This window comes from Mycolicibacterium fluoranthenivorans (assembly GCF_011758805.1).
GTDB lineage: Bacteria > Actinomycetota > Actinomycetes > Mycobacteriales > Mycobacteriaceae > Mycobacterium > Mycobacterium fluoranthenivorans.
The window spans coordinates 1,999,428-2,057,098 of the sequence record NZ_JAANOW010000001.1 but is presented as its reverse complement, the minus strand read 5'-3'; the positions used below and the strand labels follow the sequence as shown (position 1 = coordinate 2,057,098).

Sequence of the window (57,671 nt, the reverse complement as noted above, 5' to 3'; positions counted from 1 at the left end):
AGCCCGGCCGGATCACCCTGGCCGACGGTGCGGTGATCGAGTGTGACTACATCCTGGGCTGCGATGGCGCGAACAGCCTGGTGCGCCGCAGCATCGGTGTCGCCATGAAGGACCTTGGCTTCGACCAGCGTTGGCTGGTGGTCGATATCGCCACCACCGCCGATCTTCGCCAATGGGACGGGGTGTACCAGGTGTGCAGCACCCGCCGGGCCGCCACGTACATGCGTATCGGCGATGCCCGCTACCGCTGGGAATTCCAGCTGCTGCCAGGCGAATCCGCCTCGGACTACGGCACTCTGGAGGCACTGCGCCCGCTGCTGGCACCCTGGACCGAGGAACCCGACCTGGAGTTGGTCCGGGTCACCGAGTACACCTTCCGCGCCCTGCTCGCGCAGCGGTGGCGGCACGGCAACACGTTCCTGCTCGGCGACGCCGCACATCTCACCCCGCCGTTCATCGGCCAGGGCATGGGCGCCGGGATGCGCGATGCGATGAATCTGGCCTGGAAACTGGCCGGGGTGCTGCACGGTGAGCTACCGCCCGAGGTCCTGGACACCTACGAACGCGAACGCAAACCGCACGCTCGCGCCATGATCCGGCTGGCCCTCATGGTGGGCCGGGCGATGACCAGCGGCGGCCGGCTCGGTGATCTGCTGCGCCGCGTCGTCGTACCGCGATTGCACCTGATCCCCGGGTTGCGCACCAAGATGGTCGACTCGACCACGCCGGCACTGAAGGTGCGCGACGGCCGAGTCAGCCGCAGCCGGCTCACCGGCCGGCTGTACCCGGGCGCGCCGTGGGGCAACGGATTCGCCGTGGTGTCCGCGCGTCCGCTCTCCGACGCCGAACAGGCGCACGCCGACGCGTGCGGCGCCACCGTACAGATCGTGTCCGGCGCCACCGCCGACTGGCTACGCGGCCAGACCCTGATCGTGCGACCGGATTTCACCGTGGCCAGGAGGATCTCATGACCGCCACCTATGCCGCCGACCTGTACAGCACCGATGCCATCCTCGACCCGCACCCGCATTATGAGAAGCTGCGCCGGCTCGGGCCGGTGGTGTGGCTGGACCGGCACAAGTGCTTCGCCTTGCCACGCTACCCGGAATGCAAGGCCACCCTGCGCGACGATGAGCAGTTCCTGTCGCGCGAAGGTGTGTCCCTGAATACGTTGTCCAACAAGCTGTCCCATGGGACCACGCTGGCCAGCGACGGCGATGAGCACGCTGATCGACGCAAACTCGTCGCGCACCGACTGCTGCCCCGCGCCCTGCGCGCGATCGGCGACACCGTCGAGGAACAGGCCAACGCGGTGGTCGAAGAGGCGGTGCGCCGCCGGGATGTCGACGGCGTGGAGTTGGCGTCCGCGCTGCCGTTGGCCATCGTCCCCGATCTGGTCGGCTGGCCGCGTGATCAGCGTGAGCACCTGATCGAATGGGGCGGGGCCACTTTCGACATCCTCGGACCGCTCAATTGGCAAGCGGTCAAGGCGATGCCGCGGGCGCTGCAGATGCTGCGGTTCGCCCGCCGGGTGGTGCGGCAGCGCAATGTCCTGCCCGGCAGCATTGTCGACGAACTGCTGACCGCGGCCGACGCCGGCGTGCTGGACCACAGTGCGTGCCCGGCATTTGATGATCGACTACATCGCCCCGTCGCTGGACACCACCATCAGCGCGATCTCGAATGCGCTGTACCTGCTGGGCACGCACCCCGAACAGTGGCGCCTGCTCAAGGACGACCCGGATCTGATTCCGGCCGCGGTCAACGAGATCGTCCGCTATGAGTCACCGCTGCGGGCGTTCGCCCGTCGGGTCCGCCAGGATGGCGAGATCGCCGGGACCACCTTGCCGTCCGGGTCCCGGGTGCTGGTGCTCTACGCCTCGGCCAATCGCGACGAGGACGCCTGGGACGACCCGGCGACGTTCGACATCCGCCGCGACGCCGGGCGGCACGTCGGTTTCGGCAATGGCGCACACGCCTGCGCCGGTCAGGGCCTGGCCCGGCTGGAGACGGTCGCCATCCTGCGCGCCCTGGTCGAGCGCGTGGATCGGATCGAGGTGACGGGCCGGCCGGTGTGGGCCGTCAACAACATCATTCGCAGACACAGTCACCTGCCCATCAGGCTCGTCGCCTAGAGATCGGCGAAGCAGGAATTGCTCGTGCCGGACGGGATCGTCGCGTTCCGGCTGGAGAACTTGCCGACCACACCGCTGCTCGTCACCTGCACGCTGTCGGCCTTGATGCCGAGCGGGTAGTTGTCGTTGAGCTTGGTGGTCAGATCGTTGAGCGCGGTCTGGACGGTGTCCTTGGCGAACGGGCCGGTGACGTCGGTGACGTTCAGGCTCAGCTTGCCGTCGGCCACCACGGGTTGCGCGGTGACCGTGGTGCCGCCGGCGGCCTCCATGATCAGCGTGCCCGCGCCGGTGTCGGTGTGTACGCCGGTGACCAGACTCCCGACCACCGGCAGGTTCTGCGCCACGGTGTCCTTGATGCCGTTCGATGTCCAGGACAGCGTCGCGTCCAGGGATCCGATCGTCCCCTTCGAGTCTGCGGAGTCCTTCAGTGCGATCTTGCTGAGGGTGACGTCGGCGGTCATCCCCTTGGCTTCCTGCACCCGGTTGCCGTCGGTGGCCACCGAGATGTTGGTGTAGTCACCGGACAGGTACTGCCACAGGAACGGCGGGCTCACCGAGAATGAGACATCCGCGCCGTCCTGCACCAGGCAGTCGGTGATGCTCGACAGCAGGGCGGCCGCTTTGTACCTGGCATACAGTTCGGCGCCGGCCAGGCTGCCGACCACAAGGGCGACCACGATGACCGCGACCAGCACTATCGTCTGGGTGTTGCGTTTCCTTGGCGGTGCGGCCGGCGGGGGTTGCTGCGGCAGGGCGATCTTCTCGGTGGCCGGTTCGGGCCGGACGCGGAGCTGCTCGGTCGGGGGCTCCGGGCGCGGAATCCGCTGGGTCGGCACCTCCGGTCGGGGCGGACGCGGTATCCGCCGAGTAGCCGGGTCGGGCGGCGGTGTCGACATGCGGCGATTCTCCCCCACCATGCTGGGCGCACGGTGTGAGATTCACATATGGACCCAGACATCGTCATCCTGATGACCGACGAGGAACGCGCCGCGCCGCCCTATGAACCCGAGGCCCTGCGGCAGTGGCGGCAGTCCACCCTGGCCGGGTGGCGTTGGTTCGACGAGCACGGCGTGCGCTTCACCCGGCACTACACCGGGTCGCTGGCGTGTGTGCCGAGCAGGCCCACGCTGTTCACCGGGCAGTACCCGGATCTGCACGGGGTCACCCAGACCGACGGTATCGGCAAGCGGTATGACGATTCGCGGTTGCGCTGGCTGCGCCCTGGTGAGGTGCCGACCCTGGGCAACTGGTTCCGCGCCGCCGGATACGACACCCACTACGACGGTAAATGGCATATCTCGCATGCCGATCTGACCGACCCGAAGACCGGGAAACCGTTGGCCACCAACGATGCCAAAGGTGTCGTCGACCCGGCGGCCGTGCAGAAGTACCTTGATGCCGACCCGTTGGCGCCCTACGGCTTCTCCGGCTGGGTCGGCCCCGAGCCGCACGGGGCGTTGATGGGCAACAGCGGTTTTCGGCGTGACCCGCTGTTCGCCGACCGGATCGTGGCGTGGCTGAAGGACCGCTATAACCGTCGACGCGCGGGCGATGCGGACGCGTTGAAGCCGTTCCTGCTGGTGGCCAGTTTCGTCAATCCGCATGACATCGTGCTGTTTCCGGCGTGGGCCCGACGCTCCCCCTTGGCCCCCTCACCGCTGGATCCGCCGCCGGTGCCGCCCGCCCCGACCGCGGAGGAGGATCTTCGGTCCAAGCCCGCGGCCCAGGCCGCGTTCCGTGAGGCGTACTACTCTGGATACGGCCCGGCCGGGGCGATCGAACGGACCTACCGGCGCAAGGCGCAGGAGTACCGCGACCTGTACTACCGGCTGCACGCGGAGGTGGACGGTCCGCTGGAGCGGGTGCGCCGCGCCGTCACCGAGGGTTCGACGGACGCGGTGTTGGTGCGGACCTCCGATCACGGGGATCTGCTCGGCGCGCACGGCGGGCTGCACCAGAAGTGGTTCAACCTGTACGACGAGGCCACCCGGGTGCCATTCGTCATCGCGCGCATCGGTGCCGGAGCCACCTCGGCACGCACCGTCGACGCGCCCACCTCGCACGTGGATCTGGTGCCGACGCTGCTGGGCGCGGCCGGCGTCGACGTGGCCGGGACCGCCGCGGTGTTGGCCGAGACGTTCAGCGAGGTGCATCCGCTGCCGGGGCAGAACTTGATGCCGGTGGTGGACGGCGCCCCCGCCGATGCGGACCGGCCGGTGTATCTGATGACCCGCGACAACGTCCTCGAAGGCGACACCGGGGCATCGGGGGTGGCACGGATGTTCGGTGTCGCCTCGAATCCCCCTGCACCGCTACGTATCAGGGTGCCCGCAGATGTCGCCGGGAATTTCGAGGGGCTCGTCCAGAGGTACGACGGGCGGTTGTGGAAGTTGGTGCGCTGCTTCGACGATCCGGGCGTCTGGACCGAGCCCGGGGTGCGGCAGCTGGCGTTCAGCGGGCGCGGCGGCGACCGGTACCGCAACGATGTGCTCGATGACCAGTGGGAGCTCTACGACCTGACCGGCGATCCGATCGAGGCCGTCAACCGCTGGGCCGATCCCACGCTCGATGACGTACGCCAGTTCCTGCGCACCCAGCTCAAGCAGGTGCGGGCGGCGTCGGTGCCCGAGCGGCACCGGCCGTGGCCGTATGTGGGTCGGCACACACCGGCCAAGCGGGGCTGGTTGCGGTTCTGACGCTCCAGCGCACCGGGCCGATCGTGTCAGTTCTTGGCCAGACGCACCAAGAACTCGATGGTGGCCTCCGGCTGGATCTCCAGCACCCCGCCGAGGAGCGCGGGCGGGTGGATGCCGTAGTCGGCGAACCTGATCGGAATGCTTCCGGCGACGTCGACCCGGTCACCGTTGCGCTGGATGCTGGTGTGCGCGGATTCCGGCCGCGTGACGCCGTGCAGGGTGACGGTCAGGGGGATCTCCACGTCCGCCGCCTTCCCGGTGTCGGGCACCGATGTGAGGTCGACGGGTGTGGTGACCTTCACCTCGGCGGTCGGGAACTTTCCGGCGTCCATGACGTCGGTGCCGCGGAACTTCTCGTCGCGGCCGCGGTGGGCCGACTGCAGCGATGCCGCATCGACGACGAAATCGGCTGACACCAAGCGGGATTCGGCGACGGTCGCGCTACCGGTGATCTTCGACGTGCGCCCGCTCACCTCGATCGGCTGATACAGCAGCTTCTGACGGGCGCGGTAGCCGGCCTGCGAGTCCGGCTGCACCGTCCAGGACCCGTCGACCCCGGTGGTGGCCGGCTGAGCTCCCGCGGGAAGCGTCAGAGCAGGCTCCGGTGATCCTTCGACAAAGGTACGAAACCCCCACGGGGCCGCAGCCACCGCGGCGACCAGCAGCACAACCAGGACCAGCCAACGCCTCTTCACGACCATCATCGTCGCAGAAGGCCACGGTATGTATGGCCGTACTGTGGTAGATGCCCCAGCTTGGCTAGATTTCAGGTTTGCCCACCTGGGCAAATACCATCAAGGGTGATATGACCGAGAACGCCCTGGACACCCGTACCGCCGGCCGCGTCACCGCCGAGGCGAAGCGCCGCCGTACCTTCGCCGTGATCAGCCACCCCGACGCCGGTAAGTCGACGCTGACCGAGGCGCTGGCGCTGCATGCCCGGGTGATCAACGAGGCCGGCGCCATCCACGGCAAGGCGGGCCGCAAGTCGACCGTGTCGGACTGGATGGAGATGGAGAAGGCCCGTGGCATCTCCATCACCTCGACCGCGCTGCAGTTCCCGTACCGCGACTGCGTGATCAACCTGCTGGACACCCCTGGTCACGCGGACTTCTCCGAAGACACCTACCGGGTGCTGACGGCGGTGGATGCCGCGGTGATGCTCATCGATGCGGCCAAAGGTCTTGAGCCGCAGACCCTGAAGCTGTTCCAGGTGTGTAAGCACCGGGGTATCCCGATCATCACCGTGATCAACAAGTGGGACCGCCCCGGTCGGCACGCCCTGGAGCTGATGGACGAGATCCACGAGCGCATCGGGTTGCGGACGACCCCGCTGACCTGGCCGGTCGGTATCGCCGGTGATTTCAAGGGTGTGATGGACCGCCGGGCGAACAAGTTCATCCGGTTCACCCGGACCGCCGGTGGTGCCACCGCGGCCCCGGAGGAACACATCGCGGCGACCGACGCTCACGCCGCGGCCGGTGATGACTGGGACACCGCCGTGGAGGAGTCCGAGCTGCTGTCGATGGACGGCTCGGACTATGACCGGGAGACGTTCCTGTCCGGCGAGTCCTCGCCGGTGCTGTTCACCTCGGCGGCGCTGAACTTCGGCGTGAACCAGCTGTTGGACGTGCTGGTGGAGCTGGCGCCACCGCCCGGCGCGATCGTGGATGTCGCCGGTGAGCCGCGCCCGGTGAGCTCTCCTTTCAGCGCGTTCGTGTTCAAGGTGCAGGCTGGGATGGACTCCTCGCACCGCGACCGGATCGCGTATGCGCGGGTGTGCTCGGGCACGTTCGAGCGTGGTGATGTGTTGACCCACGCCGGGACCGGCAAACCGTTCGTCACGAAGTACGCGCAGTCAGTGTTCGGGCAGCAGCGTTCGACACTGGACGACGCGTGGCCCGGCGATGTGATCGGGTTGGCCAACGCGGCAGCACTGCGTCCCGGTGACACGCTGTATCGCGATGTGCCCGTGCAGTTTCCACCGATCCCGAGCTTCTCCCCCGAGTACTTCTCGGTGGTCCGCGGCAAGGATCCGAGCAAGCACAAGCAGTTCCGCAAGGGCATCGAACAGCTCGACCAGGAGGGCGTGGTGCAGGTGCTGCGCTCGGACAAGCGCGGCGAGCAGGCCCCGGTGTTCGCGGCCGTCGGGCCCATGCAGTTCGAGGTGGCCGCGCACCGGATGGAGACCGAGATCGGTGCGGCGATCACTCTGGAGTCGCTGCCGTATCAAGTGGCGCGGATCGTGGATCCCGAGGACGCGGAGTTCATGAGCAAGCAGGTGTCCTCGGAGGTGCTGACCCGTTCGGACGGCGTGTTGCTGGTGCTGTTCTCCACCAAGTGGCGGCTGGAGGGGTTCCAGCGGGACAACCCGTCGGTGAAGTTGCGGTCGTTGGTGGCGGCCGAGGGGTAGAACCCATGTACCTCCTGATCGCCTGGCAGGTCAGCATCCCAGCGATCATCGGCATCGGCGTGCTTGCAGCATCCATTCGTCGCGGAATCTCATCAACGAGCAGAAGCAATCCGGAGTGACTCTCTTCTGGGGGTTGTCATCATGTGATGACAACCCCCAGAAGAGAACCACCAAGGGCCCTCCCCAGCGTTCTGCCGCCCGCCACGCGGCGAGCGGCAGAACAGGGAGCAGGCTTAGATCACCAGCACGGGATCGGGTGGAACAGATTCCACAGCGGGCCACCACATCTCATGTGGAAATCGGCCGGCGGCGCCCATCCGCCGGGGTTGTTCCAGTCGCCGGGGGGCTCCCAGCCCTCCGGCGGCCGCCAGCCCGGTGCCGGGTATCCGTCGTTCCAACCGGCCCATTCGGGGTGATGCCAGTCAGCCGGTCCGGGTCCGCGGTTCCAGCCCGGGCCGTTGTTCCAACCAGGCCCGTGCGGACCCCAGCCAGGGTCGGCATTGGCGACACCGGCACCGACACCCATCGCGAGCGCGCCGGTAATCCCCACTGTGGAAATGACTTTCGCAAACTTCATGTCGATGATTCCTTTCACACCTGACGTCGTGGGAACCGCGGTTACTGGGATCGCAACCGCGTGGTACCCGTGCCGGAGTCCCGATTCGGCGGAGGACGTCTGAATGTTAGTTTTGCTATCGACCTTAAGTAGAGGCTATGCGCACGGTCAGGATTGCTTGTACAAGTGATAACCAGAGGTCGCAGTGCTGTCACGAAAAGCCATCTGCCAGCTGGCAATTCGCTGGAAGATCGCGATGACCTGGGGTAACCAGTCGCTCACCGCACTCAGCGCTCGTTCAGCTGACGGATCCGTCTTCCGGTGCAGGCTTGTCCAGGGTCCGCGTCTCGTAGTCGCGACGCTGTTCGGGACGTCCGAGCACGACCTGATTGGGCACGAGCAACCGCTGCAGGGCGCCACGCAGCCGGGGCGGTGTCACAGCCATTGCCAATGCCGCCAGACCGGCCTTGCGCGGCAGAAACAGTTCAGGCTGCCGCCCGTCGACGAGTGCGAGTACCCCGGCGGCGACCTGCTCGGGTGTCAGGAGCGCGACCTTGCCGCTGGAGGTGCCGGCCGCAAGCTCGGTGGCCACCACGGTCGGCATCAACACACTGACGTCGACACCGCTGCCCCGCAGTTCCTCCCGTACCGCGGTGCAGTAGCCGTAGACCGCGTGCTTGGTCGCCGCGTAGGTGGCCTCCCCCGCCGGTGCGAGCTTGCTGGCCGCCGACGCCACCACGACGACGTGTCCCGATCCGCGTTGGCGCATCGCCGGTGTCGCCAGCTTGAACCCGGTGATGACGCCCTCGAGGTTGACGGCGATCTGGCGTCGCATCGCGGCCTCGGGTTCCTGGTCGAACGGGCCGACCCACATCACCCCAGCATTGGCGACCAGTACATCCAGTGCGCCAAGGCGGTTCTCGATGTCATCGAGGAACCGTTGGTAGGACGCGGCGTCGGTGACGTCGAGCTGCACACCGATCGCGCCGGGCAGCTGATCGGCCAAAGCCGTGGCCGCGGTGGCGTCGATATCGCCGATGGCCACCCGGTCGCCGCGCGCAGCGAAGGCTCGGGCCGTGGCAGCGCCGATGCCGCGACCGCCGCCGGTGACGGCGACGATCCTCATTGCGAAGTGCGCTGGATGAACGAGACCACGACCGCCGCGAGCTCAGCGCCCTTGTCCTCCTGCAGGAAGTGACCGCCGTCGGCGATGGTGACGGGTTCGTGGTCCTTGGCTCCGGGGACGTGCGCGGCCAGTACCCGGTCGCCGCCCTTGGTGATCGGATCGGAATCGGAGAACGCACACAGGAACGGTTTCTCGAAGCGCCCCAAGGACTCCCACGCGGCGCGGTTGGCGGGGGTGGCCGGGTCGTCCGGGCTGGTCGGCACTAGCGTCGGGAACTGCCGAGCGCCTTCCTTGAACGTCTCGTCGGGGAACGGCGCGTTGTAAGCGGCGACGACGTCGTCGGGCAACGAGGTGGTGCAGCCGCCGTTGACGATGGCGCCCGCGTCGAACACCGGTGTCTGCTGGCTGAACTGCTGCCAGGCCAGGAACGCCTTGCCCGGCGGACGGTCGCCGGTCGGCAGGAAGGTGTTGGCCGCGACCACGCGACGGAACAGCTCAGGGTGCTCCCCGACCAGGCGCAGTCCGATGAGTCCGCCCCAGTCCTGGCACACCAGGGTGATATCGGCCAGGCCGATCGCGGCAATCGCGTCGCGTACCCAGTCCACATGGGCTTGATAGGTGTAGTCGGTCCGATGCGCAGGCTTATCGCTGCGCCCGAAGCCGACCAGGTCGATCGCGACGGCGCGCAGACCCGCGCTCACCAGGACCGGCACCATATGCCGATAGAGGTAGGACCAGCTGGGTTCACCGTGCAGCAGCAGGACCACGGGTGCGTCGGGTGCGCCCTCGTCGATGTAATGCACGCGTATCGGCGTGCCGTCGGCGCTGCTGACCTCGACGTAATGCGGCTCGAAGTTGTAGCCGGGAAGGTTGGCGAAACGCTCATCGGGGGTACGCAAGATCTCCATCGGTCGACGGTACCGCCCGGTTTTCGCGTACTGGGCCGGTTCGGTGCGAGCTTAGAATCGAGAAACGTCCGCGTTGTGGTCGAGGGGGTAGTTCTCATGGGGAAGTCGTTGCGGGTCGATCCGGCCCAGTTGCAGGTGACCGCGGAGGCGTTGAGCAGTCACGCCGAGTCATTCACGACGGCGCACACGCAGGCGCAGTCGCGGGCAGATTCGGTGGCGCTCGGAGCCGGCAAGGCCGCCGCGGCGCTGCCGGCGATGCTCAGTGAATGGCAGACCTCGGCCAGCCAGTTCGCGGCTCATCACGTCAAGCACGCGGACGGGCACCGGGCGGCGGCCGCGGCGTACACAAAGACCGACGATGGCGCTGCGGACGAGATCGAGGCCGCCGGGCGCGACCTGTAGCTCGTGGCCCTCACCCTGCAGGAACTGTTGAACTGGCCGCCCGAGATCGGCGACCTGGGTAAGGCCGCGCATGACGTGGCGACCAATCACGCCGACTCCGCCGATTTTCTGCGGTCGGCGATGCAGGCGGCGGATTGGGACGGCGGGTCCGGCGATACCGCGCGCCAAGCGGTGTTCTCGACCGCCGGTGATCACGACAAACAGGCCGAACGGATCAAAGCGGCCGCGACCCTGATCGACACCGCACATCAGGAGGCCGACACGCTGGCCAACAAGGTCAAGGACATCCTCAACTACGCGGCCGAGGCGCCGGCGGTGAAGGTGGACCCCGCGACGAATGAGGTGAGCCCACCGGACAGCTACAACTACATGGACGCAGAGACGCAGACCAAGGTGTCCGAGAAGATCGCCGACCTAAAGGCCCGGATCGCCGACGCGATCATCGAGGGCGACCGGATCGATGACGAGCTGGCCAAGGCGATCGCGAAGGCGTCGGGGCTGCCGGAGCCGGCACCGTCTCCGATGACGACGCCGGATCTGGGCCCGCTGCAGCCGGGCGAGTCCCGGAACATGGGCCCGGTGGCGGGCACCGGCGCGCCGATCGACGGGATCAATGCGGCCGACCTCGGTGAGGTGATCACCTTGCCGGACGGGTCGAAGGTGGCGATTCTGGGTGACTCGTATTCGGGCGGCAAGCAGGGCGAGGGCACGCACTACCCGTCCGTGGCCGTGCCAGTCAGTTTCGATTCGCAAGGGAAAGCGCACTTCGGCACGCCGTTGACCGGGCCGGACGGGAAAAACGTGCTGTTCCCACTGCCTCCCGAAGCGGTGCAGGCGGGCGCCAACAACTCCTTGCCGGCGGGCAGTATCACCGTCGGTAAGGACACCTACATGATGGTGGTCGGCACCAACACCGCCGAGGGACTGGCGCCCAAAGGTGGGTCGTGGTTGGTGAAGGTGACCAATGATCCGTCGAAGGGGTGGACCGTGGTGAAGGACAGCTACAAGCCATGGGATCCGGTCGAGAACCCCCTTGCCAAACGCCCATTCGAGCCCCCTCTAATTAGCAACCCGAACTCCGCCCCTACTCAGATCAGCGGCTACCAAGGTAGTGACGGGAAGGTGTATATCGCCGCTGACGGCTTCGACCGCCACCAACCCGTCACCATGTATCGCGTCGACCCCAATCAGATTTTCAATCGTGATGCCTGGGAGCCGTGGAACGGGCAGAGCTTCGGTGGACAGGGAGATTCTGCCATTCCCATCAGCCGGGGCGTGTTCGGCGAATTGAGCATGCGTGAAATCGACGGCCGGCCGGTACTCTCCGGTTTCAACTCCACCACCGGGGCAACGGAGGTGCGCGTTGGCAGCGGTATGCCGACGGAGATCTTCAACACTGCCGAGCCCACGGTCGTCGCCGCTGGCGGTCTGTGGAATCAGCCGGTTCCCGGGCAATACCCGCAGAACTACGGCGGCTACATTCTGCCGGGTTCAACCCTGAACAACATGGGCATTCTGGTCAGTCAGTGGAACACCAGCACCGGCAATCCGTACGTCGTGGAGCAGTTTCAGGTGAATCCGAACCGTTGATGGGCTGTTAACGCATACGCCATCCGCACCGATAGGACAGACATGATCGCCAAAGCCCTCGCTGTTGCCGCCGCCACCACCGGGTTGGTCGCACTCAGCGTATGCACCGCACTGGCAGACACTCCCCGCTTCCCCGACATGACCGCCTATGCCCCCGTCGACATATTGGATTATGCAATCGACACCACAACGCCCGGCATGCCCAGCTCGGAGATCTACTTCGCCACCCCGGACGGTGTGATCTGCAATATCACAGCAGTTCAAGCCCAGTGCAGCGGCAACAATCTCCCCGCGATACCTCCGGCGGTCTCCGACCCTTCGAGAAATTTCAACCGAGTCAACTGGATTGGCACAGCCTCCGGTTTGAAACAGACCAATGAAGGTGCCGTACCGAACCCGCTGAATGGGCAAACCATCAAGACGCTGCCGCCGCTTCACTCAATCTCCGCCTTCGGCGCCCTCTGCGGTGTCGATGACAAAGGAACCACTGCCTGTAAAGACTCGAGGGGACGTGGGTTCGTTCTATCCCCTCAGGGATCGGGCTGGCTGCCAAAGGTCTAGCAGTATGACGATCCGCTCGATGTCTGCACTGGCCGCGGCAGCACTGCTCGTTGGAGCGCATTCTCCCGAAGCGCACGCCGACACACCGACGTTCCCTGATCTCAGCCGCTATACACCGGTCGACTTCGCCGACTACGCCATCGACACGTCGACACCGGGATTCACCGCCAGCACCATTGCTTTCCTCACACCGGACGGCATTTCCTGCGACTTCATGATCGAGCAAGCCCAATGCACAGGGAACAACTTTCCGGGTGTGCCACCAGTCAAGACGGATCCCGCCCGAGGACTCAATGGCGCCAATTGGATTGGCACGCTGACGAAATTGAAGAAGACAGGTAATCCGGTCGCCGTGAACGGCACGCTTCGAGGCCATCCTCTCAAAGTGCTCCCGCCGTTTCACTCGATCACCTTCAACAGCATGACCTGCGGCGTCGACGACAAGGGCACCACCGCCTGCAAGGACGCACAGGGTCGCGGCTTCATCCTGTCCCCCGCCTGGTCCGGTTGGCTGCCGAAAGTCTGACGGCACTAAACGCCGCTTCAGGCGCGATCTCGACGCCCGATCTTGCCCCGTCCCGCCGGGCAGTAGTCTTTGCGTGCGCAAGATCAGCCCGTACAACGACGTCGGCTCGATGCGACACGTGCAACGGGAAGGCAGCGGTGGGGCAGGATCTCGAGCACTCAGCTCGGCGTGGCTGGGTTGCCGGTGCGGCGTCAGCGCTCGCATACGGCTCGATGCCGGTGGCGGCCGTGTTCGCCTACAACGTCGGCGCCAGTCCCGCGGTGCTGCTCACCATCCGCGGCATCCTCGGTACGGCCGTCATCGCCGCGCTGTGGCTGCTGAGCGGCCGGGCTCGGCGACTGCCGTGGCGACCGGTGCTGTGCATGCTCGCGTTCTGCGGTCCGCTGTTCGGGGCGCAGGTGCTCGCGTTCTTCATGGCCGTCGAACACGGCGGTGCGCAGATACCGGTCATCGTGGTGAACGTCTGCCCGCTCATGGTGATCGCCCTGGTGTGGCTGCGCGACCGGGCCCCGGTACCCAAGTTGCTGATCCTGCTGGCCTGCGTGGCGATCGCTGGGTTGGTGATGGTCGGTGGCGCCGGATCGGGCGCGGTGTCCGTTGCGGCGGTGGTCCTCACCTTGCTCAGTGCGGCGGGCTATGCCGGGTATCTCGTCCTGAGCGAGCGGTGGGTGCGCCAAGTCGGCACCGTGGCCACCGCCGCCTTGGTCACGATCGGCTCGACGGTGACCACCGGACTCTTCGCCGTCGTCTCCGACGAGCATTTCTCCGTGCCGGCCGGCGTATGGACGGTGGCCGCCATCCAGGGTGTGGTGTTGATGCCCATCGGCACCGGTGGCGCCCTCTTTGCCGTCCGCACGCTGGGCTCGGTGCCCCTGAGCCTGCTCGGCGCTCTCGAACCCGTCATCGGGATCACCTTGGCAGCAACACTTTTGGGCGAGCGCCTGGACCCAGTCCAGTGGATCGGTGTGGCGGTCATCTTGATCGCCTGCGGTGCCGTGCCCTTCGTCGCCGACCGGAGCAAGGAGCCGAGCGCCGCCGCGCAGCATCCGTTGAACGGGCTCGGAGCTGGCGAGTCTCCGCTCCCGGAGACCTGAGCCCTAGCGGAACCTACCGATGATCGGGATCTTGTCCAGAATCCGGTCACGCAGCCGGGGTGGCTGCGGGGGCGGGGCTGCCGGCTGCGGCAGGTAGGCCGGCGGCAGCACGGGTGCGACGTTGGCCGGCGCGGCGGGCTCCGGAGCGGGCGGCGGTGCGGCAGGGGCCGGTGCCGGCGCCTGCGGGGCGGGCACGTTCATGAGGGCGAAAGGCTTGCGGGCCATGGCCCGGACGGCGTCCGCGCTTGGTGGCGGAGGTGCCGGACGGGCGAGGGGTGCCGAAGCGGCGACCGACTCGGGCTCTGTCTCGCTCACCTGGGGCAAACCATGCGAGGCAAGCACCACCGACACCGACGTCACGAACGCCACGCTCGCCACACCCAGTGCCGAGGCCAGCAGCTGAACCCGGGAGAACCGCGGCTCGGCGGGCTCAGTCGCGGGCTGGCTGGCCAACAATGCCGACGCCAGCGCCGCGCCACGCGTCATCGCGAAGTCCGCCTCGGTTGCGGTGACGACGGGACGGTCAGTCTCCTCCTGCAGGGCTTCGACGAGTTCCTCAGAGTCTTCCGAGCCGAGGACGAACACGGCGTCCGGGCTGGGGCGCGCACTGCGCACCACCGCGCACACCCGCTCGATCAGCGTGGCGGCATCCATGCGGTCGATCTGTTCCACCGCCACGTGGTAACCGTCGACGGTCGCGACCACCGCCGCATCCGGTTCGACGATGCACACGACCAGGAAGTCATGCCCCGTCATCTCGGCGATGCCGCGGGCGAGGGCTTCGGTGGCTTCGACTTCCCGGATGGCCACCACGGGTGCTCCCCCGCCGTAGACATCGAGCGCCTCGCGCACCTTGATCGCGTCCGACTCGGCGTCCGGCGTCCAGGTCAGCCCGACGGCGGCAAGCTCCTCATCGGCGGGCAGTGTGGCCAGGTAGTCCTGGATGCCTGCGGCGTCGAGCACCGCCCGGTCCAGGTGGTCTCCCTCACCGGTGGCGCCGTCAACCAGCTCGCCGCGTATATCCCTCGTCGTCACCGAAAGGCCCAGTACGAGGCTCATGGACTTCCCCCTGATCCGTCGACTTCAGGGATGAGGTTACCCATTTGTGACCGACCACCACGCACCTGCTCAGGGCTCGGGCTGCGTGATGAGCACCGCGACATGGCGAACACCCGCATCAAAAGTGGGTGGCTGCCCTGGTCAGTTTGGGCGAGTTGCGCCAGGTAGACGTCGGTCTCCAGCCCAGAACACGCCCCGTCCAGTCGCCAACCGAGCGAGTCTGCGCCCGGATTCAGAAGCCGAAATACACCGCGGCCATGTCCTCGCCGCCGTGGCCGGCTTCGCTGGCGGCGTCGAACGCGGCGCGGACCCCGTCCACCAAGGCGGTCGACAGCCCCGCTGCCGCAATCGCGTCACGGATCAGTCCGGTGTCCTTGCGGACACCGTCGACACTGAACTGCGGCGCATAGGACGATTCGATGATCGCCTTGCCCTTCAACTGCAGGTATGGCGAGCCCGCGGCGGACCCATCGAACGCTTCCAAGATGAGTCGCTGATCCAAGCCCAAGCTCTTGGCCAGGGCGAATGACTGGCCAATGGCGGCGGCCAGGGCGCTGATCCAGGCGTTGCAGACGAGCTTGAGCTGAGACCCCAAGCCCGGCTCGTCACCTACCCAGATCGTCTTGCTCCCCATGGCGTCGAACGCCGGCTGCACCCGTTCACGCAGACCGGGGTCGCCGGAGGCCAGCATCACGAGGTTGCCTTGCTCGGCAGGCACTTTGGTGCCCAGCACCGGACAATCCAGGAACGCCACCTCGTGCTGAGCGGCAAGGGCCGCGGTCTGCTCGGCGGCATCGGTGCCGACGGTCGCGCACTGGACGAACACCGCGTCGGCCTCCAAAGCAGGCAGCACCGTGGTCATCACCTCGAGCGTCGCTGCCGCATCGAAGAGCATCGCCACCACGACGTCGGCACCTCTGACGGCATCGGCCGGATCGGAGGCTACCTCGGCGCCGTCGGCGGCCAGCGGCCGCGCCCGCTCGGGCGTGCGGTTCCAGACCGCCACCTCGATTCCCTCACGCAGTAACGACTGCGCCATGCCGGCGCCCATGGCACCCGTACCCAGAACCGCGACTCTCATGGCGTTCATTCTGCCCGGGAGCCGACGGGCCGCGCGCAGCCTAGGCAGCGGCCGCCTCGGAGCTGCCGAGCAATGAACCCCATTCCTCTTGCGCGGCAATATGAGCCGGGCCCGGCGTGCCCTCTATCGGCCGACAGGAAGCCAGATCGACCAATGCCAGCGCGATCGTCGATAGCGGAACACCATGCCGGTGCGCAGCCCCACGCAGTTCGTCCACCGCAGCTTGCGGAGTGCATCGGCGAAGTGCCATCAACACACCCTCCGCCGCCGCGAGCAATCGCTGCTCGTCTGATCCGACGACCGATCCGGGTCCGGCTGCTCCACCAAACATCGTCACAACTCCTTCAGGTCCTTCGAACGAGAGTGCCGTTTCTGCGTCCGCGCGATCGACAGGTGCAGTTTCGACGAAAGGCTGATACCCCAAACAGCAGGGGTTTAGTCCTGGGCAGTCCCCTCCGCGGGGGCAGGGCTTGTGTGGTGTTGACCGGACCCCGTGAACTGGTCCACGGCGAACGAAAGTCGTTCATCGGTGGGTACAGGCGGCAGCATAGCGGGCTGGGGGTAGGTAGCCCAGCGATGAGTGTCGGCGGTGGTGGTTGTAGCCGTGCTTCCAGTCGCCGATGACCACGCGGGCCTGGGCCAGCGACCAGAATCTGTTGATGTTGAGGCATTCGTCGCGGATGCGGGAGTTGAACGATTCGACGTAACCGTTTCGCCAGGGTTCGCCGGGTGGGATGAAGTGCAACCCGACTTGGCCATCGGCCAAGTCAGCCATTGCACCACAAGCTAATTCGGGCCCGTTGTCGCACCGAAGCACCGCGGGATAGGTCCCACGTTCGGCCGCCACGCGGTCGAGCTCGTCGATGAGGTGATCGCCGGTGATGCTGCGCTCGACCATGCCGCCGAGGCATTCGCGGGTGTGCTCGTCGATGATCGACACGATCTTGATCGGCCGCCTGTCGGTGGTCACGTCGAACTGGAAGTCCACTGCCCACACCCGATCGGGTGCATCGGCGACGACCTCCGGCGCGGCGGTGGATGTGCCGTGCCGCTTTCGTTTGCGCCGCTGCGGAACCCTTAGCCCTTCCTCCCGCCAAAGCCGTTGGATCTTCTTGTGATTGATGACCCAGCCTTCACCGCGGGCGTCGTGGTAGGCCGGCCGGAATCCCCGTCGGGGGTGTTTCTTGGCGTAGCTGCGCAGCCAGTCCCGTAAGGCGGCGTCGGGATCCTCTGGTGTCGCCGACGTGGGTTCGTGGCGTTGGGTGTTGCCCGGTGACGCGGCAAGCGAACCGCTCGCTGACCCCCAGCACGCGCTGGAGGTGACGAACGGCGGCCCGCCGGCGTTCCGGGCCTAGAAGTTTCCCTTGGCGATCTCCCGCAGCGCGTCCTTCTCCAGCTCCGCGTCGGCCAACAGCCGTTTGAGGGCGGCGTTCTCGCGTTCGAGGTCCTTGAGCCGTTTGGCGTCCTCGGCCTTCAGGCTGCCGAACTGGTTGCGCCACCGGTGATAGGTGGCCTCGGACACACCCAGTTCGCGGCAGACCGCCGCGGTGTCCTTGCCCTCGGCCAACAGCCGGTCAGCAGCCATCAGCTTGCGCACAATCTGCTCCGGACTGTGCCGTTTCCTCGTCGCCATTATCTTGTCGAGCCTTCCTGCCCACAACGTGGGCCGCAAGACTCTCATAAGCCATGGATCAACCGATCGGGGTCAGGCCACAGCGGCTACACGCTGCCCGTGACTCCAAGATGCCACCATTAACTCCCCATACACCTCAACGAAGTTGATCCACGGATCGTGGCTAAGTCCCGAGAGCGTGCTACGCCTGCTTCAGCTCGAACTTCACGCGGTAGAGAAACCAATCAGTTCTGACCCCGATTCTCTCCGCGTGCGCCTGCACATTCTCTTGCAACTCCTCGTCAGGCTGACCCGTGACGATCATCAGGCGCGCACCTTTGAGCCCTTCACTTTCAGCTAGTGACTTCAGCCCCTTCATATACTTCGCCGCCTGCGCCACAATCCCCTGGTCCGGCTCTTCTGCCTTCAGTTCGATGCCAACCAGCTCGCGCGTCTTCGTATCGATAGCAAGGAGGTCAATCGTTGCGCCCGGTGCGAGACGCTTCTCAAGGTCCGTAAGCCGCAAATTCTTGGTCGCGTTCGCGAGGAACTTCTTATTCAGCCACAGGAACCGTGACAGCTCTGCTTCCTGCTTGAACAGCTCCCGAGTTGGCTGAAGCCCCTTCATATTTCGTTCTGCATCGAAGAAGTAGATCCGCGTTTTCGGGGTATTGAACGGATCAGTCAGTTCGGGGCTGAACTCGACGCCGACCTCTCGTAGTCTGTCGCAGAGGTCGCTAAGCAGCTTCGCAGAGGTCCTCGCGTACCCGCATTCGCGAATGAGGACTCCCAACGTGCTGCTAGGCATATGTCTCAGCAGCCTTGCATCCGGTGAAGTTTGTTCCACACGCAGTCGGGTCTTCGCGATGAGCCGATCAGTACGCTGATCCCGCGTGAGTTTTGCAGGCATGCACTCCCCTTTGCCCTACCACGGCCTACAATTGCACCCAACGTCTGTACGCGGGACTGCACGATTGTTCCTATCACGGTTGCCGTCGAGATCAGGTCAATTCACATCCGCCACGAAGGTCGCAGCACCGGGACAGTTGCCTAGGGCTTGGGCTACCGAGCCAAGGACGGCCGTGCCAGCGTTCGCAGGTACGCGTGTAGGTATGGGCAGACCGAGAAGCGGCGAAAGGGTTCAGCGAACGGGGACGAGCGACGCGACGACGCCGCACAGATACTCAATCTCCGCAGCCGACGGGTGCAACTCAAACGCGTGCACGTGGCACGCCGCACTGAGCCGGCTCCAGGCCCTCGCTGCGGCGTCAGCGGCCTCCTCGCTATCCAGTGACCGCAACACCACCAACTTGCTGCGAGCACTGGCCCACTGAGCGGGTGCGCCGACACTCATGCAGCGTTGGTCGACAATCTCTTCAAGCGCCTGACGCGCCAGAAACGCAGCCATGCGTGAGGACAGACCGTCAGCTCGCGACTCATTTATGATGCGTTGGGCCTGTCCCAACAGCTCAAGTGCACTCATCGGGATCCCAAGAGGTCCCGGACCGCTTCCTCGAGATCCCGCACGTCTAGCTTCGACAGCTTTCCAACCCGCCCGTGCGCGCCGGCATTTCCGATATCCAGCACGTTCTTTCGACCCCGTCGAGCTTCCAGCCAGCCGGTGACGTCCGCCTTTCCGTCGCCCAGAACAGCCAGGGCTAGGCACTGTCTGGTTGTCTTTGCAGCCTGCCACTGCTCCTCTGCCGCCGTTCGAGACTTGCCCGCTGCGGACTGCCTCGCGTAATGAGCTTGTTTGGCAGCCGATTCCAGAGCCATCCGGAACAGATTGGGCGCAACTCGGCCCTTGACCTCATCAGCGAGGCGGTCGTCTTGAATCATCGCGAACGCATCAGAGATCAACCTTCGTGCGGGATCCACGTTGGGTCGCACCCTGACCTTGGACCCTGATTCCCGCATCACTTCGATGAGCCGCGCGTCGATGCCGGTCTCCCGGATGACGGACGCCAGCCTGTCGTCGTGGGAGAAGACGATAATCTGGTGCGTTCGTGCGATATCTGTGAGCACCCGCACGAAGCCGTCAATCTTGGACGGGTCCATCGCTTGGATCGGATCATCGAGCACCACAAATCTGAACGGGCTCTTCACCGAGGTCGCGCGGGGCAGGAACAACGCCAGGGCGACAGCGTTCTGTTCACCCTGGCTCATCACCGAAAGCGCCTGCGTCGGCTCGCCGTCAACCGATCCGCCGAGGATGGCCTTACGTTTCGTTGCCGTACCAGTCAGGCTGATGTCACCGAGGTCGACATTGCTTTCCAGTCGCAGTTCGCTCCAGATCTGGCGTGCTTGAGCAGCGATCGGTTCGAGTCGCAGATTGCGAAAGTCCTTCCCTTGTTTAATAGCCCAGTTCTTCGCCGCGTTGGTCGCTTTGTACTGTACGTCCAGTTGCTGCGCGCGGTGCTCGTCCGCGACCCACGCCGCGACCTGCGCCGCCACTGGACCCCAGGCATCCTCACGACTTGCCAGTGCCGCAGCCGCCTCGCTACGTAGCGCTTCGGCAGCACCGAGTGCGTCAAGCACTACGGACTCCAGATGATCCGCACACGCGACGTGGTCATCAGGCGCTACACGGGCCCGCTCGGCTGCTTCGTTGTAGGTCGGCAGGGTCGGCAGGTCAACGCCCCGGAGGGCACCCGCGGGCTGTAGTTGCGCCATCAACGCGTCTGCAGCAGCCCTCGCGCTCTTCAGCTCGGCTGCGGCTGCACGGTATTCGGCCGCTGTTGCTTCGCCGTCTAAAACTGCGGTCTGCGCCTGCTCGGCCCAACCCGCATCCAGCCAGCCTTCTCCACACACTGGGCAATCGACGTCGCCTACGCGCGAATGGAAGTTTAGAGCCCGGTGCAGCAAGTCAACTCGTTCCGATGCCAGCGCCACCATGTCGAGTTCGTGGCGATGGTGCTCCTCGACGGCTCCTCGCAATCGGGTAGCCGATGATTCAAGATCATTGGGAGTCGGCACTTCCATTGCGCTGAGTGCCCGAAGCGCGCCGACGGCATCCTCTGCGGTTTGGTCCGCGCCAGTCACTATCGCGACGATCTCGTCGAGTGGCCGGACATGCTTCTTCAGAAGTTTCACGAGCTTCTCGGCCCGTTGATCGGCGGAATCCGACAGTGCTGCGATGGCCCGCTTGCGTGTTGAGTCGGCTGCGTCCCGCACTGATTTCGCATCCTTGAGATTTTCGGACAGTCTCTTCTCGACAGCGGAAAGAACTTCCAGTCCGAGCAATTTAGCCAATGCGTCATACAAAGCCGATGGTCCGCCGTCGAAGAGGCGGCCGAGCTCCTCGTAGGTGAGAACGGGGCGGTACAGCTCCAGGGGGTGCGTCCAGCCGAGACTGTCGAGTCCTGGGGTGCACTCCCTGCCTTCACGTTGCGTCCACAGCTTGCGATCGGCGAGCTCCGCGCCTACCTCCCAGTCCACACCGACCTTCACCGGACCACTACCCTCGCGGGCGAATCCGACGCGTAGGGAACACGGATGTGGCTTGTGCAGGTTGCGCCAGGCTTCCGACCAGAGTGCCTGCTTGCCAAGCCAGCGGTAGCTGGTGCCGGTGAGGGCGAGCTCGACGGCCTCCGCGAAACTGGACTTGCCGGAACCGTTCCGGCCGCTGATCACCGTCAGTCCCGGCGCAGGGTGCAGCTCGAGCTTGGCCGTCCGGCCGATGCCACGGAATCCAGTGACGGCGATGTCGGTCAGGTAGGTCGGTGACCAGTCGGTTTCTGCTGCGCTGTCGGTCTCGTCGACGACGTCAGCGAGGGCGCTGAGTACAACTTCTCGCGCCGCCGCGTCGAGCTCGTCGTCGGCATCCAACAGTTGCAGGATGGCGTCCTGAACGGACTGCTCAGCATCTACTTCGGGCCCACGCACGCTTCTTACCACCACGTGATTTACCACCACGTGATTGAACTACGAGTCACCGACATATGGGACCTGAATCGCTGGCTGTGGCCGGCCTACCCCGCACGGGTGGCCGTAAATCCAGCTGGGCCACCTCGCTTTCATTCACGCCGCGCTGTCGCAACAACTCCATCATGTCCTCCTGGCGCGGCTGACCGAGCATCATGCGATAGAGCGTGAGGGAGTCCCGGAGTCGTTCGTACTGTGCGTCTTCACGGCTGAGTGGGAAGTGCACCACCATCCGTTCCACTCGGGCAGCACCGGGATAAATCCACCAGGGTGAGAACTCGCCAAGCTCCTCGTGGTCAACCGCGGCGGCGAAGGCGAGTTGCCAGGGATGCTGCCCGTCCCGCGCCGCGGCGAGTGCATCCCGCCCATGAGCCGACGCAATGTTCTTCCGAACCGCATGCCCGCCAAAGCGGTTGACCCGCCCTTCACGCTGTTCGAAATCGACCGGGTTGGACGGCAGGTTCCAATGCACGACTGCATGGCTCCACCAATGAAAGTCGATTCCCTCTTGCCCGACGCTGGTTGACGCCAAGACAAAAGGCCAGAACGGGCTGTTGAAGGCGTTGCGCACCTCCGGGGCCCGCACGCTTTCGGTGTCCTTGGCTGCGCTGCCGTATCGCAGCGCGAACCGTACGGTGATCGGAACCTTCTCGAAGCCCTCGCCCGCGGCACGGGCTGTGTAGTGCGAAGCTCGAAGAGTCAAGGCCTCGATCGCACGATCTGCAATCTGGTGCAGCGCCGCGGCGTCGATCCGCGAACCGCCACGTTCGAGCTTCAGTTGGAAGCAGTACTCGTCGAGCACCGACTGCAAGTTTCCGTCGGCGCAGTACTGGATTACCCTTCGCCAGTAGGGCTGCTCCCGGCCGTGCAGCTGGTCGAGCAAATACATGACGTCCATCCGGTTGAACAGCGCGCGAAGGCCATTGGCAAGCCGTGCGGCCGTATGCCACAGGGCCGTCCGCAGGTCCTGATCGATCTCGTCGCAGACTCGGGCAAGGGCTCGGTAAGCCACATTGCCAGGACTGTACAGCGCGAGCAGTGCCAGATCTTGATGCCAGCGCGGCGAGGCTGGTTGGTCGAGGGCCAGCTTCGCGTGCTGGCGGATCGCAATCCCGGATTCGGCATCTCCTTCATTCTTGGTTGTGTCGCCGCCCCCTACGAGCCAGTACGCGGCGACGTCCGAACGCCGGTGTGCGCCGGCCGGCCAACTTCCCGGCCAGACGAAGAACGCCTCCCACGGCTCTTCGATCCGAGCGCCCTCATCGACATCCTCGTTCCCCGATCGAAGACGTCGGGCAACCAGCTCGTGTGCTGCATCAGGATCCATTGTCTGATCGCCATCGGAGCGAAGGGCAAGTGGATCAGCAAGACCAGCGAGCCCGGGATGTGGCCAAAACAAAGCCAACGTCGACATGCTGGCGGCACGGCCTTCCCGCATCACGTAGTCGAAGCGAGTCGGCACCGATCTTCTGGCCTCCGCAGAGTTTTCGCTCAGCCCGGCCCCCGCGACCATTCGTCGTTCGGCCTCGTAGCTGAGCAGGCTCGCGATCGACGTCGGGGCGCTGGCCCAGGCCGAGAAGATCAGGCGCTTCGTGACGGAGCCGTCGGAAAATCCGGCGAAGATCCCGCCCGGCGTCAGATACGGCATCGATGGCGGAATCCACAGTAGCTTCCACCAGTCGTGCTCGATTGTCTCCGCGGCGAATGCCCGCAATCGTTCGTTGCCGTAGTCGATGGCCTCATAGCATCGGATGGCACGGGCATCAACCGACCGAAGTTGACCGATCGATGATCTCAGTTCCGCTGTCGCGGTGCCAGTTTCGAATTGCATTCGGGCTCGTTCGCCCGGACGATACCCGTCCATGAAGCTGGCGAAGTACGGGATGGACTTCCAATAGTCCAGGCTCACGGGAGAGTCGACTTCACGCGCAAAGGCCTGCAGTGCTGCGTAGCCCTGCAGGTCTTCCGGTGCCGGTACGCGACTCTCCACCCGTCGGACTAGCAGATCGCGACCTTCTTCGAGGCGCGGACGTTCGGAGCGACTCATAAACGGGATCAGCGTATGACGCAGTTCCGCAGCTTCGCTCGATGCGTTCGACCCGGCGACGATCGCCTGCCGATAACGACGAAAAGCCGTGCGGATGCGCTCTAGCGAAGACTGATCTCCGGACGCGAGGAAGCTCAACGTCGTCATGAAATCTTGGTAGTGATCGTCCTCGTTGTCGCCTGCGACGGTGGTGTAGGGCTTGTAGGGGGTCGCGGAGAGCAACAACACCTTGGCGTCGCGGTAGTTGAACAGGTGGTGTGCGAGTTCGCTCGCCGGGCTGTCACTGCCAGAGTCGATGAGGTGCCGAAAGCGTTGAAACTCATCGAGGATCACGAGGTCGGGTTCGAGCGATTCCACGCTCGCTTTCGCGAGAGCGCCGCGAAGCCGGGAGGTGATGCTCTTGACCTCGGGCTTCATCTCGTCGGGGACCGCGGCCAACCCCTGGAGGCGGCCACATGCGGCATCGAACTCGCCACGGAGGCCGCCCGCACCGATTGACTCGGAGAACTCGCGGAGGATGACTTCGTCTGGCCCCTCCCCGAGCTGCTCACGCATCCTCTCGATGCCTGCCCGGAAATCCACTAACTTCCGCACTTGGCCTTGAAAGAACACCGCGGACGCGCGCTCAGTTTCCAGTCCGGAGTCCGTCATTCCATTGAGGAGGACGTGCAGGAGTTGACGTTCTACCTGCGACCCCGTCTGCCATCCCATGTCGAATGACGTTCCAGGTGTGAAGGATACGAGATTGACCTTCTTGCCATCGAGCGCCGATCCCGAGGCGAGCCGCCGGGTCTCCAACGCCAGCAGCGTCAACCGGCTGGTGATGCCGACGAGTGGGTCACCGGTCACGTTGAGCCGCTGTAGATTCTGTTTGGCAAGGTCTGTACTGGAGCAGATGTACACCACGCCGATGCGACCGATGTGCGAGGCAGCCTGCAACTCCGCGATGGCGGATGCGACGACACCGCGCGCGATGATGCTCTTGCCGAGCCCTGTCTCATCGGCGATCAGGAACCGTCCGCTGGTGGCCTGCGGCCCATACAGTCGGTCGACGACGTGCGTCACCGCATCGCGTTGGAAACCCTTGAGGCCAGAAAGGATTCGCTCAACGTCCTCACTGCGCATCCGTTGACACCGCCGACCTCGCGGAATACGCGCTCCAAACCGATTCCCAGAGTTCGTCGAAACCATCGGGAAGCACGGACCCTCCCCCGTCTGTGCGTCGGTCCTCCGCGGCCCGCACGTGTTCGACGATGCGTCGCACGTCGGCCAACCCGCCGTGCTCGACACCGATTGCCCGCACCAGCGTTTCGAACAGTCCGTTGCCGTCTTCGTCCCAGCCGGCACCGGCAGCGCCTATCGCGTCGAACTGCAGCGAGCCGTCACCGCTTTCCATGGCGAGGAGTAGCGCCAACAGCCGCATGAAGGCCGAGCGGTCGACGAGTTGACGGGCGATGACTGCATCTTGGCGGCCGGAGATGTCCCCGTCCAGAACCGCCGCGACGACGGTGGAGACCGTGACGTCACGTCGATCGGTAACCCTGAGTACGACGAACGGTGTGATGTCGGTGAGCGCGAGCCGCTCGAACTGAACGGGCTCTCCGGGTACCCCTTCGGTGTTGGCGGGGCGGGTTAGCAGACAGGCCCGGGTCTTCATCCCGTCTGGGACGCGCAGGCCTCCGTCTGCGGACAGCCGTATCCGGTAGTGCGGAGTTACCTCGGCACCTTCGGTTTCAATATCAGGTTCTTCGGCCTCGACCTGCGCGAAGTAGCGACGAGACGCCAACTCACGCAGGACCTGGTCGAGCGCGTGATCGGCCAGTTCATCGGGCGGAATGACCTCATCCCCGACGGGCTCGTACGGAATGGTGAGCGCTCGCAGCCGCGCTTGCTCGCCAAGCAATGCAGCCACGCCGAATTTCGTGCGCGGACCTTCGAATTCGACAAGAAACTCCACGTTGCCACCGAACGCTGGCACGGTCGCGTTGGCCGAGCCGACGATCAGGTGCGATCCCGACTGCCGATCGACGACATAGGCTTTCGCGTGGAGTCCGGCCAGCGACTCAAGAGGCGCCAGCGGGGCGGTATCGTCTGATGTCGGCTCCGGAAGGTCACTGTCGCCAGCGAGCTCGTCGTTGGCGGCATCGTCGAGAATCACCGCCTCGACCCGACTCAACGTTTCACTAGTCAAGCGATCGAGTTGCTCCCGCCGGGACAGGACGACGACCGGGTTCGACTGCACAGGAATGGTCCGGGCGATGCCGTCATCGCTGACGAACGGCGAGATGATGCCGTGGCGAATGCCTGAGAAAAGATCACGCAGCGGAGTCACGGGGACGCCAGGGACTCCGAAAGGGTGGAACCGGAGGGCCCGGACATCCGGCGGGCGTTCCCACTCGATTGCGGCGATCGCGTCGGCCAGCGCGGCGATCCGGGTGATGCGCGTCGGTGGCAACGGTTGCACGGCCATTGCGGGTAGGGCCCGGACGAATGCTGTTAACGGTGCGCTCTGTTCGGTTGGGCCGTCAGCGCTGGTTCCGTCGAGCCTGACGACAAGGTCCCAGCTTCGGTCATTGGTGAGATTGCGGCTCGCGCAGAGCATCCGGTAGCTGCGAGCATCACCGCTGGCGTATTCCAGCACCCACACCTTCGGGTGAAAAAGCAGGTTCTGGCGAGGCGCCTGGACGGGGTGGATCATCGGTTCCAGGAGCGCGAACAAGTCGGATGAGGCGCGTGGCTCGAACACCTGGCCGGCTTGGGCGAACACGTCGATCTTGTCGGCCGCTCGCCGCACCGCGTCCAAGATGGCGATCGGGTCTCGGCTCTCTCGAACGCGATGGGCCGCGAAGGCGAGTGGGATGGACAAGGCCGCGGTCAGGTCGAGGGTGAAGGTCGTCGCGACGGCGTGGGCCAGCTGAAATCCGCTGGGCGGTCGAAGCTGCTCGGTCAACGCCGCACGGGTGTCCGGCTCAAGCATCGGGACGCTCCAACCCGTCGTGGATGTCGTGGAGCACCGGGCGCAGCTGAGTCCACCGGTAGACCAGCTGACCGCTGCCCGACGATCCGAGCCACGATTGGAGCAGGCGCTTGTTCACCAGCCTCGCCTGCGATCGCTTGTGCTCTCGTTCGCGGCGGCGGATGAACGCGCGCATGTCCGCGTTGTCTGCGAGCGAAGCGAGGTCGGCAGCCCCCAGCAGGTCGAGCCAGTCATCGATGAATCGGCGCGACCACGGGTTCACCCCTGGATTCTTATGCAGGACACGGCTCCAGAAGTCGGCGATGTTCCAGTTGTTGATGTCGTCCTGCACGGTCGCTTGGCTCGCCCATTCGTCGATGCGCTGCCGGTACGTCTCGACCGGGTTGTCCACGCGGTCGAAGCCCTCCTCCTCATACTCTTCCGCCAGCAGGAGGTTGTACAGCAGGGAGGCACTGTTCATCAGGACGGAGAACCGGCGCGCATCCTCGAGCACGTTCCTGCGCTCACCGTCAGCTGACATCAGCACCGAATCTTCCCACGGGACAGCGCTTTCAGCGTCGGGCCGGTGGTGAAGTGCATGTTCGAGCATCGTGTCGGGCGAGCTGTCGAGCATCCGGTCCCGGAGCCATGCAGCCTCGCTGTTGGGCATGTCGAACCCACCAGTGACCTCGGCCGGGAACCCGGCCGGCATCGGCGGCAAGGTTGCGTGGAACGCCCCCGCGTGCCAGACCGCCGCCGCGTCCTCGAACTCGTTAATAGCGGGGCGGCGGGTGTGGATGCGGGCGACCTCTGCGGCAATCGCATCATCTCTGTTGAGGGTGGCATCGTTGAGGATGCCGTGCACGCGCATCCCGCCCCAGTACAGCGCGGATGGCAAGTTCTTGAGCGCCGTACCAGCGGTGGCACCAACCACGCCGTCCTTCGCGCCGGCGTTGAGAAGGCCTCGGATGAGACGCCGTTCGTTGCGATCTGCGAGCGCCGTTGATTTTTCGACGTTGCTGCGGGTTTCCGCGGCGGCGCGGTAGCACCACGGGATGAAAAGGAAATACCGGGCACGGGTGAACAGGGTGGAGGTGCCCGGCCACAGCAGGTCGCTCAGCGCGTCGCGGACCTGGCCGATTCCGAGTTCGTCACGACTTTCGCGCTCGCTGAATAGGTTCACGATCTCGCGCATCCGCCGCTGATCCTCGCTCGACGCGTCGAGCCATGCGATGAGGGAGGTCACCGATTGCCAGCCTCACGGCCGTCGGATTCCTCGAGCACCGGCTGTTGCTCGTCCTCGGGGTCCACCGAAACGGGCCGGCCCGATTCCTTCCGCCAGATCGCGTGGTCAAGATCAGTTGCGGACACGCCCATGAGTTTCGCTGCGTCCCGAACCAGGGAGGCCGCGTATTCCGGTGACACCTCGACGCCGTTGAGTGCACGGCTGACGAAACGGAGCACCATCCGATCAGCTTTGACGCCCGGCAGGCCGGCAAGCATGAGCGCGTAATGCCAAGTGACGCCTGAGGACTGGGCCTCGACCCCCGTCCACAATTTCTTGGTGGCCAGCCGCAGAGCCTCGTTGTTAGGTTCCAACGCGCCACGGACCTGGAGGTCGCCTGTGGTCCGCACACCGTCGTCATGAAGATTGCGAGCAACCTGTTGAATAACGGCGGCCTTCAACGCGGCCCCCTTGCGTGTCGAGGCCGGCCTCTGGTTGCCGATCTCGCGCGCCCACGGTTCGACGCCGCCGAGTGCGTCGAACGTGGCAAGGAGTTCTGTCGTACCGTCTGTGATCGCCGCATCCCCGCGATATTCGCGGTAGCGGCCGACGACTTTCCGGACGCTGTTGTAGTGGGAACCGGTCGACTGGATCGCATCGATGATGCAGAGCGTAAGGCCCTGGTGGTAACCCTCGGGTCTGAACCACCGATCGGGATTGCCAAGAGCCTCCCATGCCACCAGCAGCCGATGAACGTTCTCGGACACGCCCCGCTCCCTACTTCGCCGCGTGAGCACAGCTCCTCATCCAGCCCTGACGCAGTTGGCGGATCTGCCGCTCGGTCGCCCGGGCTTCGTCGCGTTCAGTGCAGCCACGGCGCCTTTCGCTCCCGCGAGAATCTTGCGGTCATCGGCACTGGGCTTGGTCGAGGCCGACAGCTTCTCGGTCAATTGCTTCGTTCCAATCAGTGTCGGCTGCAACGGATGTGCAGTCGATCAGATTGACGGAGCTGCAAACCGACGGATGATCTTGTACGAAGGGAGGCATTCTGCGCCGGATTCAATGCGTGCAACATGGAGTGCGGCATTCGTCAGTTCAACCGTCGGTAGTCCATTGGCGCTGCGACGGGTGGATCGTTGTCTCCAGCTACTGCCCACGGCCGTCCCTGTACGGTCACGAATGGAAGACTGCTGCCCTCCGACGCAGGGGCGAGTCGCACAGCGATCCACTCACCCTTCACCGGCACTGGAAGACCCAGGGCCGCAGCGATTGTGGGATGCGCGTCTTGGTGGCCAAGTATCACGATGCCCTCTGGCCCAAGTGCCTTCCGGGCGTCGCGAACACGCTTCGGAGCGTCGTCTTGCTGTGCCACAGTTAGGACGGTCTCACGGCCGACGATACTTCCCTGCACTTCACGGAAGAGCTGGTCGACGCGCTTCTGGCCCGACAAGTTCGGTGACAAGATGCGTCCGCGCGCGTCCATGTCTAGATTGAGTAGGAGATTGTGCGGCAGGTCGACCTGGAGACCTCCCCATAGCCAGAACACGATTCCTGCGGAGGTGTCGGCCAACCGCCGCTTGTTGTCTCGGTTATAGCCGCGGATCAACGCACCCGTTGTCTTGTCAGATCTCCACCACAGCCGGTCGTCGGTGACTGTGACGAGCCCTGCCGCCCATTGGTTTGTTGTGTCGTCGAACCATGTCAACAGCGCAGGGTGATCTGCTTTGCCCTGACGTCCGCCGTGGTCGACACACAGGTACATCTCCATGGGGATCTCCCATCCGCCGAGATCCTTTGAGAACTTGCAGTCGATGTCGATGCCGGCGATCCGCCAGTCGAGGTGTTCGCCGTTCGGAAACTCGAACTCCTTGGTCAGATTTACCTCGACGGCGGTGCCCAGGTACGTCTTCTCGGTCTTCGACAGGTGTTGATACGCCCACCGTCCGGTCCGCTGTCCGTCCAGCAGTTCGTCGAGCGAGTCGCGCAGGGCCCACCGGAATCGTTCACGCGCTTCGGGTTCTTTCTCGAACCAGTCGACGAACGGTGTCAACTCGGCGGGGGCTTCCTGGTCCAACCCGCTGTGTAACGTCCACGCCCGCAGCATCTTTCCCATTGGCTGGGTAGGCGCCGGATGCTCGCGGAAGGTGTTGCGGCGACGACGGATTGCGCGAGCGCGTGAATCCTGGAATCCTGCTTCCGGCGCCTCGACAGACGGCGGAAACGCGATGTCGAACGGCAGAGAATCCGGCTCGCTCACAGGTACGGCTTGAGGTGCTTCGCGATTACCTGAGCGAGGCCGACTGGGACCGCGTTGCCGATCTGGCGGGCGATTTCGATTTTGGTCCCACACCAGAGGAAGTCGTCGTGAAAGCCCTGTAATCGCGCGGCCTCCAGATGTGTGATCGGTCGGTTCACCCGTTTGCGGCCGCGAGCATCCCACTGCGGGTGTAAGTACGCACCTTTCTCTGGCTTGTAAAACTCGGTTCGGATTGTGTGTGAAGGGAAATCCCACTGCATTCGGCCCATGACATCGGTTGTGCCAGTGGGCTTCTCGCGCCAGCAGCGTGGCAGTAGATGATCGGGCACATCGAAGCGGCCGCCACCTGGCGGCACATGGTCGTATCGCTGCAACGACAGCTGTGTCGGGTTGCGGCCGATGTGCAGTTGTGGGGCCTTGAACACTCCCGGCACGATTTCACCGAAGAACTGGACCGTGCTCGCGGGCAGACTGTTGGTCGGGGGCCGCGCGGGGAGGTCTTTGATCTGCGTCTTGGTGCCGTTCCATCGCAGCAGCTCGGACCCGGGCGCGGGATTTCTCGCGTGGGTTGCCTTCGGCAGCTCTATCTGACCGACTCGGGAGCCGATGACGATGGTGCGAATGCGTCGCTGGGCGACGCCGAAGTCTGCGGCATTAAGGTGACCGTAGCTCAACTTGTAGCCCTTGAGTGATCCGCAGTCCGCCTCGTTCTTTAGCAGCTCGAACTCGGCCGATTTCAAGAAGCGGTCGACGTTCTCGATGACGAATACCTTGGGCTTCGCGATACTGACCACGCGCAGGTATTCGCGCCACAGCTGGTTGCGTGGATCATCGATGTTCTTCGAGCCAAGGTTTGAAAAGCCCTGGCAGGGAGGGCCGCCGACGACCAGATCGGCGCGTGGGATCTGCTTGCGGGCCACATCCTTTATGTCACCGAAGATGGTGTGATCTTCGCCGAAATTGGCCGCGTACGTCGCAGCGGCATGCAGGTTGAACTCGACAGAGAGCAGTGGGGTGTACTTCTCAGCGACGAATCCCGCCGTCATGCCCCCGCAACCTGCGAACAGGTCGATCATGTCCACCACACGGTGATGCTATCGACAGGCGCCGACAACCGCCGGTACCGACTCGCCGGGCAGCGTCTCTACCTCGGGAAATGGAACTGATCTCGGCTGCCGCTCCGGCCCTGAGCGGTCACCGCCGGTGCGGGTTCACACTGAATATTGTGACCGACAGTTGGGCGTCTAGTGCCGGGGTTCGAGCGAGCATGCGAGCCAACCGCCGTCGAGACACCCTGCCCGAACTGGCCGTGCGTCGGTTGGTTCACGCCGCCGGACTGCGCTACCGAGTGGACTTTGCGCCACTGACGAGTAACCGAAGGCTCAAAGCCGACCTCGTGTTCACTCGTGCGAGGCTCGCGGTGTTTATCGACGGGTGTTTCTGGCATGGATGTCCACGGCACCACACCGTCGCCAAACGGAACGCAGAATTCTGGGCAAAAAAGGTGACCACCAACCGCGCTCGCGATGAGCGGGTCAACTCCGTGCTCAATGAGGCGGGCTGGATCGTGCTGCGGTTCTGGGAGCACGAAGATCCGACCGAAGTCGCGGCACAGATCGTGGAAACCGTGCGATTTCGACCCCAGTGGCGGAGGCCGTAGGGTCTGACGTAGGAGGCGCAGGCGACTCAACCGAGACGACCGCTGGTTCGTAAGTCGTCGATAAGGTTGGTCACATCACGGAGCTGAAGGACTTCGATGAGACGCTCACCCTCGGTAAGCAAGGCAGACAACGTGGAGAATTTGATAGGGCCTACTCGCGGATCGCCGAGTTCCCGCAATGTGACCACGGCAGCGGCCCACTCGGGGCAGACGCAGTAGATCCTGTCCTCAGCACTTTCGTCGGCAATGTTTCGAAGACGCGGCACCTCGGAAGTGACGAGAACGTACGGAACATCCGGCCTGTACCGGCGGAGAGGCACCATTTGCGCGGCTTCGGTCCCTCTGTCAGAACGCCACGTCCATTTGCTGCTGATGACTGCAACGAGTCGTTTGCGTTCATCGAAGACCACGATGTCGCTACTACGTGCTCCGACGTCTCGCCGAAGGTGAAGTCCATAGATCTTCTCGAGGGGAAGTTCTCCCTCGATTATCCAATCGCTCGGGAGCCCGAGGCGGAAGCTATAAAGGAGCGCGTTCTTGAAACGTGCTCCCCTGGTGTTCCCCTGCAGGGTCTTCGGAGGACGGATGTCGGTCTTCCCGTGCACCCCGATACTGTTCGCCGTAGCTGCGCGACGCCAGAGCGCGGCGAGAGCTACTTCGCCCGCAAGTCGTCGGTTCTGACTGTCGGCGTTTGAACCAACGTTGACGTTATCGTCGACTCGCGGCAGTCGGACCGGGGGTTGCCACTTGATCGCACCGGCAGTAGTTGCTACATCGTTGGCGCCGAGGACGGCACCGCCCGTGTCGACGACGTGATGACCAGCCTCGAAGAGCCACTGTGGCGACCATGGCTGTTCGAGTCGCACGGCGGCGTCCTGAATGGTCTCGCCGACTCTGACGTCAATTCCTAGTGTCCCGGCTTTGGGTAACTCTTTTGGAACGTTAGTTGTTGACGGCAACAGCGACCGAAGAGAACTACGGAGAGCCCATTCTGACTTGCTATGTGGCTATCCAGAAGGGTCGCGGTCTGAGGGTCGAGTGAACCGCGGTCCGGAGGCGACGGGGTGGATGTCACGATTGTCATACGGGGAATCCGCCTGGGGTTAATGGGTAGGGACATGGTTGCCACAGATCAACGCACACTTGGAGCTCGCTCGACTACGTCGATCCTCACGCTATCCCTGGTTTCCGTTGGGCAGGGTCGAGTGATCGTAGCCAGGGCTCGTGACTGGCGGGGTGACGGTGAGCGCAGGCGCGTGTCTCCGCAGGCCGAGCACCGGGGTGTTGGAGTGCCGAATATGACGGAGCGTTGCATGAGCTGGAGATCGGCGACTGTGACGAAGGTACGAATCGCGCAATGCGGTTCAAGGGCATTGACACCGCGACGGTACCGCAGCGGCCAACCAACGCGATCTGGAACAGAGTCGTTGCGTAAGCAGAGATTCGTATAGGCCGACGTCCACGCTGGGAGGCTAACCCGCCGTTGCGACAAATCCGTGCAAGCTCGTCCTAGTCACACGACCCGCACACTCCGCTGACCGACAGCTGCATCCCGCAACTGCAAAATCCGCCTTCACGTCGGACGTCGCGCGAACGCTCACCGCGCGGCGCCACCTTCGTCAGCGGATGAGCAACGTACCAGGTGCCTCTTCTAGAGCTTTCCTGACGTTCGACGCCCTGGCCAGCAGCACGGACGATCTCGTCCTCGGAGGTGAATCCGTTGGTGAACCCGTAATGGATGTGAAGGGCGGCCTGTCCATCTCGTCGGGTGGTCAGTACATAGGGTTTGCTGGAATCGACAGCCATAGCGCGGTACCCGGCGATTCCGATGGCGGCCGTGATGCGCTGGATGAACTCGTGATTCTCAGCGGGGATGCGGGCTTTCGACAAGGCTCCATGTAGCGAATCCGACAACTCGTCTGACGTGCTCATCACCAGCGGCCCTCTCGACTCGACATTCCCACTCAAGGCTAGCTCGACGTTTACGCCGACCAATCCCAGTCCTAGTCATCCCACTTCTTTGCCTCCGCGATCACCCGCTCGCGAAACGCCGGCTCCGCTTCGTCAATGACTGCCAGCACTCGGTCGGTCAGCGCGGGTGCGATCCCACTGAGCGCGTGAGCAATCGGTATGAAGACGCGCAGCAAATCAGGTGCGTCGATCAGGACATCCACAGTCCCACAGCTATCATACGAAAGAAAATCCATCGCGCGCCGTGCGCGATATTCGCTCCAGCGCAACGGATCCCCGGTTCCGCTGTCGACGATCTGGCTGAGTAGTTCCTCATACGCATCACGCGGCGTAAATCGTGCGCCCTGCGGCGAGGTGAAGAACGCGTCGAACACCGTCGACACCGCGCGGTAGTCGTCGCGCGGAGACTTCCGAAGCTGCCCGCCCGCCGGCAGCCTGGTGAGCAACCAGCGCAGCACCGCAGGGAAACCGAGCCGCGAATCGTCGGCGCGCGGGATGATGACATTCTCCACCCCCTGCTCGATCCACGCGCGTGCGTCGGCGAGGTCCATCTCGACAACCGGAGCGCCGAGGTCGCGGGCGTGCGCCACAGCGGCATCGAATGATTCGCGCGTGACTCCGAGGTCGCTGACGTCGGAGAATGCCAGGTGGTCGATCATGACTGCGACAGCCCCTTGATGATCGGCCATCCGAACATCAAGCAGCAGTTGGTCGCGATCACCGAGCGCGTGCCCAATCCGGACAGCGCGATACACCCGTGTGCGCGGGAGATCTCTGATCCACGCCGCTAACCGGCCACCCCGGAACTCGACTTCCACTCGGCATCGCCGCTGCAACGCGGGGTTGTCAACCATCAATTCGGTGAGCACCGCCAAAGCCATGGTGTGCTCGATATCCGTTGCAACGGAGAGGTTATCGACGAACACCGAGAGGCCTAGCGGGTTTGACTCACCCAGTGTGAGGCGCGAGAACACATACGGCGTTCCCTTTTCCACCACCACTCCCATCGCTTGCAGCAAGGCCAGCGGATGGCCGTCTGCAAGTGAATTCCGCACGGCATCGACCAGCGTCGGCTCCCCGTACTTGTCGCTCGCGCCTTGCCCGGCGCCGCGCATCTCGGCGTGCCTACTTGGCTTGGCGCCGCCTTCTTCCCACGTTCATAGCGCGGACGGCACGCCCGGCCCCCGACATCTCATTGAGCGTGCTGAATAGCCGTGATGACCTGCGCAACCTGCTCATCCAATGCCGCAGCAGAAGGCGCCCAATCCGGTGATCCATCAGTCGTGTCCACCGCCAATTCTGTGTGGATCAGCAGCCCGGCTACGCGCACAGTGCGCGCCGCCCGAGCAGTCGCACCACACGACGGATGGCCGGCGTGCCCGCCTCCGAACTCGACCGGGTCAAACCGCCGATACCCCAGCACCTGCTCACCCTCGATTGTCGCCGCAAGGGCCACGAACAGGGGCTTCACTCCGCTGGACTTACAGACCTGCGGAACCGCAGATCGGCGCGATTGGCACAGCGAACCCCAGGCCCGCATGCGCTCAAAGGAATCGACACCCGGATGCTCTCGATAGACGACAGGCACGGGTGTATCGCTGCCGTTGTCAGAGTGCATTCCGCTGTACTTCACCAGCGCATCGAGGTCGGCGGGTTGATCACTGCTCGACACCCCGGCGTAGCTGCTGACCCGTAACGGATCGTCGTGGCACACCTCGTCGGGCGGACCAATCAGCCGCGGCTCGCCCGGTATCGTGGCGTAGGCAATGTCCACCTTGCCCCAGGCTTGCCCCGGAAACACGAACAGCTTCGATAGTTCGGCCGGTGTCCGCTGCGCGACGGGCTCGGCCACGTCATGACCTCCGGCGTGGCATCGCCGCGTGCGAGCGTTGTTGCGATCTCGGCGCTCGCCGAGGAGGCGGCACGCACGCCACCGACATCGACATCGACATCCACATCCAGATTGCTCCCCATGGCCCCCACCTAGCAGCATCAGAATCTGCAGGATATCGCACACAGGAAACACCAAGGCGCACTGTTCGGGCAGACCCGCCGCCTACGGACATGTCTCCGAATCGAACCGCACCACCCCGAAACCAACCTTCGTGGTCGCGGTGAACTTCGCTCCGGGCGGCGGCGTCGAGCTGCACACCTGCCAGTCGCGGTCGCTGATCTGCGTCCGACCCCTGCCGGTCAGGTCCGTCGAGCTCGTGGACCACACCGCATCGTGCGTCAACGACTGGATCGAATCCTGGGCGCCCTGCAGGTCCCTGCCGATCAGGTTCGGCATGGTCCACGACGGTTCCGCCGACGCCAGCGGGCTCACCGCAATAGCCGTGCCGACCAGTACCGCCACCAATACAACGCTTCTCATGACATCCTCCTGCTTCGACGTAGCCGGACGGCGTCGCGTGGGGAACCGACACGATGGCTAACGCGGATCCGCGTAGCGCCGGGCTCCGACGCGCGGACCACGCGGTCGCCTGTCCATGAAGAAGACGGCTCCGAGGGCACCACCATCGATTGTGCGCGGATCCCTGACCGATTCGTCGGCAAATCGGCGCGAAGGTCGCCCACCTAGCGAATATCGGCGGCTCGCCGACCTCCCATGAGAAATTGCTCGGCCAGTTCTCCTCGAAGTCCAGCAGGTAGTGAGGACACCTCGTCGACGTCGGCTCCGCGCCGCGCATCGATCCGGAGCAGAAGCTTTCGCAGGACTTCGATGGCGAAGTCCCGTTCAGCGTCGGAGGCATCCTCCGGCATCATCACGACTCACCCCGGCACCCGCGCCAACCAATCCGACTCCCCATCCAGCGGCTCCCCGCCGACAACGACGGTCGGCACCCCGGGCTCCGGGAACGTGTGCAGCACCGCGAGGTTCGACGCCGCGATCGCCTGCGGGTCGTACCCCAAAAACACCCCAACCCGAATCTGATCCACCGCACCAGGAGGCGCACCCACCGAAGCGGCCAACCCAGCCAGCTGGTCATTCGACAGATCCGTCGCGCCGCCCTCGTGCGGCTGCTGCTCAGCCGAAAAGATCTGCTGCACAAACCGCCACGTCACATCACTCGCCCCGGACTGCCCCGCCACCACGAAAGCCGCGCCGATCGCCCGGGCATCGTAAGTGCCGCTCGCGGAGTACTTTTCAAGGAAGTTCACGAATCGCAGATTCACCCGCAGCGAGCCGTCTTCGATACGCCGCCCGATCTCGGATCCCTGCGACCGGATCATCTTGCCGCTGTAGGGGCACAGCGGGTCGACATAGAGATCGATCTGCCCCAACGCGTCCGGATCCCCGATCGTCACCACATCCCCGGAAGGCGCGGCCACCGACGCCGACGACACACCGGGGAACAACATCAGCAACGTCAGGACCAGACCGAGGACAACGGGCAGCTTCATATCCCCATCATGCGCCCATCACAAACCCCGTCAGTTCCCCGTGTGACTTCTGTGACTCAGCCGTACAATCCTGACGACTATCAAAGAACGAGGAGCCGCTCCATGCCCGACCTGACCAAACGTGCGCTCGCCGCCGCCTTCGCCCTGGCCGCGCTCGGCGCCCCGGCCGCGCTGGTCATCCTCAACCCCGCGACCGCGCAGGCAGCCTGCAGCAGTGGTGAGGAAGAGGACCAGTTCACCACGCAGTGCACGCCGTTCATGGTGCCGAACTCACCGGATTCGTCGGGCTTCACCACCACGGCTGCCAACCCGGACATCCCCGAGATCGACGGTATCCCCTGCACCGGCGCCGACAGCGGCGCGTGCATCGGCCTGTCCGAGGATCAGATTCCGCAGGTCACCCCGCACGTCACCATCAGCTCCAGCCCCTAGCCAGGACACCCGCTGACGGCCGGGGCGCAAGCCCCGGCCGAAGCCGGTTCACCGGGCCGCGACGGGCTCCACTCCCGCTGCCGCCAACCTCCGGTCCGAATGCTCCGGCCGGATGATCTGCGGCCACCAGAACCACTTGCCCAGCAGCGCCGCCACCGCGGGTGTCATGAACGACCGCACCACCAGCGTGTCGAACAGCAGGCCCAGCGCGATCGTTGTACCCACCTGGGCCATCACCTTCAGATCGCTGAATGCGAACGACGCCATGGTCGCAGCGAACACCAGGCCCGCCGAGGTGACCACCGAACCGGTGCCCGCCATCGCGCGGATGATCCCGGTCTTGAGCCCACCGTGGAGCTCTTCCTTGAACCGCGATACCAGCAGCAGGTTGTAGTCCGAGCCGACCGCCAGCAGCAGGATCACCGCCATCGGCAGCACCATCCAGTGCAGTTCCAGGCCAAGGATGTGCTGCCACAACAGCACTGACATACCGAACGATGCCCCGAGCGACAGCAGCACGGTGCCCACGATGACCGCGGCCGCCACCAGCGACCGGGTGATCAGCAGCATGATCATGAAAATCAGTGAGGCTGCGGCGATTCCGGCGATCAGCAGGTCGTAGTAGGCCCCGTCGTGCATGTCCTTATACGTCGCGGCCGTCCCGGACAGGAAGATCTTCGAGCCCTCCAGCGGGGTGCCCTTGATGGCCTCCCTGGCCGCCTGCTTGACCGGCTCGACGTTCGAGATGCCTTCGGGTGTGGCCGGATCGCCGTCGTGGCTGATGATGAACCGCACCGACTTGCCGTCCGGTGAGATGAAGTTGCTCATCCCGCGCTTGAAGTCCTTGTTGTTGAAGGCTTCCGGCGGCAGATAGAAGGTGTCATCATTCAGCGCGTCGTCGAACGCCTGCCCCATCGCGTTGGTCTGATCCCCCGCGGCCGACTGCTGATCCTGAATACCCTTCTGGGTCTGGTACATGGTCAGCATCTGGTCGCGCATGTTCTTCATCACCCGGATGTTCTCCGGCATGAGCGCCACCATCTGCGGCATCAGGGTGTCCATGCGCTTCAAATCGGGCAGCAGCTTCTGGATGTCGTCGGTCATGGTGTCGATACCGTCGAGGGCATCGAAGATCGACCGGATCGACCAACACGACGGAATGTCGTAGCAGTGCGGTTCCCAGTACAGGTAGTTGCGCAGGGGCCGCAGAAAATCATCGAAATCGGCGATGTGGTCCCGTAATTCGGCGATATCGATGGTCATGTCGGTGGTCCGCTGCACCATCGAGTGCATGGTCTCCGCCATCTGCTCGGTGACCGACGACATCTTCTCCATGGTCTCGACGTTGGCCTGCATATCGTCGGCCTGTTTGAGCATCTGGGCGAAGTTGTCCTGCTGGTACTTCTCGTTCATCTTCTGGGTCGCGCCCTGCTGGCCGAGCATGAACGGAATCGTGGTGTGCTCGATCGGCTTGCCGTTGGGCCGAGTGATGGTCTGCACCTTGCCGATGCCGGGCACCGCGAGAATGGCTTTGGCGATCTTGTTGATCACCAGGAAGTCGGCCGAGTTTCGCAGGTCGTGGTCGCTTTCGACCATCAGCAGGTCGGGATTCATCCGGGCGGCGCTGAAATGCCGTTCCGCCGCCGCATATCCGACATTGGCGGCGATATCGGTCGGCAGATACTTGCGCGCGTCGTAGTTGGTCTTGTATCCGGGCAGCGTCACCAGGCCGATGAGCGCCAGCGCCAACGTGGCCACCAGAACCGGGCCGGGCCAGCGGACCACGGTGATACCCACCCGGCGCCAACCGCGGGAGCGGATGGCCCGCTTGGGTTCGAAGCGGCCGAAGCGGCTGCCGATGGTGATGATCGCCGGGCCCAGCGTCAGCGCCGCGATCACGGCCACGAACGTGCCGATGGCGCAGGGCACGCCCATGGTCTGGAAGTACGGCAGCTTGGTAAACGACAGGCACAGCATGGCGCCGGCGATCGTCATCCCCGAACCCAGCACCACATGCCCGGTGCCGTGGAACATCGTGTAGTAGGCGGTCTCTTTATCTTCGCCGGCGCCGCGGGCCTCCTGGTATCGCCCGATGGCGAAGATGGCGTAGTCGGTGCCTGCGGCGATCACCAGCAGCGTCAACAGGTTCACCGCGAACGTCGACAGCCCGATGATGTTGGTGTTGGCCAGGAACGCGACCACCCCGCGCGCGGCGCCCAACTCCATGAACACCATCACCATGATCAGCAGCATGGTGACCAGGGAGCGGTAGACGATCAGCAGCATGAGGGCGATGACACCGAGGGTGATCGCGGTGACCAGGGCGATGCTCTTGTCGCCGGCGTGGTGCTGGTCGGAGATCAGCGGCGCGCCACCGGTGACGAAGACCTGTAGGCCGGGCGGCGGCGGATTCTTCGCGATGATGTCGCGCACCGCGGCCACCGAGTCGTTGGCCCGCGTCTCGCCCTGGTTGCCCTTCAGATACAGCTGGACGTAGGCAGCCTTACCGTCCTCGCTCTGGGCACCTGCCGCGGTCAGCGGATCACCCCAGAAGTCGGCCACATGCTCGACATGCGCGGGATCGGCCCGGAACTTCGCGATCAGCTCGTCGTAATAGTGGTGGGCGTCGGCCTCCAGGGCCTGGTCGCTTTCCAGCACGATCATGGCGTTGCTGTCGGAAGAGAACTCCTGGAAGTTCGAGCCGATGCGCTTCATCGAGATCATGGCGGGCGCGTCTTTGGAGCTGAGCCCGACGGTGTGGGCCTCCCCGACCTCCTCCAGCTGCGGCACGAGGACGCTGGTGGCGACGTTGAGCAGAATCCAGCCGATCAGGATCGGCACCGAGAGCACCCGGATGAGGTGGGCGATCTTGGATCGCTGTTCAGTGGTGCTAGCAGTCATCGACACTCCGATCAGGCCCCGGCCCGTGGGGAGCTCGTCGGCACTACATCTGCGCAGTCACGCGTAATATACCTAGTCCGTCAAAGCATCGCGTGTCAACTGGACTTCCCAGACTCGGGCGCAATATCGGGTCATACTCATGAGGTGCCGAAGAAGCGGGACACATCACCAAAGCAGGAATGGCTGACGCCCAAGCAGCAACGCGCCTGGGTGGCCTATATGCGCGTGCAACTGCGGATGAGCTACGAAATGAACCGCCAGCTGCAAGCCGACTCGAATCTATCCTTGGCCGACTACGACGTGCTGGTGGCGCTGAGCGGCGCGAAAGACGAGGGCATGCGGGTCAGTGATCTTGCCGCGCAGATCGGCTGGGAACGCAGCCGACTGTCACATCAGCTGCGCCGCATGGAAGAACGCGGTCTTGCCGAACGCCGGCCCAGCGCCGACGACGGGCGCATCACCAAGGTCGTGCTCACCCCGAACGGACGCCAGGCCATCGAGGAAGCCGCGCCCCGGCACGTCGACCTGGTGCGACGGCTGTTCTTCGATCCCCTGCCCGACAACTTGCTCGCCCCGTTCACCGCGGCGCTGGAGCACATTCACGTCAACCTCAATCACAACAGCTCGCTCCCGCCCGCGCCGGGCTAGTATTTAGGTGATTAATCACCTAAAGGAGCGTCATGACTGAGATCATCACCCGGCTGATGGAAGCCAATCTGCTGGCCGTGTTCGACGAACGGGACCCGCAGCGCCGCGCCGCGGCGATCGCGACGACGTACGCGCCTGACGTGCAGTGGCTCGATGACGAGGGCATCGCCACCGGCCACGACGAACTCAATACCAAGGCCGCTGAACTGCAGGAAAAGCTTCCCGGTCTGCATTTCGTGAAGGCCGGGCCGGTCCGCGGGACCCGCGGCCTGGGATTCCTGGCCTGGGAGGTGCGCACCCCGGACGACACCGCCGTGGCATCGGGTTTCGACGTGGCCGAGATCATCGATGACCACATCGCCAGACTGTGGACGGTACTCACACCGGAATAGGTGATGTATCACCTATGTTGTAGCGGGCGAACCGCACGAACCACATAGGGACGGAGCCCGATCATGGGACAGCTCGACGGCAAGACAGCACTGGTCACCGGTGGGACCTCAGGCATCGGCCTGGCCACCGCCAAACGGCTCGCCGATGAAGGCGCCTACGTCTTCATCACCGGCCGCGACCGCGCCCGCCTCGACGCGGCGGCCGCGTCGATCGGCGCCCACGGTGTACAGAGCGATATCAGCAAGCCCGAGGAACTCGACACCCTGGCCGCCGAGATCGCGGCGCACGGCGCGGGCCTGGACATCGTCTTCGCCAATGCCGGCGGCGGCGACTTCGCCACCCTCGCCGACGTGACGCCGCAGCACTACCGGGACAACTTCGACCGCAACGTCGCCGGCACGGTCTTCACCGTGCAGAAGACGCTGCCGCTGCTCAACGACGGCGCCTCCATCATCCTGGCCGGCTCCACCGCCGCCTCCGAAGGTATGCCGGCGTTCGGGCTCTACGCCGCGTCCAAGGCGGCCATCCGCTCGCTGGGCCGCACCTGGGCCGCCGAGCTGGCCGACCGCAAGATCCGGGTGAACACCATCGTGCCCGGACCGATCGAAACCCCGGGCCTCACCGGCCTGGCGCCCGCCGATCAACAGCAGGAGTTGCTCGACGGTATGGCGGCCAATCTGCCGCTCAAGCGGGTCGGCAAGCCGGAGGAGATTGCCGCAGCCGTCCTGTTCCTGGCCTCGGACCAGAGCAGCTTCATGACCGGCGCAGAGCTGGCCGTCGACGGTGGGCAGATTCAGGTCTGACGGCCGGCCGCGTGGCTCAGCCGACCTCGTCGGTCCACACCCGAAAACCCGTCAAGGTATTGGCCCCGAACGCGTTGCTGAGCGCGACATCGGCGGCATCGCGTCCGCGGGCGATCAGCACTCGGCCGATGCGCGGCACGTTGTTGCGTGCGTCGAAGGTGTGCCATTGCCCGTCCAGGAACACCTCGAACCAGGCCGCGAAGTCCATCGGGCCATAGGGCGGGGGCATTCCGATATCGCCCAGATAGCCGGTGCAGTACCGCGCCGGAATGTTCATGCACCGGCAGAAGGCGACGGCCAGATGGGTGAAGTCCCGACACACCCCGACCCGTCCGGTGAACGCCTCCAGCGCCGTCCGCGTGTTGTCCGCCTGCTCATAGTCGAAGGTGATGTGGCGGTGCACGTAGTCACAGATCGCCTGCACGCGGTCCCAGCCGGTGGGTGTCTGCCCGAAGAGGTCCCATGCGGTCTGCGACAACCGATCGGTATCGCAGTACCGGCTGCCGAGCAGGAAGATCAGTGTGTCGTCGGGTAGGTCCTCCACGGCTGTCTGGCGCGCCCCGGGAACCAGTGCGTCGGGCAGCCCGCTGTCGGTGACGGTCGCGTCGGCACTGACCCGGCTGCGTCCCGTCGGCGCGACGATGCGGGTGCACCAATTGCCGAAGTCGTCGCGGTAGGCCTTCATCGGCACCGGCGGGTCGACCATCAGTGCGTCACGGCCGAGGAGATCCGAGACTCGGGTGTAATGCACGTTGAGGTTGAAGATCATCGGGGTGGGTTTGGGGCATTCGAAGATCATCTCGAAGCCGACGTTGATTTTCATATTGTCTCGCGATCTCTCAAGCTAGTTTTCGCGCAGGGCTGCTGCCCATCACCAATGAAGTTCGGGCAGCCTGCTGAACACCGCGCGGGTACCTTCGCTCCACGCCTCCCCGACGGCGGTGAAGTACGGGTCCTCGTCGTCGAATCGCCGCCGCCGCACCACCAGGCTGTCGCGTTCGTAACTGAGGAAGTCGATCGGCATTCCCACCGATAAGTTGCTGCGCATGGTCGAATCAAAGGAAACCAGAACACATTTCGTGGCATCAGCCAGCGACGTGTCCGGTGCGAGGACACGATCGAGGATCGGCTTGCCGTACTTCGTCTCCCCCGTTTGTAGAAACAGCGTGTCCGTCCCGGCCTCGATGAAGTTGCCCTCCGCATAGATGCGGAACAGCCTCATCGGTTCACCGGCCAGCTGCCCGCCGACGATGAACGACGCGTTGAACCCGACCGCGTTGCCGTTCAAGTATTTCGCATCGCGTTCCTCGGTCTCGCGCATCGCATCCGAGACCAGCCGAGCGACGTCGAACATCGTTGTGGCGCCGAGCAGATTGGTGGTCGCGGCGCCATCCGCGCACCGCTGCGTCAGCACGCTGACGATAGCCTGGGTGCCGGCCAGATTCCCCGAACTGAGCAGCACGATCACCCGATTGCCGGGAATCTCGAACACCGTCATCTTGCAGAACTTGGCGACGTTGTCCACGCCGGCATTCGTGCGGGAATCAGAGGCGAAGATGAGTCCGTCGTTCAGCATCACGCCGATGCAGTACGTCACGAGATACCCCTGCCACACATGTGAATTACCCGTTTCGTCGGAACGGGTGAATCTGACTCGTGGCAGACGCAGGTCTCAGTACCTCAGGGAGTTCACCCCGCCGAACACCTTTGATTCCTTCACTGTACGCCGAACGCCGACCATCCGCCGATCAGGAGCCGAGGCAGTAGATCCGGGCTTCCCAACCCGACAGAGCGAGTGAGGTCGATGTCAGCGCGGCCGCAGTACCGGACACGTTGCCGAGCACCAACTCAGCCGACATCCATTCGAGGCCGACATCCACCGTTCGCGTGGTGCGCCCGCAGTTCGCGATCACCAGCAGCTTTTCCTGCGCAGTCGCCCTGGTATAGGCCCAGATCTGCGGGTCATCGGCCATCACGGGCGTGAAATCGCCGTCCACCAGCACGGGCAGCTCGTGCCGAAGCCGGATGAGGGCGCGATAGTGCGCGAGTACCGAATCCGCTGCCGCTGTCTGCGCTGCGACGTTGAGCCAGCTGTGGTTGGGGTTGACCGGCAGCCAAGGCTTTTCGGAGCTGAATCCGGCGTGGGGTCCGGCATCCCACTGCATGGGGGTGCGGGCGTTGTCGCGGCTCATCTTCGCCAGTCCGGCCAGCGCGGCTGCCGAATCCCAGCCTTGGTCGAGGACGCTGCGGAAGTAGTTCACCGATTCGATATCGGCGTATTCCTGCGGAAAACGGAACGGGTAGTTGGTCATTCCGATCTCTTCACCCTGGTAGACGAACGGGGTACCCCGCATCCCGTGCAGTACGGCGGCCAGTGCCTTGGCCGAGGCGGCCCAGTGGTCCGGGTGGTCATCGCCGAACCGGCTCACCACACGCGGCTGGTCATGGTTGTTCCAGTAAAGACTGTTCCACCCGACATCCGCCAGTGCTGACTGCCACCGGTGCAACGCGGTCTTCAGAGCGACCAGGTCGAGACCGATATCGTCGAACTTGTTCTCCGGGCGCTGGTCGACCGACATATGCTCGAACTGGAACACCATGTCCAGCTCACCGCGCGCCGGATCGGTGTAGAGCCGTGCCTCTTCGGTTGTGACACCGGGCATCTCACCGATGGTGAGGAATTCCCCGGCGCGGCCATCGAACACGGTGTCGGCGAGTTCGGCGAGGTAGGTGTGTACGGCGTCTCCGACGACGAAGCGCTGCTGCGGCGAGATGGTGTCGGGCAGCCCGTCGGCTTTGGAGATGAAGTTGATGACGTCCATCCGGAATCCGTCGACCCCGCGGTCCAGCCACCACACCATCATGTCCCGCAGGGCTTTTCGCACATCGGGGTTCGCCCAGTTGAGGTCTGGCTGTTTACGGGCGAACAGGTGCAGGTAGTACTGGCCGGTGAATTCGTCCCACTGCCAGGCCGGCCCGGAGAAGAACGACTCCCAGTTGTTGGGCACCGCGCCACCGCGGGCGTCTCGCCAGATATACCAGTCCCGCTTGGGGTTTCCGCGTGCCGATCGCGAATCGACGAACCACGGGTGCTCATCGGAGGTGTGGTTGACCACCAGGTCCATCACCAGTTTCATCCCCAGGGCGTGCACCTTGGCGATCAGCCCGTCGAAGTCGGCGAGCGTGCCGAACAGCGGATCGATATCGCGATAGTCACTGACGTCATATCCGTTGTCGGTCTGGGGTGAGCGGTAGATCGGGGACAACCAGATGACGTCGACGCCGAGATCGTGCAGATGGTCCAGCCGCTCGATGATCCCGCCCAGATCACCGATCCCGTCGCCGTCGGAGTCGGCGAAGCTGCGGGGGTAGATCTGATAGACGACAGCGGTTTTCCACCACGCCGCATTCACGCCCGGGCGCCGAGAACGTCGCGGTAGACATCGACGTACTTGTCGACCATCGCCGACACCGAGAAGCGCGCCGCGGCGCACTCGGCGATCTTGGCGCGGTCCAGCCCGCCTGCCGCGTCGACCGCCGCCACCGCGGCGTCCATGTCTGCCGCCAGGTAACCGGTGACGCCGTGCTCGATCAGTTCGCCCATCGAGCCCCTGGCATGCGCGATCACCGGCGTGCCACAGGCCATGGACTCGACGACGCTGTAACCGAACGGCTCATCGAAGTCGATCAGGTGCAGCAGCGCATGCGCGCCGCCCAACACCTCGGTACGGCTGTCGGCACCGACGGCCCCGAGGTAGCGCACCTGGTCGCCGTCGAGGTGCGGCGCGACGGCATCGCGAAAGTACTCCTCGTCCTGGATGATTCCGGCGATGTCGAGTCGGCGCCCGCATCGGCGGGCGACCTCGATGGCATGGGCGGTGCCTTTGTCCGGATGGATCCGGCCGAAGAACAGCAGGTGCTCCCCCGGGCTCGGGTGGACCGCGAACTGGTCGATATCGATGCCGTGGTGAATGGTGGCGGCGTAGTGCAGGTCGGGATGGCGATCGGCGTCACTGATCGACACGTACGCACCTGCTCCGTCATAGCGTTGGTAGACGGGCACGATCTTCTCCGAGGAGAACCCGTGAATGGTGGTGACGACGGGGGTGTCGACCAGTTCGCTGTAGGTCAGCGGCAGGAAGTCGAAACCGTTGTGGATGATGTCGAAATCGCCGGCGCGTTCGAACACCGACGCGATGTGCAGGCACTCGGCGACCTTGGCGTCGATGCCGGCGTCCTCGGACCAGCCGGTGGGCGTCGTGGCCTGCAACTCGGCAGAGGTGAGCGAGTCGGCGGTCGCGAACAGGGTGACGTGATGGCCGGCGGCCACCAACCCCTCGGTGAGCAGCGATGCGAACTGCTCCCACGGCCCGTAGTGCCGCGGTGGGGTCCGCCACGCGATCGGCGCCAGGACAGCAATACGGAGGGGGTCGCGGACCGTGAGACGTTCACAAGTGGTGATGACTCGAGCCTACGCGGGACCCTCGGCGCACCGCCTACGCGCAATTGTGCGAATTGGGCGGCCCGTCGCGGCGCGTCGCCGACGAAACCGCACGCACGCGACGCGGGAGGACCTGTCAGACGTCGGCCGGGATCTCCCGGACCGCACCCCGATCCGCCGACGTTGCCAACAGCGCGTACGCCCGCAACGCCTTCGACACCGGGCGATCCCGGTCCCGCGGTCGGTACACGCCGTTGAGCTCGGCACGGCGGCGGTCGAGTTCATCGTCGGAGACATCGAGGGTGATCGCCCGCGAGGGGATGTCGATGACGATGCGGTCGCCGTCGCGCACCAGGGCGATGGGTCCGCCGGCCGCGGCTTCCGGTGACACGTGACCGATCGACAGCCCAGACGTGCCGCCGGAGAAGCGGCCGTCGGTGATCAGCGCGCACGCCTTGCCCAGCCCCTTGCCCTTCAAAAACGAGGTGGGATACAGCATTTCCTGCATGCCCGGTCCGCCACGTGGGCCCTCGTAGCGGACCACCACCACATCGCCGGCGGTGACCCGGCCGCCGAGGATGGCGTCGACGGCCTCCTCCTGCGACTCCACCACCACCGCAGGGCCCGCGAAAGTCAGCACGCTCGCGTCGACACCGGCGGTCTTGACCACACCCCCGTTGGGCGCAAGATTCCCGGTGAGCACGGCCAGCCCGCCGTCGGGCGAATAGGCATGCGCGACATCGCGAATGCAGCCGTGCGCGGCGTCGGTGTCCAGGCTCTCCCAGCGCTCGGATTGGGAGAACGCAGTGGCGCTGCGCCGTGCACCCGGGGCGGCATGAAACAGCTCGACGGCTTCCGCGGAGGGATTGAGCCCGCGAATGTCCCAGGCGTCGAGCCACTCGTCGAGGTTCGTGGCGTGGATCGCATGCACCTCTTTGGCGAGGAGGCCGGCCCGGTACAGCTCGCCCAGAATCGCGGGGATGCCACCGGCCCGGTGCACGTCCTCCATCAGGTAGGCCCCGTTGGGGGCGACCTTGCACAGGCACGGGACGCGGCGAGAGATCTCGTCGATCTCTCCGAGCACGAAGTCCAGTTCCGCCTCATGTGCCGCGGCCATCAGATGCAGGATGGTGTTGGTGGATCCACCCATCGCGACGTCCATCGCCATGGCGTTCTCGAATGCCGACCGCGACGCGATGGCGCGTGGCAGCACCGAGACATCACCGTGGCCGTAGTACCGCGTGGTGAGGTCCAGGACGGCGGCGCCGGCCTTCTCGTAGAGGGCGCGTCGCGCGGTGTGGGTGGCCAGCACCGAGCCATTGCCGGGTAGCGCCAGCCCGAGGGCCTCGACCAGGCAGTTCATCGAGTTGGCGGTGAACATTCCCGAGCAGGACCCACAGGTCGGGCAGGCGGCCTCCTCGAGCCGGGCCAGGTCCTCGTCGGAGACGTTCGGGTCGGCCGCGCCGGCCATCGGGTCGATCAGGTGCAGGCCGGTGCGCACCCGGCCGTCCACCAGGGTGGCGCGGCCACCTTCCATCGGGCCGCCGGAGACGAAGACCGTCGGGATGTTCAGCCGCAAGGCGGCCATCAGCATGCCGGGAGTGATCTTGTCGCAGTTGGAGATACACACCAAGGCGTCGGCCTTGTGCGCCTCGACCATGTACTCCACCGAGTCGGCGATGAGGTCACGCGAGGGCAGCGAGTACAACATGCCGGAATGCCCCATGGCGATACCGTCGTCGACGGCGATGGTGTTGAACTCGCGCGCAATGCCGCCGGCCCGGTGGATCGCGTCGGACACGATCCGTCCGACCGGCTGCAGGTGGGTGTGCCCTGGCACGAACTCGGTGAAGCTGTTGGCCACGGCCACGATGGGCTTGCCGAAGTCTTCGCGGGCGACGCCGGCGGCGCGCAGCAGGGCCCGGGCACCGGCCATGTTGCGACCATGAGTGACGGTGCGGGAACGCAGCGGGATCATGCTCCTACTGTCGGGCGGGGAGCCTCACCTGGGAAGACGCCGTCACTACTAGTAGTGACAGTACTAGTCTTGGCAGGTGCCCACCGATGAGGATCGCCGCGCCGAACTCGGTGCCTTCCTGCGTGCCAGCCGCGAACGTCTGGTCCGCACGGACTTCGGTCTGCCGCCCGCCGGGCGGGGTCGCACGGTGGGGCTTCGCCGCGAGGAAGTCTCCTATCTGTCCGGGGTGAGCGTCACCTGGTACACCTGGCTGGAGCAGGGCCGCGATATCAATCCGTCCCGCCAGGTGCTCGACGCCGTCAGCCGCACGCTGCGCCTCGGCGTTCCCGAGCACCGCTACGTGCTGGGACTGGCCGGGTTCGCTCCGCTGCCCGCGGCCTCGGCCGATGAGGTGTCGACGGTGCCGGCGCACCTGCAGCGCTTCCTCGACGCGATCGGGGAAAATCCCGCCTACGCGCTGACCCCGGAGTGGGGCATCGCCGGCTGGAACGGCGCCTACCAACGTCTCTACCCCAACGTGGCTACCACCGCACCGACCGAGCGAAATCTGCTGTGGGTGGTGTTCACCGACCCCGCGGTGCGAGATCTGCTCGACGACTGGCACGTGACGAGTTCGCGGTTCCTCGCCGAGTTCCGTGCCGAAATCGGTTCGCGCTTGGGCGATCCCGCCCTGCTGGACCTGGTGGCGCGACTGTCGGAGGCCAGCCCCGAATTCCGCGCCGGCTGGGAACGCCACGATATCCGCGGCTTCGAATCGCGCGAACGGATCTTCCATCACCCCGAATTCGGCGCCGTCACCTACGAGCACCACCAGCTGCGGCCGTCGGATCAGCCGGAGTTCCAGATCGTGGTCTACACGCCGGCGTGAGGCGGCGGGGTGTCATCGGGCCCCACCAGATCCTCCGCCGAGTTCGACGAGGTCCGACGCCACCGCCCGTACAGCGCCAGGTCGGCGCCGGGCAGCGACCAGCGGCGGCCGACGAACCGGATGACCGTGCGCACATAGCGGGTCGTCTCCGAGTACCACCGCCACTCGTAGAGCCGGCCGGTCTGCACCACATGCGCCAGCGCCTCGGATTCGACGCCCTGCAGGTATGGCCGGACCCACGTCACCAGCACCCACGCCGGGGCCCCGGCGTGGACAGTCCATTCGATCGGGCGGTCCCCTGCGGCCATGGTGTGCCGCGCCGCGGGCGGGTCGGGTCCGTCACCACCGAACAGTTGCATCGTCACGTTGTGGAAGACGCCGGGCCCGCCCACCTCGAACCGGACGCGGCAGACATCGCCGTCGCGGTCGACGGAGAACGCCGCCAGGCCGCCGACGGCGACATAGCGGGCGAACACCAGCCCGCTCACCACCATGACGACCCGGCGCACCGCGAGCAGCACGGTAAACGTCGCGACCGTCAACGCCACGACGCTCCACATCAGGTCCACCGGCTCAGCGTGGCAGAGCCGCCGCCGAGACGCGTGCGCATCTGCGCGTCCTCGTCCGCACACCCGCGTCAGATCGAGATTCTCCGAGTTCCGAGCAATCCGCGGCGGCATTGAACCCGAATTACTTCGGTGACGTGAGTTCGGTGAACGCTCGTCAGTGTCCATAGCCGATCGTTGGAGGGGAACCATGGATCACGACCTGCAGGAATTCGCAGAAACAGGGGATATTGCGAAGGATGTGGGGCAGCGAATCGAGCTGGTGCGCCACTTTGCCTCGACCGGCCAACTGCCGTTCTTCCAGCAAATCGACTCCGTCGACACGCCGCGCGTCGGCATCCGGGGGCGGCAGTGCGTGTTGCTCGGCTCCAACTCCTATATCGGCTTGTCGACACATCCGGACGTGGTCGCCGCGGCGGTCGAGGCGACGAACGAATTCGGCACCGGTACCACCGGCAGCCGTCTGCTCAACGGGACATACCGGCTGCATGTCGCACTCGAACAGCAGATCGCGGCATGGCTGGGCCATGAGGAGGCCCTCGTCTTCACCACCGGTTACCAGACCAACGTCGGCACCATCCAGGCGCTGCTCGGCGACGACTGCCTGGCGGTCGTGGACTCCCTGGCTCACGCGTCGATCCGCGACGGAGTACGTCTGAGCCGGGCCGTCGAAGCCAAATTCGAGCACAACGACGCCGAGTCCCTGGCCGCGACCCTGCGCAGCCATGCCGGTACCCGATATCACCGCATTCTGGTCATCGTGGACTCGCTCTACTCGATGGAAGGCTCGACCGCCCCGTTGGAGCGGATCATCGATGCGTGCAAGGACGCCGGGGCGCTGCTCATGGTCGATGAAGCGCACGGTATCGGCGTTTTCGGACCGACCGGGGGCGGTTTGACGCAACGCAACGAGGTCGCCAAGGACGTCGACATCCTGATGGGGTCGTTGTCGAAAGCGATCGGTGGCCTCGGCGGATTCATCACAGCGTCGCGCGACTTCATCGACGAGATCCGGCTGAGCGCGCGATCATTCTGGTTCAGCACCTCCGCGACACCGGGCGCGATGGCCGCGGCTGCGACGGCGATCGACATCATCCGAAGCGACGAAGGCAGCCGGCGCCGGCGTCGCCTGGAACGCAACTCGCGGCTCATGCGCGACCTCCTTGCGCCCCTGGACGTCGCACTCCAGCGACCCGACGACCTCGGCCCCGACTGGTCCCCGATCATCCCCATCCGGCTGTCCGACGAGATGCGGACTGCGTTGAGCTGGAACCAGCTTCGGGATGCGGGCGTGTTCGTCACACCGGCGATCTATCCGGCGGTGCCCATGGGCGAGCCGATACTGCGGGTCTGCATGACCTCGGAACTGAGCGAAGACGATGTCCGTCGTTGCGCCGACGTGCTCACCGCGGAATTGTCCTGGGCCTTGGCGGCCGTATGAGCGAAGGCCTCCGCCTCGCCATCACGGGTGGGACAGGAGATTTCGGACGGTCCATGCTCACGTGGGCCGTCGAGAACGACGACATCAAGGAGGTCACCGTCCTCGGCCGCCGGCCGGTCAAGGTGGCGCACCCCAAGGTGCGCGAAGCCTTCCTCGACTTGAGCAACCATGTCGACCTCGACGCGGTCGCCGGGTACGACGCACTGATCCACCTGGCCTACTGCGTGGAGGAACCCAGGGACAAACGCCGGGCCTATCAGGTCAACGTGGTGGCGACGCGAACCCTCCTCGCCGAAGCCAACCGGGTGGGCATCGGCCACCTGATTCTCACCTCGAGCGCGAACGCCCTCGGCGTCGCGGCCTGCGGTACGGGAAAACGATTGCCGGAGAACAGCTATCCCGCCGGCGATCAGAACCCCGACCACTACTACTTCTATCACAAGGCACTGCTGGAACACCTGGCCAACTGGTACTGGACACACTCTGGCGAGGGCGGCACGAAACTGGCGGTGGCGCGGCCGTGTTACATCGTCGGCGAGCACTTCGACAACTCGGGCCTGCAAGCGTTCCTGGCCAAAACGGTTGTCTACCCGGAGCCGGCCCGCTCGTTCTACCAATTCCTCTGGGACACCGACCTGGTCGATGCTTACGCCACGATCCTCACCGAGGGCCTGACCGGCATCTACAACATCGCCCCGACAGATCAGACGACTGTCAAGGAGATCGCTTCGATGAACGGCGCACGGCTGATCGGCGGTCCGGTACGCCTGTTGAAACCGGGTGCCGATCTGGCTTTCCGGCTTCACCTTTCACCGTTCTCCGGGCATTGGGTGACACGCGGTGACCCGCTACTCGATTCCCGACTGCTTCGCACCACGACGGCCTGGAAACCGTCAGCCAGTTCCGCAGAAGCGCTCCAGCGCTACCTCATTCGTACCTGACGAGCAAGGACCCGCACATGGACCGCACCGGACTCGACGCGCGACTGTCACACGTGGCAGCCGTCCGTCATCACCTGCCCGATCTCGCCGACACATTGGAGGAGCTCGGCCTGATGGCCGCCGAGGACCCGTCGACCAACGTCGTCGCACTCTGGAAGGAGCACGACGGACCCCGGTTGACCGCACCGAGTGCCCTCGGCGGACTGGGTGCGACCTGCGTGGAAACCCTTGAGCTGCAACGCGGTGTCGGCTATCTGAGCCCCTCCCTCGCGGCGGCGACCACCATGCATTACCTGTCGGTGGCGGGGCTGGCCGACTTCGCGAACACGGCCGACGAGGAGACCGTCGGCCTGATCAAATCGCTGATCGAGAACCGCACGGTCTTCGCTTCCGGCTTCTCGGAGGGCACGATCGCCGGCAGCGTCTTCCGCCCCACGATGCGGGCCAGCCCGGCCGACGGTGGATACACGCTGACGGGACAGAAGAAGCCGTGCAGCCTCGCCGACAGTATGGACTGTGTGATGGCCAGCGTGCTGCTCGATGACACCAAACAGCGGGCCATCACCGTGATCTTCAACGGCAGCCCCGGGCTCAGCGTCACCCCGCTGTGGACCAGCGCACCCCTGTCGGGTGCGCAGACCCACGCGGTGGTGTTCGAGGACGTCTTCGTGCCGAACGAGCTGATGATGATCAGCGACATCGAAGATCCCGACGGCCGTAACGAGAAGTCGGGCTACGTCCTGTTCGGTCTGATCATCACGGCCGGCTACGTCGGCGCGGCAACCCGGCTCGCGCTCAAACTGGCCGCCCGCGACGACTTCACTCCGGCCGACTTCGTCGAACTGTTCTCGCCGGTCGAAGGGGTGTGGCGCGCACTGCGGATGATCGCCGCGCGTTACGACGCCGGCGATCGCAGCGACGACCTGTTCGCCGACCTGTTGTGGATCCGGCTCGGCCTGCGCGACCAGCTGCAGACCGCCGTGGCCCGCCTGGTGGCGAAGGTCGGTGGCGTCGCCTTCGCCACCGACCCCGAGATCGCGTACCTGTCCTCGTGTATCTCGGCGTATTCGTTCCACCCGCCGAATCTGCGCGAATCCGGCGCCTTCCTGCTCGACCACGAATTGGCCGGGGAGATCAGCCTGACTCGCTGATACCCACATGGGTGTGCAACGTCGCCAGCGGTGCGGGAGCCCACCAATTCCATTTACCGGCAAGCTTCATGACGGCCGGCACCAACACCATCCGCACCAGCGTCGCATCGACCACGACGGCGAGCACGAGTCCCACGCCGACCATCCGCATGAAGGCGACCTGGCCGCTGGACAGCGCCGCGAAGACGATCACCATGAGAATCGCGGCCGCGGTGATCACCCGGCCCGCACCGGCGATCCCGAGCGCCACCGCTTCGTCGTTGTTGCCCGTCTCGAGCCAGTGCTCGCGGATCCGGGACAGCAGGAACACCTCGTAATCCATGGACAACCCGAACGCGATCGCGAACAGGAACACCAGCACATCGGCGACCAGCGTGCCGGTCGGTGTGGTGCCGAGGCCGCCCAGATGCCCCTCCTGGAACACCCACACCAGTGCTCCGAGCGTCGCCGACAGGGATAACGTGTTGAGTACCAACGCTTTCACCGGCAGCAGGAGGCTGCCGGTGAGCAGGAAGATCAACACGAACGTGGTGACCGCGATGAGCAGCAGGACCGCGGGCAGCAGCCGGACGATCTCATCCACCGAGTCCTGGTTGAGCTGATTGGCACCGGTGAACAGCGCCTCGGCGCTGTGCGGCACGGGCACCGCCCGCAGCCGGTCGAGTTCCGCCCGAGACAACGAGTCCGACGACGGATGCTCGATCGCCACCGAGATCCACAGGCTGCCGTCCTTGAGCGCGGTCGGCAACAGCGGGGGGCCGACGACGCGGCCGTGCACGTAGGAGCCTTTCGGCGCAGACACCGCGACGGCACCGGGCACGTTGGACAACGCGGCGGCATACGCGGCGATGTCGCTGTCGGTCAGGCTGCGGGCATCGGGAATGACGATCGAGGTCGCAACCGCGGCGTTGCCCGGGAACTCCGCACGCAACGTATCCCCCACCTGGCGTGACTGCGCGGTCGCGGGTAACACGCGATCATCCGGGAGCCCGAACCGCGCACTGAGGAACGGGCCGCCGAGAATCAGCAGCAGCGCGATCACGGCCAGCGCGCACGGGATCGCGTGCCGCATGACGAATGTGGCGGTCCGGTAGAGCACGCTGTGCCGGATGTCCGGGTCTATGGTCTCCCGTCCGATCGCCGTGCGGATGTTGAGTGACTCGATCCGGTCGCCCAGGAGCGTGATCACCGCCGGGGCTACGACGACGGCATAGAGGCCGGCGAGCGCCACCACGCCGCAGCCCGCATAGGCCATCGACCGCAGGAAGTACATCGGGAACACCGCGAGCGCGCCCACCGCGAGGAACACCGTGCAGGCCGAGAACAGAATCGTGCGACCGGCTTTCGCCACTGCCCGGCGCAGGGCCTCGTCGCGATCACCGACCAGTTGATACTCCTCCCGGTACCGGCTGACCAGGAGCAACGTGTAGTCGATCGCGAGTGCCAGACCCATCGCGGTGGTGAGGTCGAGCGCGAAGATCGACACATCGGCGAAAAGCGTGATTCCGCGCAGCATCCCGAGGGTGCCGACGATGGCCATACCGCCGACCACGAGCGGGAGCAGGGCAGCGAACACGCCGCCGAACACCCAGATGAGTACGAGCAGGGAGAGTGGCAGCGCGATGGCTTCGGCGATGAGCAGGTCTTTTTCGGACTGCTCGTTGATCTCCGCGGACACCATCGCCGTGCCACCGGCCAGCACGGTGAGACCGTCACGGTCACCGGTGACCGTGTCGGCCACGTCCTTGCCGTTCTTGGGCGCGTCGTTCTCGCCCCCGGTGATCTGCGCGATCACCACCGCGGTCCTGCGGTCGGCGCTGAGCAAACCCTGACCGGCGGGGGAACCGTCCCAGGGTGATTCGATACCGCTGACATGCGGGGTGGCCCGTAGGTCCGCGACGAGCTTGCGACCGGCCGTCACGGCCGCCGGTTCCAGGACGCTGCCCCCGACGGAGCTTCGCACCACGAAGGTCAGGTCCATATCGCCCTGGCCGAACTTCTGCGTGAGCACCTTGGTCCCCCGCGCCGATTCGGAACTCGGGTCCTGGAAGCCGGCAGCGCCCAGGTGCTCCGTGACCGTGGCACCGCACACCCCGGCGATGATCGTCAGCAGCCCGACCGCGAGAAGTACCCGTTTCGGGGCCGCGATGACCACGCGGGCCAGCAAAGACAGCACGCTTCGGACGCTACGCGACGTGGCCGCCGCATTTGTGGGAACTCAGACGCAGCGAATGGCGAGTCGCGAAGGAAATGAACCGGACCCATTGACAGACGTGAGCCGCAGGCAGATGTCTACGCCGGCATCAGCGCACCGCCGGTTGTTGAGCCTGACCGGTCGGCGGACCCCACCACAGCTCGTGGATGTGGGCGTCGGCGACACCGATACAGACGACGTGTTGCGTCTGCTGCGCCTCGAAGGTGTATCCCGCGATGACGTCTGGTCCACACGGAGGATCCCCGGTGGCCGCGGTCAGGTTGCCGGCATGCCAGCCGTCGGTCCACCACAGTTCGTAGAGCCGCCCGTCGGCGCCGACGTACACGATGTGCTGGGTGCCCTGCCGATCGAAGGCATAGCCGCTGAGACGACGCGCGGGCAGTGCGGGTGCGACCGGACTCAAGTCGGTGACGTGCCAGCCGGCGGTGCGCCCCGACCACAGTTCCAGCACGCGCCCGTCCACGGTGGTGAACACGATGTGCTGGGTTCGGGTGGCCGCGGTGGTGTAGGCGGCGAGATTTCCCGCAGAACTCGTCGGACTCGGCGTGTTGGTGGCACTGCTGAGATCACTGGATTGCCACCCGGCACCACCCGACCACAGCTCGTGCAGACGACCATCGACACCGGCAAAGACAACGTGCCGAGTTCCCTCACTCTCGAAGGCGTACGCCCTGAGCTCACCCGTCGGCGCGGGTGACGGAGACTTCGTGAGGTCAGTGAGATCGGTGGCATACCAGCCTGTTTGGCCGTAGGCCAGCTCATAGATATGGCCGTCAACACCCACGAACACCACATGCTGGGACCCACTCGCCGCCGCGACATACCCGGAGATGCTCCCCGGGCCGAGCGCGGGCGGGACGGTACCCGTGGCCAGCGTCAGGTCGCCGCTGTGCCACTGGCCGGCATCCGACCACATTTCGTGAAGATGGCCATCAACACCCACGAAGATGATGTGCTCGGTCATCTGTCCGTCGAACGCATAGCCGTACACCGCCGACTGATCCGCGACGGGCACCCCGCGCGCGGCGACGGTGAGATCGGCGAAATGCCAACCGTTGACGTTCCACCACAGCTCCAACAAGTGCCGATCCTGCGCTCCGACGTAGACGATGTGCTGCGTGCCCTGCGCCTCGAACGCATACCCGGCCAGGGCCGCTCCGCGTGCCGGGGGCGCCCCGGTCGAGGCACTGACATCGTCTGATTGCCACACCCCTTCACCCGTGTGATCACGCCACGAAGGCACATCCGACGACTCACCGTGGGCCGCACAGGCCACCACGGAAACCATCACAAGCACCACGAACGCCGCGACAGACCGACCGTTCATCTGACCCCCTGTCCCCCGGCACTCAGCCATACTCACGATCGCGCCGCCTCGACGATCAGTCGACGCGGCTCACGCCCCCACCGCGACCGCTGCGGTGATTCCCAGTCGCGTGAGAAGCCAACTCCGAAGCCCTGGTCCGTAGTCCGGGCGATCGAGCGCGAAATCCACTGCAGCCTTGAGATACCCCTCGGGATTGCCCAGGTCGTGGCGCGCGCCCCGGTGTACCACAACGTGGACGGGGTGTCCCTGCGCCACCATCCCCGCAATGGCGTCGGTGAGTTGGATTTCGCCTCCGGCTCCGCGAGGTGTAGACCGCAGTGCGTCAAAGACTGCGCGATCCAACAGGTAGCGGCCCGCCGCCG

The 57,671-nt window shown here is 65.1% G+C and carries 53 protein-coding genes and 1 pseudogene (2 of these 54 cut by a window edge); 19 read left to right on the top strand and 35 right to left on the bottom strand.

What is annotated here, in order from left to right; translation table 11 throughout:
- The 3 genes in view from mhpA to FHU31_RS32025 are tightly spaced (each overlapping or abutting the next) and all read left to right on the top strand, a layout consistent with a single transcriptional unit that may run on beyond the window.
- Nucleotides 1-971: the 3' portion of a bifunctional 3-(3-hydroxy-phenyl)propionate/3-hydroxycinnamic acid hydroxylase MhpA gene (gene mhpA, locus FHU31_RS10050; RefSeq protein ID WP_167160864.1), read on the top strand. It extends 352 nt beyond the left edge of the window; the window shows 971 of its 1,323 coding nt (coding positions 353-1,323); the start codon falls outside the window, past its left edge; its stop codon occupies nt 969-971.
- Nucleotides 968-1,783, top strand: coding sequence for a cytochrome P450 family protein (locus FHU31_RS10045; protein ID WP_308206764.1), 816 nt, complete (start codon nt 968-970; stop codon nt 1,781-1,783). Before mhpA ends, FHU31_RS10045 begins: the two co-directional genes overlap by 4 nt.
- Entirely contained in the window at nt 1,668-2,135 is a 468-nt protein-coding gene (locus FHU31_RS32025; protein ID WP_308206766.1) for a cytochrome P450, read from the top strand. Before FHU31_RS10045 ends, FHU31_RS32025 begins: the two co-directional genes overlap by 116 nt.
- Here FHU31_RS32025 and FHU31_RS10040 read toward each other — a convergent pair.
- On the bottom strand, nt 2,132-3,031 hold the full coding sequence (locus FHU31_RS10040) for an LmeA family phospholipid-binding protein (protein ID WP_167157894.1): 900 nt from the start codon (nt 3,029-3,031) through the stop codon (nt 2,132-2,134). The genes FHU31_RS32025 and FHU31_RS10040 overlap by 4 nt on opposite strands.
- A gap of 48 nt (nt 3,032-3,079) precedes the next feature.
- On the opposite strand from FHU31_RS10040, the gene FHU31_RS10035 reads away from it, so the two are divergent.
- Entirely contained in the window at nt 3,080-4,831 is a 1,752-nt protein-coding gene (locus tag FHU31_RS10035) for a sulfatase-like hydrolase/transferase (RefSeq protein ID WP_167157892.1), read from the top strand.
- 26 nt (nt 4,832-4,857) lie between these two features.
- On the opposite strand, the gene FHU31_RS10030 is transcribed toward FHU31_RS10035, so the two are convergent.
- Entirely contained in the window at nt 4,858-5,526 is a 669-nt protein-coding gene (locus FHU31_RS10030; protein WP_167157890.1) for a YceI family protein, read from the bottom strand.
- Between the two features lie 110 nt (nt 5,527-5,636).
- Here FHU31_RS10030 and FHU31_RS10025 point away from each other — a divergent pair, with 110 nt between their 5' ends.
- Entirely contained in the window at nt 5,637-7,244 is a 1,608-nt protein-coding gene (locus tag FHU31_RS10025) for a peptide chain release factor 3 (protein WP_167157888.1), read from the top strand.
- A 238-nt stretch (nt 7,245-7,482) separates the two neighbouring features.
- Here the strand turns inward: FHU31_RS10025 and FHU31_RS10020 are convergent, their stop codons facing one another.
- From FHU31_RS10020 to FHU31_RS10010, 3 genes are all read right to left on the bottom strand, one after another.
- A complete protein-coding gene (locus FHU31_RS10020; RefSeq protein WP_139169877.1) occupies nt 7,483-7,821 on the bottom strand; it encodes a hypothetical protein in 339 nt (112 codons plus the stop codon).
- 277 nt (nt 7,822-8,098) lie between these two features.
- Nucleotides 8,099-8,926: an SDR family NAD(P)-dependent oxidoreductase gene (locus FHU31_RS10015; RefSeq protein WP_167157886.1), complete on the bottom strand. Its 828-nt coding sequence runs from the start codon at nt 8,924-8,926 to the stop codon at nt 8,099-8,101.
- Complete coding sequence (locus FHU31_RS10010) at nt 8,923-9,834, bottom strand: haloalkane dehalogenase (protein WP_167157884.1); 912 nt, start codon at nt 9,832-9,834, stop codon at nt 8,923-8,925. The genes FHU31_RS10015 and FHU31_RS10010 overlap by 4 nt, the downstream gene beginning before the upstream one ends.
- Before the next feature lie 96 nt (nt 9,835-9,930).
- Here FHU31_RS10010 and FHU31_RS10005 point away from each other — a divergent pair, with 96 nt between their 5' ends.
- The 5 genes from FHU31_RS10005 (at nt 9,931) to FHU31_RS09985 (ending at nt 14,007) form a co-directional block, all read left to right on the top strand.
- Nucleotides 9,931-10,236 carry a WXG100 family type VII secretion target gene (locus tag FHU31_RS10005; protein WP_167157882.1) on the top strand — a complete coding sequence of 102 codons (306 nt, stop codon included), beginning with the start codon at nt 9,931-9,933 and terminating at the stop codon, nt 10,234-10,236.
- Between the two features lie 3 nt (nt 10,237-10,239).
- Nucleotides 10,240-11,826, top strand: a complete 1,587-nt coding sequence (locus FHU31_RS32020) for a DUF4185 domain-containing protein (RefSeq protein WP_167157880.1) — start codon at nt 10,240-10,242, stop codon at nt 11,824-11,826.
- Between the two features lie 42 nt (nt 11,827-11,868).
- On the top strand, nt 11,869-12,387 hold the full coding sequence (locus FHU31_RS09995) for a hypothetical protein (RefSeq protein ID WP_167154304.1): 519 nt from the start codon (nt 11,869-11,871) through the stop codon (nt 12,385-12,387).
- 4 nt (nt 12,388-12,391) lie between these two features.
- A complete protein-coding gene (locus tag FHU31_RS09990) occupies nt 12,392-12,913 on the top strand; it encodes a hypothetical protein (protein WP_167154301.1) in 522 nt (173 codons plus the stop codon).
- A gap of 137 nt (nt 12,914-13,050) precedes the next feature.
- Entirely contained in the window at nt 13,051-14,007 is a 957-nt protein-coding gene (locus tag FHU31_RS09985) for a DMT family transporter (RefSeq protein ID WP_167157878.1), read from the top strand.
- A gap of 3 nt (nt 14,008-14,010) precedes the next feature.
- Here FHU31_RS09985 and FHU31_RS09980 read toward each other — a convergent pair whose 3' ends face one another.
- From FHU31_RS09980 to FHU31_RS09920, 13 genes and pseudogenes are all read right to left on the bottom strand, one after another.
- Nucleotides 14,011-15,066: a DUF7159 family protein gene (locus tag FHU31_RS09980; RefSeq protein WP_167157876.1), complete on the bottom strand. Its 1,056-nt coding sequence runs from the start codon at nt 15,064-15,066 to the stop codon at nt 14,011-14,013.
- Between the two features lie 232 nt (nt 15,067-15,298).
- Entirely contained in the window at nt 15,299-16,246 is a 948-nt protein-coding gene (locus FHU31_RS09975) for an NAD(P)-dependent oxidoreductase (protein WP_263988150.1), read from the bottom strand.
- Nucleotides 16,188-16,478, bottom strand: coding sequence for an ANTAR domain-containing protein (locus FHU31_RS32165; RefSeq protein ID WP_409371256.1), 291 nt, complete (start codon nt 16,476-16,478; stop codon nt 16,188-16,190). Before FHU31_RS32165 ends, FHU31_RS09975 begins: the two co-directional genes overlap by 59 nt.
- Before the next feature lie 192 nt (nt 16,479-16,670).
- Nucleotides 16,671-17,780 (bottom strand): annotated as a pseudogene (locus FHU31_RS09965) (IS3 family transposase).
- Nucleotides 17,781-17,961: 181 nt separating this feature from the next.
- A complete protein-coding gene (locus tag FHU31_RS09960) occupies nt 17,962-18,669 on the bottom strand; it encodes a PDDEXK family nuclease (RefSeq protein WP_167157869.1) in 708 nt (235 codons plus the stop codon).
- Between the two features lie 231 nt (nt 18,670-18,900).
- Nucleotides 18,901-19,167 carry a hypothetical protein gene (locus FHU31_RS09955; protein ID WP_234901177.1) on the bottom strand — a complete coding sequence of 89 codons (267 nt, stop codon included), beginning with the start codon at nt 19,165-19,167 and terminating at the stop codon, nt 18,901-18,903.
- A 71-nt stretch (nt 19,168-19,238) separates the two neighbouring features.
- Nucleotides 19,239-21,644: an AAA family ATPase gene (locus tag FHU31_RS09950; RefSeq protein ID WP_263988149.1), complete on the bottom strand. Its 2,406-nt coding sequence runs from the start codon at nt 21,642-21,644 to the stop codon at nt 19,239-19,241.
- A 46-nt stretch (nt 21,645-21,690) separates the two neighbouring features.
- Nucleotides 21,691-24,855, bottom strand: a complete 3,165-nt coding sequence (locus tag FHU31_RS09945) for a DEAD/DEAH box helicase (RefSeq protein WP_167157863.1) — start codon at nt 24,853-24,855, stop codon at nt 21,691-21,693.
- Nucleotides 24,845-26,524 (bottom strand): phospholipase D family protein, encoded by a 1,680-nt coding sequence (locus FHU31_RS09940; RefSeq protein WP_263988148.1) that lies wholly within the window; start codon nt 26,522-26,524, stop codon nt 24,845-24,847. The genes FHU31_RS09945 and FHU31_RS09940 overlap by 11 nt, the downstream gene beginning before the upstream one ends.
- Before the next feature lie 175 nt (nt 26,525-26,699).
- Complete coding sequence (locus tag FHU31_RS09935; protein WP_263988147.1) at nt 26,700-27,932, bottom strand: DUF6361 family protein; 1,233 nt, start codon at nt 27,930-27,932, stop codon at nt 26,700-26,702.
- Entirely contained in the window at nt 27,929-28,678 is a 750-nt protein-coding gene (locus FHU31_RS09930) for a DUF8548 family protein (RefSeq protein ID WP_208410186.1), read from the bottom strand. The genes FHU31_RS09935 and FHU31_RS09930 overlap by 4 nt, the downstream gene beginning before the upstream one ends.
- 323 nt (nt 28,679-29,001) lie before the next feature.
- Nucleotides 29,002-30,168, bottom strand: a complete 1,167-nt coding sequence (locus FHU31_RS09925; protein ID WP_263988145.1) for a NaeI family type II restriction endonuclease — start codon at nt 30,166-30,168, stop codon at nt 29,002-29,004.
- Nucleotides 30,165-31,244: a DNA cytosine methyltransferase gene (locus tag FHU31_RS09920; protein ID WP_167160858.1), complete on the bottom strand. Its 1,080-nt coding sequence runs from the start codon at nt 31,242-31,244 to the stop codon at nt 30,165-30,167. The genes FHU31_RS09925 and FHU31_RS09920 overlap by 4 nt, the downstream gene beginning before the upstream one ends.
- Nucleotides 31,245-31,324: 80 nt before the next feature.
- On the opposite strand from FHU31_RS09920, the gene FHU31_RS09915 reads away from it, so the two are divergent.
- Nucleotides 31,325-31,828 carry a very short patch repair endonuclease gene (locus FHU31_RS09915; RefSeq protein ID WP_167157859.1) on the top strand — a complete coding sequence of 168 codons (504 nt, stop codon included), beginning with the start codon at nt 31,325-31,327 and terminating at the stop codon, nt 31,826-31,828.
- 26 nt (nt 31,829-31,854) lie between these two features.
- Here FHU31_RS09915 and FHU31_RS09910 read toward each other — a convergent pair whose 3' ends face one another.
- The 7 genes from FHU31_RS09910 to FHU31_RS09880 form a co-directional block, all read right to left on the bottom strand.
- The gene (locus FHU31_RS09910) at nt 31,855-32,694 is read right to left on the bottom strand and encodes a PDDEXK family nuclease (protein ID WP_167157857.1); all 840 of its coding nucleotides are present in this window, start codon (nt 32,692-32,694) and stop codon (nt 31,855-31,857) included.
- A 643-nt stretch (nt 32,695-33,337) separates the two neighbouring features.
- Nucleotides 33,338-33,760, bottom strand: coding sequence for a hypothetical protein (locus FHU31_RS09905; RefSeq protein WP_167157855.1), 423 nt, complete (start codon nt 33,758-33,760; stop codon nt 33,338-33,340).
- A gap of 71 nt (nt 33,761-33,831) precedes the next feature.
- A complete protein-coding gene (locus FHU31_RS09900; RefSeq protein WP_167157853.1) occupies nt 33,832-34,914 on the bottom strand; it encodes a hypothetical protein in 1,083 nt (360 codons plus the stop codon).
- A gap of 77 nt (nt 34,915-34,991) precedes the next feature.
- Nucleotides 34,992-35,651: a hypothetical protein gene (locus tag FHU31_RS09895; RefSeq protein WP_167157851.1), complete on the bottom strand. Its 660-nt coding sequence runs from the start codon at nt 35,649-35,651 to the stop codon at nt 34,992-34,994.
- A gap of 204 nt (nt 35,652-35,855) precedes the next feature.
- Nucleotides 35,856-36,173 carry a hypothetical protein gene (locus FHU31_RS09890; protein ID WP_167157849.1) on the bottom strand — a complete coding sequence of 106 codons (318 nt, stop codon included), beginning with the start codon at nt 36,171-36,173 and terminating at the stop codon, nt 35,856-35,858.
- Between the two features lie 203 nt (nt 36,174-36,376).
- Nucleotides 36,377-36,568: a hypothetical protein gene (locus FHU31_RS09885; RefSeq protein ID WP_167157847.1), complete on the bottom strand. Its 192-nt coding sequence runs from the start codon at nt 36,566-36,568 to the stop codon at nt 36,377-36,379.
- 3 nt (nt 36,569-36,571) lie between these two features.
- Nucleotides 36,572-37,204, bottom strand: a complete 633-nt coding sequence (locus tag FHU31_RS09880) for a DsbA family protein (RefSeq protein ID WP_167157845.1) — start codon at nt 37,202-37,204, stop codon at nt 36,572-36,574.
- Nucleotides 37,205-37,306: 102 nt separating this feature from the next.
- On the opposite strand from FHU31_RS09880, the gene FHU31_RS09875 reads away from it, so the two are divergent.
- The gene (locus tag FHU31_RS09875; protein ID WP_167157843.1) at nt 37,307-37,636 is read left to right on the top strand and encodes a hypothetical protein; all 330 of its coding nucleotides are present in this window, start codon (nt 37,307-37,309) and stop codon (nt 37,634-37,636) included.
- 48 nt (nt 37,637-37,684) lie between these two features.
- Here the strand turns inward: FHU31_RS09875 and FHU31_RS09870 are convergent, their stop codons facing one another.
- Nucleotides 37,685-40,537: an MMPL/RND family transporter gene (locus tag FHU31_RS09870; RefSeq protein WP_167157841.1), complete on the bottom strand. Its 2,853-nt coding sequence runs from the start codon at nt 40,535-40,537 to the stop codon at nt 37,685-37,687.
- A 219-nt stretch (nt 40,538-40,756) separates the two neighbouring features.
- Between FHU31_RS09870 and FHU31_RS09865 the strand changes: the two genes are divergently transcribed.
- From FHU31_RS09865 to FHU31_RS09855, 3 genes are all read left to right on the top strand, one after another.
- Entirely contained in the window at nt 40,757-41,185 is a 429-nt protein-coding gene (locus FHU31_RS09865) for a MarR family winged helix-turn-helix transcriptional regulator (protein ID WP_167160856.1), read from the top strand.
- A gap of 32 nt (nt 41,186-41,217) precedes the next feature.
- Nucleotides 41,218-41,577: a nuclear transport factor 2 family protein gene (locus FHU31_RS09860; protein WP_234901175.1), complete on the top strand. Its 360-nt coding sequence runs from the start codon at nt 41,218-41,220 to the stop codon at nt 41,575-41,577.
- 63 nt (nt 41,578-41,640) lie between these two features.
- Nucleotides 41,641-42,381, top strand: a complete 741-nt coding sequence (locus FHU31_RS09855) for an SDR family NAD(P)-dependent oxidoreductase (protein ID WP_167157839.1) — start codon at nt 41,641-41,643, stop codon at nt 42,379-42,381.
- 16 nt (nt 42,382-42,397) lie between these two features.
- Here FHU31_RS09855 and FHU31_RS09850 read toward each other — a convergent pair whose 3' ends face one another.
- The 5 genes from FHU31_RS09850 to ilvD all read right to left on the bottom strand — a co-directional run bounded on the left by FHU31_RS09850 (nt 42,398) and on the right by ilvD (nt 48,800).
- A complete protein-coding gene (locus FHU31_RS09850) occupies nt 42,398-43,204 on the bottom strand; it encodes a transglutaminase-like domain-containing protein (RefSeq protein WP_090355323.1) in 807 nt (268 codons plus the stop codon).
- 48 nt (nt 43,205-43,252) lie between these two features.
- Nucleotides 43,253-43,906: a proteasome-type protease gene (locus FHU31_RS09845; protein ID WP_337788763.1), complete on the bottom strand. Its 654-nt coding sequence runs from the start codon at nt 43,904-43,906 to the stop codon at nt 43,253-43,255.
- Nucleotides 43,907-44,129: 223 nt separating this feature from the next.
- Nucleotides 44,130-45,794: an alpha-glucosidase gene (locus FHU31_RS09840; RefSeq protein ID WP_167157837.1), complete on the bottom strand. Its 1,665-nt coding sequence runs from the start codon at nt 45,792-45,794 to the stop codon at nt 44,130-44,132.
- Nucleotides 45,791-46,711, bottom strand: a complete 921-nt coding sequence (locus FHU31_RS09835) for a glycosyltransferase family 4 protein (RefSeq protein WP_263988141.1) — start codon at nt 46,709-46,711, stop codon at nt 45,791-45,793. The genes FHU31_RS09840 and FHU31_RS09835 overlap by 4 nt, the downstream gene beginning before the upstream one ends.
- A 247-nt stretch (nt 46,712-46,958) precedes the next feature.
- Entirely contained in the window at nt 46,959-48,800 is a 1,842-nt protein-coding gene (gene ilvD / locus FHU31_RS09830; protein WP_167157835.1) for a dihydroxy-acid dehydratase, read from the bottom strand.
- 76 nt (nt 48,801-48,876) lie between these two features.
- Between ilvD and FHU31_RS09825 the strand changes: the two genes are divergently transcribed.
- The gene (locus FHU31_RS09825) at nt 48,877-49,668 is read left to right on the top strand and encodes a helix-turn-helix transcriptional regulator (RefSeq protein ID WP_167157833.1); all 792 of its coding nucleotides are present in this window, start codon (nt 48,877-48,879) and stop codon (nt 49,666-49,668) included.
- On the opposite strand, the gene FHU31_RS09820 is transcribed toward FHU31_RS09825, so the two are convergent.
- The gene (locus tag FHU31_RS09820; RefSeq protein WP_167157831.1) at nt 49,653-50,237 is read right to left on the bottom strand and encodes a hypothetical protein; all 585 of its coding nucleotides are present in this window, start codon (nt 50,235-50,237) and stop codon (nt 49,653-49,655) included. The genes FHU31_RS09825 and FHU31_RS09820 overlap by 16 nt on opposite strands.
- Before the next feature lie 187 nt (nt 50,238-50,424).
- Between FHU31_RS09820 and FHU31_RS09815 the strand changes: the two genes are divergently transcribed.
- Genes FHU31_RS09815 through FHU31_RS09805 form a run of 3 tightly spaced genes read left to right on the top strand, consistent with a single transcriptional unit; the run spans nt 50,425 to nt 53,767 of the window.
- Nucleotides 50,425-51,675 carry an aminotransferase class I/II-fold pyridoxal phosphate-dependent enzyme gene (locus FHU31_RS09815; RefSeq protein ID WP_167157829.1) on the top strand — a complete coding sequence of 417 codons (1,251 nt, stop codon included), beginning with the start codon at nt 50,425-50,427 and terminating at the stop codon, nt 51,673-51,675.
- A complete protein-coding gene (locus tag FHU31_RS09810; protein WP_167157827.1) occupies nt 51,672-52,616 on the top strand; it encodes an NAD-dependent epimerase/dehydratase family protein in 945 nt (314 codons plus the stop codon). The genes FHU31_RS09815 and FHU31_RS09810 overlap by 4 nt, the downstream gene beginning before the upstream one ends.
- A gap of 17 nt (nt 52,617-52,633) precedes the next feature.
- Nucleotides 52,634-53,767 (top strand): acyl-CoA dehydrogenase family protein, encoded by a 1,134-nt coding sequence (locus FHU31_RS09805; protein WP_167157825.1) that lies wholly within the window; start codon nt 52,634-52,636, stop codon nt 53,765-53,767.
- Here FHU31_RS09805 and FHU31_RS09800 read toward each other — a convergent pair.
- From FHU31_RS09800 to FHU31_RS09790, 3 genes are all read right to left on the bottom strand, one after another.
- Nucleotides 53,751-55,943 (bottom strand): MMPL family transporter, encoded by a 2,193-nt coding sequence (locus FHU31_RS09800; RefSeq protein ID WP_167157823.1) that lies wholly within the window; start codon nt 55,941-55,943, stop codon nt 53,751-53,753. The two genes, FHU31_RS09805 and FHU31_RS09800, sit on opposite strands and share 17 nt — an antisense overlap.
- Before the next feature lie 127 nt (nt 55,944-56,070).
- Nucleotides 56,071-57,192 (bottom strand): hypothetical protein, encoded by a 1,122-nt coding sequence (locus FHU31_RS09795; RefSeq protein WP_167157822.1) that lies wholly within the window; start codon nt 57,190-57,192, stop codon nt 56,071-56,073.
- 186 nt (nt 57,193-57,378) lie between these two features.
- Nucleotides 57,379-57,671 carry the 3' end of a UTP--glucose-1-phosphate uridylyltransferase gene (locus FHU31_RS09790; RefSeq protein ID WP_167157821.1) on the bottom strand. It continues 634 nt past the right edge of the window, so the window shows 293 of its 927 coding nt (coding positions 635-927); its start codon lies off the right edge, out of view; its stop codon occupies nt 57,379-57,381.

What these genes read in the sequence shown, in the direction of transcription:
- FHU31_RS10045 (WP_308206764.1), top strand. Translation starts at nt 968, where the DNA reads ATGACCGCCACCTATGCCGCCGACCTGTACAGCACCGATGCCATCCTC.
- FHU31_RS10040 (WP_167157894.1), bottom strand. Translation starts at nt 3,031, where the DNA reads ATGTCGACACCGCCGCCCGACCCGGCTACTCGGCGGATACCGCGTCCG.
- FHU31_RS10035 (WP_167157892.1), top strand. Translation starts at nt 3,080, where the DNA reads ATGGACCCAGACATCGTCATCCTGATGACCGACGAGGAACGCGCCGCG.
- FHU31_RS10025 (WP_167157888.1), top strand. Translation starts at nt 5,637, where the DNA reads ATGACCGAGAACGCCCTGGACACCCGTACCGCCGGCCGCGTCACCGCC.
- FHU31_RS10020 (WP_139169877.1), bottom strand. Translation starts at nt 7,821, where the DNA reads ATGAAGTTTGCGAAAGTCATTTCCACAGTGGGGATTACCGGCGCGCTC.
- FHU31_RS10015 (WP_167157886.1), bottom strand. Translation starts at nt 8,926, where the DNA reads ATGAGGATCGTCGCCGTCACCGGCGGCGGTCGCGGCATCGGCGCTGCC.
- FHU31_RS10010 (WP_167157884.1), bottom strand. Translation starts at nt 9,834, where the DNA reads ATGGAGATCTTGCGTACCCCCGATGAGCGTTTCGCCAACCTTCCCGGC.
- FHU31_RS10005 (WP_167157882.1), top strand. Translation starts at nt 9,931, where the DNA reads ATGGGGAAGTCGTTGCGGGTCGATCCGGCCCAGTTGCAGGTGACCGCG.
- FHU31_RS09995 (WP_167154304.1), top strand. Translation starts at nt 11,869, where the DNA reads ATGATCGCCAAAGCCCTCGCTGTTGCCGCCGCCACCACCGGGTTGGTC.
- FHU31_RS09990 (WP_167154301.1), top strand. Translation starts at nt 12,392, where the DNA reads ATGACGATCCGCTCGATGTCTGCACTGGCCGCGGCAGCACTGCTCGTT.
- FHU31_RS09980 (WP_167157876.1), bottom strand. Translation starts at nt 15,066, where the DNA reads ATGAGCCTCGTACTGGGCCTTTCGGTGACGACGAGGGATATACGCGGC.
- FHU31_RS32165 (WP_409371256.1), bottom strand. Translation starts at nt 16,478, where the DNA reads ATGTTTGGTGGAGCAGCCGGACCCGGATCGGTCGTCGGATCAGACGAG.
- FHU31_RS09960 (WP_167157869.1), bottom strand. Translation starts at nt 18,669, where the DNA reads ATGCCTGCAAAACTCACGCGGGATCAGCGTACTGATCGGCTCATCGCG.
- FHU31_RS09955 (WP_234901177.1), bottom strand. Translation starts at nt 19,167, where the DNA reads ATGGCTGCGTTTCTGGCGCGTCAGGCGCTTGAAGAGATTGTCGACCAA.
- FHU31_RS09945 (WP_167157863.1), bottom strand. Translation starts at nt 24,855, where the DNA reads ATGCGCAGTGAGGACGTTGAGCGAATCCTTTCTGGCCTCAAGGGTTTC.
- FHU31_RS09920 (WP_167160858.1), bottom strand. Translation starts at nt 31,244, where the DNA reads ATGATCGACCTGTTCGCAGGTTGCGGGGGCATGACGGCGGGATTCGTC.
- FHU31_RS09915 (WP_167157859.1), top strand. Translation starts at nt 31,325, where the DNA reads ATGGAACTGATCTCGGCTGCCGCTCCGGCCCTGAGCGGTCACCGCCGG.
- FHU31_RS09905 (WP_167157855.1), bottom strand. Translation starts at nt 33,760, where the DNA reads ATGAGCACGTCAGACGAGTTGTCGGATTCGCTACATGGAGCCTTGTCG.
- FHU31_RS09900 (WP_167157853.1), bottom strand. Translation starts at nt 34,914, where the DNA reads ATGCGCGGCGCCGGGCAAGGCGCGAGCGACAAGTACGGGGAGCCGACG.
- FHU31_RS09890 (WP_167157849.1), bottom strand. Translation starts at nt 36,173, where the DNA reads ATGAGAAGCGTTGTATTGGTGGCGGTACTGGTCGGCACGGCTATTGCG.
- FHU31_RS09880 (WP_167157845.1), bottom strand. Translation starts at nt 37,204, where the DNA reads ATGAAGCTGCCCGTTGTCCTCGGTCTGGTCCTGACGTTGCTGATGTTG.
- FHU31_RS09875 (WP_167157843.1), top strand. Translation starts at nt 37,307, where the DNA reads ATGCCCGACCTGACCAAACGTGCGCTCGCCGCCGCCTTCGCCCTGGCC.
- FHU31_RS09870 (WP_167157841.1), bottom strand. Translation starts at nt 40,537, where the DNA reads ATGACTGCTAGCACCACTGAACAGCGATCCAAGATCGCCCACCTCATC.
- FHU31_RS09865 (WP_167160856.1), top strand. Translation starts at nt 40,757, where the DNA reads ATGCGCGTGCAACTGCGGATGAGCTACGAAATGAACCGCCAGCTGCAA.
- FHU31_RS09860 (WP_234901175.1), top strand. Translation starts at nt 41,218, where the DNA reads ATGACTGAGATCATCACCCGGCTGATGGAAGCCAATCTGCTGGCCGTG.
- FHU31_RS09855 (WP_167157839.1), top strand. Translation starts at nt 41,641, where the DNA reads ATGGGACAGCTCGACGGCAAGACAGCACTGGTCACCGGTGGGACCTCA.
- FHU31_RS09850 (WP_090355323.1), bottom strand. Translation starts at nt 43,204, where the DNA reads ATGAAAATCAACGTCGGCTTCGAGATGATCTTCGAATGCCCCAAACCC.
- ilvD (WP_167157835.1), bottom strand. Translation starts at nt 48,800, where the DNA reads ATGATCCCGCTGCGTTCCCGCACCGTCACTCATGGTCGCAACATGGCC.
- FHU31_RS09815 (WP_167157829.1), top strand. Translation starts at nt 50,425, where the DNA reads ATGGATCACGACCTGCAGGAATTCGCAGAAACAGGGGATATTGCGAAG.
- FHU31_RS09810 (WP_167157827.1), top strand. Translation starts at nt 51,672, where the DNA reads ATGAGCGAAGGCCTCCGCCTCGCCATCACGGGTGGGACAGGAGATTTC.
- FHU31_RS09805 (WP_167157825.1), top strand. Translation starts at nt 52,634, where the DNA reads ATGGACCGCACCGGACTCGACGCGCGACTGTCACACGTGGCAGCCGTC.